We start from the raw sequence: 57,671 nt of genomic DNA on the forward strand, positions 1-57,671 counted from the left end.
AAGTCATCCGGAACCTCGGGAAGCAGTGACCCGATGTGCGCCGACGTGTTGCACAGCAGATGCGGTGCGGGATCCCCGAACACCGCGGGATAGTCCTCCAGGGCCGGGTCCACGATCGTCACCCGCGACCCGGGGCTCAACTGCGTCGCCAGTTGGATGAATGCTGCCGTTCCCGTCAATCGGCCGCCCACAACCATCACATTCTGCATTTTCGAGACCTCCCGATCGTCACCGCACAGCGCCTGCCGAAGTGGCATGCGACCCGACCCCGCTACGGCGGATCGAACGCAGCGCTAACAGTGGCGACCCTCCCGACCCGACCGAAAGTCCTCACTTACACGGACAGTGCAGTGCACTCGTTGCCGGGACGACGTGTCTGCGCCGACCGGCCGGCCGGACCAGCATCGCCTGTTGTCCACAGGCTGAGACGGGGATCGCGCGACGTCGTCGGCATGCCGTCGGGCCGGTGCCGACCGTCCCGATCGGGCATGGCCCATACCCCCCGAACTGGGGCCGACAAAGCTGGGATCCAGGTGTAATCCATGGCTGCAATTCGGCTCTTAACCTGTGAGGCGGCTTATACGACCCTTCGGGGCGGTCGTCTCGCACTTCTCTGGAAGACCGCAAGGTGAGGGGCCGAGAATGAGTTCGAACACAGCAGCCGTACTGGAGCTGACCGGGGGGTCACGCGGGCCGCGTCACCGCGCTCGCCTACGCGATCGTCGCTGGCAGCCCAGCCGACTCGTCGCGTTCGTGCTCGCGATCACGACGGCACTCATCGGCATCACCATCGGCACCAGCCCTGCGTCCGCGGCTGCGGGTTCCCCATGGAGTACGACGACCCCTCAGGTATTTATCTCGACGAACACTGCCGGCGGGACGACCCTTTACCAGGCGGTAACGGACGGAACGGGAACTACCACGTTCTCGGCACAGGGCGTAGCGAGCAACTTCGTGTACAACTCGATCGGGTTCTGGACGGTAGACGGGTACATCTACGGCGTCGCGTCGACTACTGGTACGACGAGCAGTGGGCAAACCGTCAACGCCGGCGACCTGATCCGCATCGGGCAGGGCGCATACACCACGCTAGTGAAGACGGGACTGACCCCAGGGACGACAGGCACTGGGACAGTGTGCGGCAACACGTATTACGTGATCGGCGGGGCCGGCGCCAGCACGACGCTTTACTCGTACAACCTCAGCACAGGCGTGGTGTCGACCACCACAATGTCGTCGGCAGCGCCTTCGAATTCCGCCGACTTCACCTGTATCGGTGGATTCCTGTGGGGTGCAGATAACGCCAACCACATCTACCGGCTGAACCCCACCACGGGTGCGCTGACGGTGTACACCGTCTCGTTCCTGGAGACCGGCAACCTCGGCTTCGGGGCGGCCTGGACCTACGGCAACGGCAACCTCGGCATCGATAACAACTCCACCGGAGACATCTACCAGATTAAGATCACCAACCCCGGAGGCGCCACACCGACCTTCACCCTGGTGGCCATGTCCAACGGCCCCTCGGCTGGCGGCATCGACGGAACCTCAGTGCCGGGCAACCCAACGGATCTGTCGATCTCCAAGACCGGACCAGCAGCCTTCTTGCCCGGAAACACGATCAGTTACACCCTGACGGTAACCAACAACGGAACAGGAACATCGTCCGGATTCGTTGTCTCGGACACCGTTCCTTCGCCGCTGACGAATGTCGCCGCCAGCAGCAGCGGCTGCTCGATCAGCGGGAACGCCGTCACCTGCGTCAGCGGCACTCTGGCGGTGGGGGCGTCGCAGTCGTTCACGATTACCGCCTCGACGCCTGCCGGTATGACGGCGTGCGTGACCAACACGGCCAGCGTCACGGCTAATGAGACGGATCCGACCAGTGGGAACAACACCTCGAGCGCGACAAGCTGCCCGGCGGCGGTGTCGTTGGTGAAGACGGCGAGTGTGCCCAGCTACAGTGCGGCGGGTCAGTCGGTGACGTACACGTTCACGGGGAAGAACACCGGTGCGGTGGCGTTGCACAATGTGCAGATCGCGGAGGGCACCTTCACCGGGTCGGGGACCCTGTCGGGGTTGACGTGCAACCCGGCGTTGGGTGGCACGCTCGCGGCGGGGGCGTCGATGGTGTGCACGGCGACGTACACGACGACGCAGACGGATGTGAACGCGGGCTCGTTGGCGAACACGGCCACGATCACCGGCCTGGACCCGTTGAACGAGACGGTGACCGCGAACAGCGGGGTGACGGTTCCTGCGACGCAGTCCCCGGCGATCGCGTTGCTGAAGACGGCGACGCCGACGACGGTGACTGCGGCAGGTCAGGCGGTGGCGTATTCGTTCCAGGTGACCAACACCGGGAATGTGACGTTGACCTCCGTGGGGCTGACGGAGAGCGCGTTCTCGGGCACCGGTTCTCTGTCAGCGATCTCCTGCCCGACGACCACGTTGGCGCCGGGCGCGTCGACGACCTGCACGGCCACCTACACGGTGACGCAGGCGGATGTGGATGCGGGGAAGGTCGACAACACGGCGACCGCGCACGGCACTCCGCCTGCCGGGGCTGCGGTGGTGTCCACACCGTCGACCGCGACGGTGACCGCGACTGCGGCGCCGGGTGTCGCACTGGCGAAGTCCGTGTCGCCGTCGACGGTGACCGCGGCGGACCAGTCGGTGACGTATTCGTTCAAGGTCACCAACACCGGGAACGTGACTCTCACCGGTGCGGGGATCACCGAGACCGCGTTCACCGGGACGGGAACCCTGTCGGCGATCACCTGCCCGACGACGACGTTGGCGCCGGGCGCGTCGACGACCTGCACGGCCACCTACACGGTGACGCAGGCGGATGTGGATGCGGGGAAGGTCGACAATACGGCGACCGCGCACGGTACCCCGCCCACCGGGGCGGCGGTGGTGTCCACCCCCTCGTCGGCGGAGGTGCTGGCTCCGGCTGCGCCCACGTTGACGCTGGTGAAGACCGCGAGCCCGAACACGCCGGCCAGCTACACCGTGGGCCAGCTGGTGACGTACTCGTTCCTGGTGACCAACACCGGCAACGTGACCCTGTCGAACCTGTCGGTGAACGAGACGGTGTTCACCGGATCCGGCACCATGTCGGCGACCACCTGCCCGGTCACCACGCTGACGCCGGGCGCATCGACCACCTGCACGGCCACGTACACGCTGACGCAGGCGGATATCGACGCGACCAAGGTGAACAACACGGCGACCGCGCAGGGCACCCCGCCCGGCTCGAGCACCCCGGTGCTGAGCAACCCGTCGAGCACGCAGGTGCCGATCACCGGGAACCAGGCGATCAGCCTGCTGAAATCGGTGTCCCCGTCGTCGGTGACCGCGGCCGGTCAGACGGTGACCTACTCGTTCCAGCTCACCAACACCGGCAACGTCACCCTCACCGGTGCGGGGGTGACCGAGACCGCGTTCTCCGGGACCGGAACGATGTCGGCGATCTCCTGCCCGACAACGACGTTGGCGCCGGGGGCGTCGACGACCTGCACCGCGACATATGCGGTGACGCAGGCCGATATCGACGCCGGAACCGTGACCAACACGGCTCTCGCGCACGGCACCCCGCCCACCGGCCCCGACGCGGTCAGCACACCGTCGTCGGCGACCGTCACGGCGACCTCCCTCCCGGCGATCGGGCTGGTGAAGACCGGCGCGATCACGACCGGGACGGGGAACGCGGGGGACACGATCACCTACACCTTCACCGCGACCAACACCGGCAACGTCACCCTCACCGGAGTGGCCATCACCGACCCGCTTCCGGGACTGTCCGCCCTCACTTATGGCACCTGGCCGTCGGGCACCGCGGGAACGCTGGCTCCGGCGGAGTCGGTCACGGCGACCGCGACCTACACGATCACCCAAGCCGACGTGGATGCGGGCGCTGTGACCAACCTGGCCTCCGCGACCGGAACCCCGCCCTCGGGCCCGCCGGTGACCGGGACGGACGGGGTCACCATCCCCCTCACCCAAGCTGCGGGAATCACCCTGGTGAAATCCGCCACCCCGACGACGGTCACCGCGGCTGGTGACACCGTGACGTACTCGTTCGTGGTGACGAACACCGGGAATGTGACTTTGACCTCGGTCGGGGTCACGGAGACGGCGTTCTCCGGGACGGGGACGGTGTCGGCGATCACCTGCCCGGCCACGTCGTTGGCGCCGGGCGCGTCCACGACCTGCACGGCGACGTATGCCGTGACGCAGGCGGATGTGGATGCGGGTTCGGTGACGAACACGGCGACCGCGACCGGCACCCCGCCGGTGGGTGCTGCGGTGGTCAGTGCGCCGTCGACCGCGGTGGTGACCGCGACGTCGGCTCCGGCGATGTCGATTGTGAAGTCGGGGACGATCAGCTCGGGCACGGGGAACGCGGGTGACACGATCACCTACACGTTCACGGCGACCAATAGCGGGAACGTGACGATGACCGGGGTCACGATCAGTGATCCGCTGCCGGGCTTGTCGGCGCTGACCTACGGCACCTGGTCGTCCGGGACCGCAGGGACGCTGGCTCCGGGGCAGTCGGTGACGGCGACCGCGACCTACACGATCACCCAAGCGGATGTGGATGCGGGCGGTGTGACGAACGTTGCCACGACGACGGGGAACCCGCCGTCGGGTCCGCCGGTCACCTCCCCGCCGGGTGGGACCACGATCCCGCTGCCGGCGACCCCGGCGATCACCCTGACCAAGACCGCCACCCCCACGGTGGTGACCGCGGCTGGTCAGAGCGTCGACTACTCGTTCGTGGTGACGAACACCGGGAATGTGACGTTGAGCTCGGTCGGTGTCACGGAGACGGCGTTCACCGGCACCGGGACCCTGTCCGCGATCTCCTGCCCGGCCACCACGTTGGCGCCGGGTGCGTCGACGACCTGCACCGCCACTTACACGGTGACGCAGGCGGATGTGGATGCGGGGATGGTGACGAACACGGCGACTGCGACAGGGACCCCGCCGGTGGGTGCTGCGGTGGTCAGTGCGCCGTCGACGGCGGTGGTGACCGCGACGCAGGCGCCGGCGGTCACGGTGGTGAAGTCGGCGTCGCCGAACGCGCCGGCAAGCTACGTGGTCGGTCAGCTGGTGACGTATTCGTTCGTGGTCACCAACACCGGGAATGTAACGCTGTCGAACGTGTCGGTCACCGAGACAGCGTTCACCGGTTCGGGGACGATGTCGGCGATCACCTGTCCGGCGACGACGTTGGCGCCGGGGGCGTCCACGACGTGCACGGCGACGTATACGTTGACGCAGGCGGATATCGATGCCGGTCAGGTGGATAACACTGCGACTGCGCAGGGCACGCCGCCGGGGTCGGGCACTCCGACGGTGAGTGGCCCGTCGAGTGCTCGGGTGCCGGCGTTGCCGGATCCGGCTGTCAGCCTGCTGAAGTCGGGGAGGGTCACCTCGGGCACGGGGAAGGCGGGTGACACCATCACTTACTCGTTCACGGCGACCAACACCGGGAACGTGACTCTGACCGGGGTGAGCATCACCGATCCGCTGCCGGGGCTGTCGGCCCTCACCTATGGTGCGTGGCCGGCGGGGGCGGGGACGTTGGAGCCGGGGCAGTCGGTGACGGCGACCGCGACCTACACGATCGCCCAGGCCGATGTGGATGCGGGGGCTGTGACCAACCTGGCGACTGCGACCGGGAACCCGCCGTCCGGGCCGCCGGTGCAGGGGCCGGGCGGGAGCACGGTTCCGTTGCCGCACGCGCCGGGGGTGAGTGTGGTGAAGTCGGTGTCCGCGCAGGGTGTGGTGCAGGCCGGGCAGGCCCTGACCTACACGTTCGTTGTGACGAACACTGGTGACACCACTCTCACCGGGGTCACGGTCAGCGACCCGCTCCCGGGGCTGTCGGCGCTCACCTACGGGGTGTGGCCGTCCGGGACCACCGGCACCCTGTTGCCGGGTGAGGAGGTCACTGCGACTGCGACCTACACGGTCACCGCGACCGACGCGGCCGCCGGGAAGGTGGTCAATACCGCCACCGCCACCGGGAACACCCCGGGCGGTGGGACGGTGCACACGCCCAGCAACACGGTCACCGTGACCGTGCAGCCACCGGCGCTGCTCACCACCGTCGGCGGGGTCCTCGCCCACACCGGTGCGGACATCTGGCCCTACCTGGGTGCCGGGGCGCTGTCGCTGCTCGCCGGGGCCGTGCTGCTGGGCACCGCGATCATCCGCCGGAGGAAGAGCGCATGACCCGCGTCGCACGCGCACCCATCATCGGTGCCCTGGTCCTCGCGGCCGTCGGGGCAGGGCTGGCCGGGTGCACCCCGGCCAGCCCCCACCCCGCCCCGACCGGTGCGGCCAGCACGGCCACCCGCACCCCCAGCACCGGGCTGGTCCAGGACCTGACCCACCAGCCGGGGTCGCAGAAGGACTACGTGGGCGCGCTCAAAGACGTCACCGTCACCAGTTGCGACACCGGCAGTTCACCCGCCGCGTTCAAAGGGAAGGTGACCAACCCGACCACGAGTGAGCAGTCGTATCGCATCTACGTGTCCATCCTCGCCGGCGGGAACACCCTCGGCATCAGCGAAGTCGATATCGCCCATGTCCCCGCGAACACCACCAAAACCTGGACCGGAAGCCTGAAGCTGTCGAGCCCCGGAGCCCGCTGCGTCCTCCGCGTCGAACGCACCGACAACAACTGACCCGGTGACCGAGAAACAAGACACCGGCCGGCCCGCGTCCACCTCCAGCCGGTCACGCGCCCACGCCGGCAGGGCCTCGGATGCGGAGCTCATCCAGGCAGCGCGGGGTGGGGACAAGAACGCGTTCGGTGTGCTCTGGCAGCGGCACTGGACCGCCGGACGTGCGTTCTCCGCGGCGATCACCACACAGGATGCCGATGACGTGGTGTCGGAGTCCTTCGCCCGGATCTTCAAGGCCATGCAGTCCGGGAGCGGACCACGCGGCGCGGGATTCCGCTCCTATCTATATGCAGTGATCCGCAACACCTCGGCCGAGTGGGGGAGGCAGAGCAAGGAAGTCGCGGTCGAACCAGGAACACTGGACCTGATCGAGGACGACACCTTCGGCGAGAATGCGGTGATCGCAGCCCTGGATCGCACCCTCACCGCGAAAGCCTTCAGCACCCTGAACCCGCGGTATCAGGAAGTGCTCTGGTACAGCGAAGTCGAGCAACTGCCGCCTGCCGAGCTCGCACCCATCCTCGGGATCAAACCCGGAACGGTCGCCGTGCTCGCCTTCCGTGCGAAGGAACGCCTCCGCCAGGCATGGATCCAGGCTCACGTATCCTCGGCCGAGCCCGGAACCGAGCACCACTGGGTGGTCAGCCACGCCGGCGCCTACGCCCGCAACAAGATCGAGCCGGAACTCGCCTCCCGTGTCGAGGACCACACCGGCGAGTGCACAGCATGCGCTCTCGTCATCGGCGAAGCCACCGACGTCGCCGGCCGGCTGCGGGCCGTCCTGCCCCTGATGCTCCTGGGCGGCGGGGCCGCCTCCGCATACTTCCTCAACGGGCCGGCACCGTCGGCTCAGGCGGCCACGCTCGAGCATGCTCACCAGGTCACAAGCTCCAGCCGCGCAGCACCCGTGAAGCACGCAGCTCTCCTCATCGGGCTCGTGGCCGGCCTGGGAGCAGTGCTCCTCGCCAGCTGGAATTGGCGGGGAGACCCCCGGCCCACCACCTACGAGGTCGCAGCCCCGACCGCCGCGGCCTCAGCCACCCCGGCGCCGACCCCGCCGGTTACGGCCCAGCCTGTGCCGACGCCCAACCCCGCACCCACGCCGTCACACCCCGTACCACCGCCTTCAGCCGCGCAGTCTGACTCCCCGCCGCCCCCGGTGGTCATAGTCGTGCCGATCGTGCCCGGGCCACCGGTGACCGTGACGGTCATCGACCAGGGAAGAACCGGGCTCTTGCTTCCTCTGCTGCAGGGAACCGCCGCGCCCGGCGCCCGCGTCGTCCTCAGCGACCAGGGCGGCGTCATGGCCTTTACCACAGCCGACGCCTCGGGAGCCTGGTCCGCTCCACCGCTGACCGGGCTCGCCGCCGGCGAATACACCCTCACCGCGGCGACCCCGACGGGCAGCACCACCGCCTCCCTCGTCGTAGCCACACCCCCCGCCCTCGGCTATACGGCCGCGGCGGGTGGACTCACCCTCACCCTGAACGGCGTGCCAGGCGCGACCGTCACCCTCCGCGGTGACGGGAAGGCCGGGACCTGGTCCGATCAGACCATCGGCAGCAGCGGGACCACTCAGGTATGGCTTCCCTGGACACCGGGAACGCACACCCTCACCGCCCTGTACGGCACCGGCGACCGCACCGGAGCAGCAGTGAACGCAACGGTCACCATCCCCGCCTCCTGATAACCACGACCATCTCGCGGTGGGCGGACTGTAAGAATTCGGCGCATGTGACATCTGTAATAGTGACGGCGAGACCGGGTCTTCGCCGCAGGAGGGGATCGGGATGCTTCGGGCGCAGGATCCGGTCCCCTCCCTCCCGGGTTGGTGAACCTCGGCGTCGCCGACCTGGTCTGGGGTGGACTCGAGTAGCGCAGCGCAGGGCTGCCGTCAGCGGACGAGGACTTCTACGCCGAGCACATTGCAGAAGGTGATGAGCTGTGCACGCCCATCGAGTGGGTCGCCAAAGTTCCAGCTATAGGTGGGGTCCCGGTCGAACGCATCGTCGGTCCGGTCCCCGAAGAACACGTAAGCCCGGTCGGAGTTGCACTGTCTGCTCATGTAGACAAGTCCGTCGAAGCCGGCCGTGTGGGCTGCCTCGGCCCACAGAACCGTTCGGTCGTAGTGCGCGGCCGGCGTGGTCGTGACCTGGTCGGCGGCAACACCGAGCCTGCGCAAACCGAGTCCCATGAATGACGCGAGACGCACGTCTCGATTGGTCTTCAGCTGAGACATGCGGCGGTCTTGGTAAGCCGACTGGGTGAGCTGGCCTCCGGTGAGGGGAATGTCGTGGAGGAGGCTCTCGGCAATCGCTGCCCGCTCGGTCTCCGCCGCATACAGCACCGGCACGACAGGATCCCCGAAGAAGGCGAATCGGGTCCCCTTGCCCGCACCAGGATTAAACTCCTGTCCGCCCCGGTTCTTGTTGTGCACACGGAACAGTTCCTGACCCGCTTGCAGCTCGAAGGGTTCTGGATCGAACGGCTGGGGCGGATCAGGAACTACCACTCCACGCCCCAGGCGCGCTGGGCCACTTCGAGCACCTGCTCCGGTTCGGCGTCCAAGTGATCGACTGGTCGAGACTCGTCCTCGAAGTACGTGGTCGGGGAGCACAGCCAGAGAACCGCGTCCTCCAGGTCCCAACCGCTGGCCTGGGCCAGTTCCACAAGACGCTTCACGCTCGGGCGGACGCGACCGAGCGAGCGGTCGAACTGAAACCCTGGGTAGAGGAATTTGTTGAGACGACGGACGTACAGCAGCTCACCGCGACCGCGCATATCGTTGGCCAGCGATCGCATCGCCGTCGGCATCGACGCCGAGCCGAGCAGCTGTGCGACCTGGGAACTCGTGAGTAGTCCGAATTCGTCCTCGATCGACTTCACGGCGTTCTCTGTCGCCTGCGCCGCTCGCGCAGTCGCCGGAGGCAGCCTGTCGAATCGAGCCATCGCGTCAGTCAGTTCGTCCAAAGCGCTCCGCTCACGTGCGAGCTCGACCACGCGGCCGACTTCGTCCGGGGTGAGATCGACGCCGGCTTCCTCCAGGAGCGCTTCGCGGACACGCGCGTAGGTGCGTCCTCGCTCGCGCGACGGGCGCCGTTCGAGTGTCGCCATGGTGTACCTCCGATTCCTACGCTTCAGTGTAACGAAGGATTCGTTGGAATCATAGGCCTGCGCGCTGATTGGGATGAGCCAGGCGTGCTGCGCGTTCCTGCCCAGCCGCCTTGGCGGCGTGGTACCGCGCGACGACGGCCTCAGCGATGCACGCAATCGCCCGATGCGGGTGTAATGCTGCGCGATTCGCGGCCTCTTAACAAATAGGGGAACGGGTCAGTGCTTCCCAGGTGAGGTGAGGGAGGTTCATTCAGAAATGAGCACGCTGTCCGAGATGGGCGCTGAAGCGCCGGGAGGGGACGTGGGCGGATGCGACGCGATCCTGACCGCGGAGCTCTCACCGATTCACGACAACGGGCGCCGATGATCGAGACGGACAGCCCCGCGGGCGCCTCCGATGCGCGAACGCACACAGCGTCGCCTTCGTACCCATGGGAGGGCAGCAGTGGCCGGTTCGCCCCGACACTGCCACGCCACGTGAAGGCGGTCCTTGTCCTTGCGCACACTGCAGAGCTCACGGCAACGGGTCCTGAACGCCGCCGGGCCTTTCAAACGATGCGGATCCTGCTCGGCGGCGCGCTCGATGCCGGTTACAGCCTCGCCGCGATCAGTGAGTGTCTGGGTGTCAGCCCTTCATCGTTGCGCGGTCGCGCCGAGACGGGTCGAGAACTCTCCCTCGACGCCATGCAAGCGCTCGGTCTTGACCCCGGCGCCCTGCAGGAGATGGGTCACCCGAGGATATTCGGCTCTCCGCGGAAACACCACGATGGGCAGCGCTACTACTCCGCCGCTGCCATCCTCCGCGGCTTGGGCATCCTCCCGTGAGCGTTCAGCTTCCGCGCGTGGTCTTCACGGTGTGTCGGCCGTCTGTTTGATCACTTCACCCCGGAGCTGACCACGCTTGCCACGAAGTAGCGCTGCAGCAGGAGGAACAGAATGATCATGGGCACCACGACCAGCACTGCTCCCGCCAGGAGGAGGCTGTAGTTCGTGGAGTCCTGTCCCTTCGAGAACAGCGACAGCGCGATCGGGAGGGTGTAGGTGTTCTCGCTCTGCGATGCGACGAGTGGCCAGAGGAAGTTGTTCCACGATCCGAGGAAGGTCAGGATCGAGAGCGTGGCGATCGGCGCACCGCACAGCGGAAGGACGATGCGCCAGAAGATGCCGAACTCGCTAGCCCCGTCGATTCGGGCTGCCTCGATAAGCGCATCCGGGATGCCCATCATGAACTGGCGCATGAGGAACACTCCGAGCGGTCCGACGAGGAAGGGCAGGAACAGTCCCGCGTAGCTGCCGAGGAGGCCGAGTTTGCTGACGAGCACGAACAGCGGGACGAAGGTCACCGTTCCCGGTGTCATGAGCGTGATCATGACCAGGATGAACAGGACTTTCTTGCCGGGGAAGTCGAGTTTTGCCAGGGCGTATCCGACCATCGAACAGAAGATGACGTTGCCGAGGACGGTGCAGACGGCGACGATCAGGCTGTTGGCGAAGAACTGCTGGATGTCGTTCTTCTGGAACCATTCCATGTAGTTGCCGAGGGTGAAGGCCTTGGGAATGAGGGATGTCGGGTTGGCGAGGATGTCGCCCTGGGTCTTGAGCGAGCCGGACAGCATGATGATGAACGGTGCCAGGAAAGCAATGAGCCCGACCGAGAGGGCTGCATAAGTCACGATTCTGAGCCAGCGCGGGGTTCCGAGCGGGTTCCCGGTGCGGCGCCGCTCCGGCCCTCTTCGCCGCTCCGGCCCTCTTCCCGCTCGAGTGACGTGTCCCTCGCCGACCGTCCTGGTCGCCGTCAGAACTCCGGTCGTGCCGTTGTCCGTCTGCGACGTCATGATTGTCCTCCTGAATCGTTGGAGCGCAGAGCGCGGAACTGCACAAGCGATATCAGCGCGATGATGATGAACAGCACATAGCTGGCGGCCGATGCTGTTCCGTACTTTCCGAAACTGAACTGGTTGAAGATGTAATACGCGGCGGAGGTCGTCGAACCGAGGGGCCCGCCGTTGGTCATCACGAACGGCTCTTCGAAGAACTGCAAGTAGCCCACCGACGTGAGCACGGCGCCGAGCAGCAGCGTCGGACGCATCAGCGGAAGGGTGATGTGGATGAACCGCTGCCAGATTCCCGCCCCATCCAGCGCAGACGCCTCCTTCATCTCCGGCGAGATTCCTTGCAGTCCGGCCAGGAAGATGATCATCAAGGTTCCGGTGTTGCGCCACACGGCCATCAGGATCATGGCGGGCATCGCCCACGTCGTCGAGTTCAGCCAGTTGGGTCCCTGGATGCCGAACCAACTCAGCATCGCGTTCATGAAGCCGTCGTTCTGGAGGATGAACCTCCAGATCACCGCGATGGCGACGATGGAGCAGACCACCGGGAGGTAGAACCCGACCCGGAAGAAAGCGCGGAATCGGTTGATTCCGCTGTTGAGCGCCAGAGCCAGCACGAGAGCCAGGCCGATGGTCAAGGGCAGCCCGACGACCACGAAGTACGCGGTGACGCCGAGCGAACTCAAGAACTGGCCGTCGCTGAACACCGAGACGTATTGGCTCAACCCGACGAAGTCGACAGCCAACGGGTTCTGGACGTTCACCGCCGTGAAATCCGTGAACGACATCGCCAGCGACGACAGGATCGGGATCAGCATGAAAACGCTGAAGAACAGCGCGAACGGGAGAGAGAAGCCCCAAGCGACCAACGCCCGGCGGGCACCGCGAGATGCCCGCCGGGAGGTGGCGGCCGGGCGAAGGCCGATCGTCATCGCTCCTACTTCGCCCCGATGGACTCTGCTTGGGACTGCAGGCTCTTCGCAACCGCGGCAGGACTCTCGCCGCCGCGGACGAGCTGCTCGATCGCCTTATCACCGGCAGCGCTGACCTCGGTCCAGGACGTAAGCGAAGGCGGCGAATCCGTGCTCTTCAACTGCTCGCCGAAGACCTTCAGCAGCGGGTCGTCCTTGAGCGTGGGGTCGTCCCATGCAGCCTTGACGGTCGGCAGATCGCCGACAGCCTGCTGCCACTTGACCTGGACGGCGGGCGTGCTCAGCCAGCGGATGAACTTCCACGCGGCGTCGGGGTTCTTGGAGTTCTTGAACACGGCGAGGTCGCTGCCGCCCAAGAAACTGGTCGAGCTCGTGTCCGCGGGCACCAGACCCACACCGATCTTGTCTTTGTACGAGGCGCCGCCGCCGGCTGCAGCGATGGTGCTGATCTCCTGGCCTCCACCGATGAGGACCGGGATGGACCCGTCGACGAACGCCGCCTCCGAAGAAACCGCCCCGTCCGGGTTCGGGTTCGCGATGCCGTCGGTGAAGAACGACTTGTAATACGTCAACGCCTTCACCATCTCAGGCGAATCGAGGGTCCACTTCGTCTGGGCTGCGTTGGTGAGGTGAGCGCCGGCCGAATACGGGAACACCAGCATGTCCTGCAGCGACTTGACGGTGAGGAACACCCCCCACTTGGCTCCGGCCTTGGTTTGCAGTGCCTTGGCGAACGTCTTGAATTCGGCCCAGGTCTTCGGGAACTCCGTGTACCCGGCCTTCTTCGCCAGATCCTTGCGGTAGAAGAACGCGCGCAGATCTGCGGTCCACGGGACCGCGAGGGTCTTCCCCTTCACCTGCACGACCTTCAACGCCCCGTCGAAGAAGCCCGACGTGCTGACGCCCGTGGGAACAGGAGCAAACGAGTCAGCGAAATTCGGCATCCATGTCGTGCCCATCTGGGCCATGTCAGGAGTCGTCCCGGAGGCGATCGCGGTCTGGTACTTGCTGTAGGCGGCATCCCACGGCAGCGGGGTGACATTGATCTTCAGGCCGGGGTTGAGCTTCTCGAACTCGGCGGCGAACTTCGGCAGCGCCTCCGCTTCAGCGGCCTGCGCCCAGATATTGAGCTCGCCCGTAGCCGGCTTGTCGTCGACTGCCGACGAACCCGCTGCTTGGCCGCTCTGCGTTGTGCCGCAACCGGCGAGAAGGAGGGCGGTCAGCGCCACCCCGCCCAGTATCGAGAGGCGGCGAGTGTTTCTCCACGTGAACATCTTGGTTCTCCAATTACTTCGTTGGGCCTGTCATCCGAAGCCGGTCGACGGTGCGGATCCACGAATCGGTGACGGGACAGGTCGTCGTGTGCGGTTCTGCCAGGGGATCTCGTGCCGGCGCAGCCGGCGGCGGGCGTGAATCGGGGATACGTGCCGACGCCCCGGAACCGACGATTCGACGTGATGAGCGAGGGACTCCACCCGACTGTGCGCACAATGCGGAGGACACCAGTGTCTTCATCAGCGGTCTGTTTCCTGTCTCGTCGGTGAGGAGGGTGCGGCAGGTCGGTGATCTCGATTCGAGATGCACCGGTTCCGGAACCGGTTGCGGTATCGGTTCCGGAAACCATAGCAACGCCTCCGGAGAAGGTCAAACGGTTTAACAACCGGTTACGGAACCGGTTACGGCTATGCTGAGGGCGTTTCCGGAAAGGAGGGGCTTTCGATGGGTGTCACGATTTCTGATGTCGCCTCGCGAGCCGGCGTGAGCAAGACCACGGTTTCTCGGGTGCTGAACGGTAAAGGCGAGCTCGCACAGAGCACCGTCCGGCGGGTTCAGGAGGCGATCTCCGAGTTGGGTTTCGTTCCGAGCGCCGGCGGGGTCGGATTGGCGCGCGGTCGCACCCGGATGGTGGGCCTGTTCGTCCCGTCGCTCTCCGAGAACTGGGTCGCGCGCCTCGCGGAGGGGGCGGTCGACGCGCTGGAGAGCAAGGGGTTCGGTTTGCGCCTCTTCACCTTCCGTCGCGGAGCGGAGTCGCTCCGAGGACTGGGAGTGCATGCCGCCGCGAAATCCATCGACGGGCTGATTGTGATCGACCCGCTCGGAACCGAACCCTTCTTCTCGGAGCTTTATCGGGCCGGATTGCCGGTGGTCATGGTGGATGACCGCGGTCACCTTCCCGAGCTGCCGCACGTGACCTGCACGAACAGTGCCGGGGGTGCAGCTGCGGCCGATCACCTGCTGGCGATCGGACGCATCCACCCTCTCGTCGTGAGGGGGCCGTTGGAGTATGGATGCACCCACGACAGGCTTGCTGGGTTCTCCGATGCCTATTCCGCAGCCGGCCATCCAATCGATCAGCGCTTCATCGTGGATGGAGCACTGAGCTATGAGGGAGGCCAGTCGGCTGTTGCCCGAGCCCTTGCCGAGGGACTGCACTTCGATTCGCTGTTCGCACATAACGACTTGTCCGCGGCCGGTGCTATCAGGGCCCTCCGTGACGCGGGCCTCCAGGTTCCGGAGGACGTCGCGGTTGTCGGTTTCGATGACGTCGAGATGGCATCGCGCACCGACCTGGCACTGACAACAGTGCATCAGCCATTCGCCGAGATGGGAGCCGCCGCTGCCGAACTCCTCCTCGACCATCTTCAGGACCCGCACAACGCCGCACCCTCGCGCACCCTCGCAACCAGCTTCGTCGTCCGCGGATCGGCCTAGCGACCGGGAGATCCATTCATTGCGCATTGAGGGTCTAGTGAGCGTTTCAGCCGTCCTTTGGGCGACCCTTGGTCCTGTCGGGCTGTTCCTCGTTGTGACTGGGATCGCCAATTACATGTCCATCCCATGGAACAATCAGCGGAAGGCTGCCCTTAGAGTCACGCAGGCAGATTCGCTTATCCTCACTGGCCTCTTCGGGTTCGAGTCACACCGCGTTATCCGCGCGCTGGCCGCAGTCCAAGGGCTCAAGCCGAAAATGTCGTTCGGGCGGTTCTCACGCGCTCATTGTCGTTCGGGCTCTCATCCGCGAGGCCTGGTATAGCCAGCGCTGGGACGAACGGCCTTCCCGCAACCCTTTCCCGAAAGGTCGCGCCACCGAACGGAAGCACCGTCGAATCTGGCAGATGGCCCATGACAGGTGCGTTAGCCCGACCCTATGAGATAACAAGTCAGGCTGGGTTCTGCGGCTTCCCACGGGCACCGCCGCATGTTGCGCTCAACGTCTCGTCCCGGCCGTGTAGTGGCCGCAATCACATCGTCTCGCGAGCGTGCGTTCCTGCGGCTGGTAGGTTGACGGACCAGCGGGTACGCACATCTTTGCCGTGCCCGATGTGGTGGCCAGGGGATAGATGTCAGCGGGAAGAATCGTTTCGAGCACTGCCGGTGCCGACGCGGCGGTCAATGAGTTGGTCGGTGTCGACACCTCAGGGTACGCCGACCAGCAGGTGACGTTCGGGTTCGCCGCCGGCATCTCGGGAATGGACGCGGGCCGGGATGTCACGAACGAGATGTTCCAGACCGACAGCCAGTTCTGTGCTGCGGTCTTGGGTCAGGCGAACAAGTTCCGGAGCTCGGAGCATGATCCCTGGGGCCTCTTCGGCGTTCTCATGAACATCGGCGGACCAACCTTCGAGAATCTGGTCGCTGCGCAGGGAGTCGCTGCATTCCTGAAGAAGTTCCCCACCAATGGGGAATGGGATATGAAGGTCTACCTCGCCAAAGACTACGGCTATGAAAGCGGCTTCTTCTACCTGCATGACGACCAGGGACGCGTTGTCCGGTCAGACGTGTTCGGCAACGTGATGTACGGGTCGATGCTGGCCCACTGGGACGTCCACCCCGACACGGCCCTTGGCGGCGCCAATTTGGGTACCCAAGCTGGCATTGACGCGGGGAAGGGCGACGATCCACTGGATGATCGGGCCGTGCAATTCGGCTACGACCTGTATAAGAGGTATCCGAACGGGCTGTCTGAGAAGCAGTTCTACGAGGAAGTCGCGAATGCGCGCCTTACGGACTAGGGCATGGCTGCTTCTCGCGGCGACGTTAGGTGTCCTTTCGCTAACAGGGTGCACTGGCCTCTTTACGGACACAGTCACGTGGAAGGGCGGCACGTTCTACACCAGGGAAACGGGCATTAACCAAGAGGCACGCGGACCCATGTCTCTAACGCTGCGGGCTGACGGAACCGGTTACGCGGTCGGTATCCCGCGTGGGAATCCGAAGGCGCCCGGCAGCTTGTGTACTCAGGTGCTTACTGAGATGACTTATAGCGGGAACGTTTCTTGGCGTAAGGTCACCAACTTCCAGTTCGAAATACAATTCCCGGATTCTCACTATCAACTCTCCGCTCGACCCGAGAAATTCGGCAGCGGAGATTGGGCTGAGGTGCGCATCCATGCCTGCGACGGAAAGCGTGGATTTTGGGCCATGGGTCTCAGCTGTGCGCAGCCAGGTCTCGTCAACAAGGAGATTCCACCCTGTCGTGATTAGCGGCGCTCGGGTCTGCTGCACGGATCGAGCAGATCGCTAACGACTTCGGGGTCCATCCGATGACGTTGCAGAAGTGGTTGCCGAATTTGTCGGAGGCACCAGCTACCCCTATGACGGTTTGGGTCGCTCGGTGGGGGAGACAAGGCGCTCGGCGGAGGTTTGACATCTGGGAAGAAGTTTCCAGACCTCTCTCCGGGTCATACAAGCGCACGTGCCCGCCTCATCGCGAGGCCCGGCCCACGCGCACGCATCTCAGCCGATCTCTCTCCCCTGGTCGTTCGCCGCACTGGCGTCGACCGCGCGTTGATAACGGCCCAGGATCTTGCTGAGTGACTCCACCAGCTCGGGCGAGTCCACGACTTCGAAGTCGGCGTCGATCATGCCGAGGTAGAGCGCAAGCATCTCCGGATAGTCCGAGCCGGGCTCGAAGGCACAGCGATCGCCCGCCAAGGGCTCCACGTCGACCGGGATGGGCAAGCGATCGCGGACATAGGCAGCGGACGCGTGCACGATCACGCGTGCACGGTACTTCCAGTGGACCTGGTCAACCGCACTCGTTACCCGCCGCGCGATCTCGTCGTCTGGAGGCAACTCGCGCCGGGTGAACCGCGCTCCATTCGGTGAGCGCAGGCTCATTCTGTCCACCCTGAACGTGCGCCAATCGTCTCGTTCCAGGTCCCAAGCGAAGAGATACCAGCGTCGTTGGTCATGAACCAACCGATACGGCTCGACCGAACGCCGGGTCGAAGCCCCGGAGTGCGCTGTGTAGTCGAACCGCAACCCTTCCAGGTCCCGGCACGCGGATGCGATCACGGTCAGCACATCGGCGTCCACCTGCGGTCCACGTGCCGACATCGGCACGGCGTACGACTGGAAGGTGCCGATTCTGCGGCGCAGACGCGACGGCAGCATCGGCTGCAGTTTGGCCAGAGCGCTCACCGAAGCCTCGCCGATCCCGGCGATGGATCCGCTCGCGGCCAAGCGCAGTCCCAGAGCGACGGCAACGGCTTCGTCGTCGTCGAGCAGAAGAGGCGGCAGGCTTCCGCCTGCGCCGAGCCGATATCCACCGGCCACACCGGGGCGGGCCTCGATCGGGTAATCGAGTTCGCGCAATCGCCTCACGTCATTGCGGACGGTGCGCGGGGTGACACCGAGTCGGTCGGCCAGCTGGGCGCTGGTCCAGTGACGCCGTGACTGGAACAGCGCAAGCAGCCGCAGCAACCGGCTCGAGGTTTCCCGCATTGGTCGATCTTTATCCACTCTAGGAACGTGTGGTTCCGCATTTGATTCTACATTTGTGGGACTGGAAAACCGCTAACAAGGAGGGACAACAATGAGCGAGGAGATCATCCCGTTCCGCATCGAGATCGATCAGGACTCGGTGGAGAACCTGCACTTGCGGCTCGACGCGGCTCGCTGGCCCACGGAGCTGGCCGGCCAAGGCTGGACTCGCGGCATCCCGCTGACCGAGATGAAAGAACTGGCCGAGTACTGGCGTGAGGGATATGACTGGCGCGCGGCCGAGGAACATCTCAACGAATACCCTCAATTCACAACCGAAATCGATGGTCAGCGCATCCACTTTCTGCACGTCCGATCGGATCAGCCCGATGCCAAGCCGCTTCTGATCACCCACGGCTACCCGAGCTCCGTCGTCGAGTTCCAGCGCCTCATCGATCTGCTCGTGAACCCAGACGACGGGCCGGCATTTCACGTCGTCGCGCCATCGCTGCCCGGCTATGCGTTCTCCTCGCCCCTGAGCTCCGCGGGATGGGCTATGGGGCGCACTGCTCATGCCTGGGTCGAACTGATGCGTCGTCTGGGCTACGAGCGGTACGGCACGCATGGCGGTGACGTGGGAGCGGCGATCTCCGGGATGATCGCAGGTTTCGACGAGGAACACGTCATCGGCGTGCACGTGGTCACCGATCCGTTCACCGCGGCCAACGTCGCCAGCTTCATGCCTGGAATGTCGGACAGGCTCGACAAGGACGATCCCGTCGACAAAGTCCTCCTCGACAGGATGAACGAGTTTCGATCCGAAGGCTCCGGCTACCTCGCGATCCAGAACAGCAGGCCGCAGACGATCGCATACGGGCTGGTCGACTCGCCAGTGATGCAGCTCGCGTGGATCGCGGAGAAGTTCGAGGAGTGGACCGATCTGCCGATCGACCGCGATCAGCTCCTCACCAACGTAAGCCTGTACTGGTTCACGGGATCCGGCGCGGGCGCTGCACACACCCTGTATGAGCAGGCACACGCCAGTGACTGGGGCGCCCCGACCAGCGTTCCGCGTGGCTTCGCGATCTTCGGGGCTGACGCGACCGTGCGTCGAGTGGTGCCGGCGCCGCCGGACGCGCATTGGACCGAGTTCGAGCGGGGCAGGCACTTCCCGGCGATGGAGGCGCCCACCCAGCTTGCCGCAGACCTCAAGCTGTTCTTCGGCTCCCTGACCTGACTGAAACCGTGAGCGAAACGCTGGGTGCGCGTGAACTCAATCGCGCCACACTATCTCGCCAGCACCTCCTCGCCCGAGTCGCCGTCCCCGCGCTCGACGCGATCGAGCACCTGGGCGGCATGCAATCCCAGGCCCCGCTGGCTCCATACGTCGGGCTCTGGACCCGGCTGGAGGCGTTCGACCCGTCGGAGCTGTCCCAGCTGACCGAGAGTCGTCAGGTTGTCCGGTTGAACATGATGCGCAACACGATGCACCTCGTGAGTGCGCGCGACTGCCTCGCTTGGCGCGGCCTGTTCTCGCAACTGCACAGGGCCGACTTCCGTGCGCACTTCTCGAAATCGTTCGAGCAGGTCGACCTGGAAGCTCTTCTCGACGTCGCCGTGCCCTTGCTCGGCGCGGGGCCCGTCACGCGCGCGAAGCTTGGCATGATCCTCGCCGAGCACTGGCCAGGGGTCGATCCGCGTGCGCTCGCCTACGCCGCAACGCATCACCTCGCACTGTGTCAGGTGCCACCGCGCGGCGTGTGGGGGAGCGTCAACGGCACCGCAGAGTGGGTATCCGTCGAGACGTGGTTGGGCCGTCCACTGCGCAGTGAACCAGTGGACGAACTGGTGCAGCGCTACCTCGGCGCCTTCGGCCCGGCAACCGTGGCGGACATCCAGCAATGGTCCGGGTTGACGCGACTGCGCGAAGTGGTCGAGCGCTTGCCGTTGAGGAAGTTCCTCGGCGAGGACGGACAGGACATCTATGACCTGGCTGACGCAGCACGGCCTCCTGGTGACACTCCCGCTCCACCGCGATTCTTGCCGGCCTATGACAACGTGTTGCTGTCCCACAAAGACCGTTCCCGGGTGATCTCGGGCAAACGTCGTGTACCGCTTCCCGCCGGCAACGGCACCAGCGAGGGAACCTTCCTCATCGACGGGATGTGGCACGGAACATGGAAGATCGTCGGCCGCGCGATGCACGTCTTGCCGTTCGCCCCCCTGTCCCTCGCGGATCGGGATGCGCTCACGAGCGAGGCCGAGCGCTTGCTGTCATTTCTGGGACGAGACGATGGATGGGAGCTGATCGTCCAGTGAGTCGGCATCGACGAGGGCGTCAAGCCAAGATCGATCTTCCTCTGGCCCGGGTTCGGCTTGCCTAGACGATCCTGTGGAGGGCCGCGTCGGTGTCCGCGATGGCGAGGGCCTTGTTGATCTCGATGCCGGCCAGGGCGCCGGCGGCAGCGGAGGCGCCGACCTGTGCTGCCGCATCGGCGACGTTGCCGGCGACCCACACACCGGGCACATCGGTGGCGCCGGCCACCCCGGAGGCGAGGCCGCGGCTCGCGTTCGGCAGGTCCTGAACCGGCAGGCCCAGGCCCTCCAGTGCCTGGATGCGGGCCAGCATCCTCGGGGCGACGCCGAGGACGCGGCGCGCCACGACCTGACCGTCGGCCAGGCGCACCCCGGCGAGGGTACCGTCCTTGGCGTTGACGACCTCGGTGACCGGGGTGTCGATGACGCGGATGCCGCGGGCCGCGAAGCGGGCGCGGGTGTCATCGTCGAGGTCCGTGCCGTGGGTGAAGTAGGTCAGGTCCTCGGTCAGCTGACGGAACAGAAGCGCGTGGCCGATCGAGGCCGTGCCGGTGGCGAGGATACCGATGGGCTCATCGCGCACTTCCCAGCCGTGGCAGTACGGGCAGTGCACGACGCTGTGCCCCCAGTGCTCGGCGAGCCCGGGCACGTCCGGCAGCACATCCGTGACGCCGGTGGCCACCAGGATCCGGCGGGCGGTGATGCTGCGGCCGTCGGCCAGGGTGACGGCGAACCGCAGGTCCCCGTCCCCCGAGGGGGCTGCGGGCTCGGCCGAGACCACCTCGCCGAACGCAACGTGTCCGCCGTACTGGCGCACCTGTTCCCGACCCCGTCGAAGGATCTCGGTCGGCGGGGTGCCGTCCAGCGCGAGGAGACCGTGCACCGCCTCCGCGGGCGCGTTGCGCGGGGAGCCGCTGTCGATCACGACGACCGAGCGGCGGGAGCGGGCGAGGATCAGCGCACCGTTCAGCCCTGCGGCCCCTCCGCCGATCACCACCGCGTCGATGGTCCCCTCGGCCAGTTCGTCGCTCGCATACGGACGAGTCGTTTCAGCCATGGTGCCCTGCCTTTCGTTATCAGTCATAGTTCGGTCAGCCTTTCGAGTTCTGAGCGGTTGCAGCGGGCCGGATCGCGATGGGTCAGGCTGTGATCAGTTCCGGTGGTACCGGCAGTGTCATCAGACGAAGGAGTTCAGCGACTTTGGTGTCGAGTTGTGCTCCGACCTCGGCGATGTGGGAATCGCCGAAGCTGGCGAATTTGCTCGAGGGCTGGTCGATGCTGAGCTGTACGTGGCCGGAGGCAGTCTCGTAGATCGCTGTGCGCAGCGGGGCGTACAGGATGATGCCGGGGTCGTGCCGGAACATGGTTTCCGCGATGACGTTGTTTCCCATCATGTAGGTGACGGCGCGGTTTTGATGTCCCGATAGCCGCATCACCGGCGTTGGGTCCATTGTCCAGAAGATGGCGAACGAGTGGGGTGTGTGGTCGGCGGTGTAGGCCTGCAATCGTGCGAGATCGCCGGTTGCGACCACTTCGGTGAGTTCGGCGAAGTCGATGGCGGGAACCAGTGATTCGTAGCGCCGGCGGACGTCGTCGAAGGAGTCCTCGGTGTCGATGACAAAGCGGTTGACAAGATGGGCGACGGTTTGAGTCATGGTGCTTCCTTTATTTCTTGACGGGGATGGGCGCGGTGTCGGTCGATCAGGGTCAGGCGGCGTCGAGCAGGATGCGTGCCATCTCGTCGGGGCGCTCCAGGGCAGAAAAGTGGCCGGTGCGGGGCACGGTGATGCGCTGGACGTCCGGGAGCACGTTGGCCACCCGGTCTCGTTCCGCGGGCCGGGACCAGTCGTTTTCGCTGTAGACGAGGGTGACGGGTACCGACACGCGCGGGTAGCGCTCGCGGGCCTGGTCGAACCCCTTGAGGCTGCGGAAAATCCCTCGTGACACCTTGTCGTAGTCCGTGCGGTGCCCGCTCCTCAGCAGTTCGGTGATGAAGTCCTCGGGCAGCCGGGTCTTGTCGACGTAGCCGCCCTGCAGAATTGCCCGAAAGATGGGGCGTGGCTCGAGGTGGGCGAAGACGCGGCCCAACACGGGCATCCGTACGCTGGAGATCATGAGGCGGGAGATCCAGTTTCCGCGTTCGCCTCCTTGGGGGTAGTCATAGCTGTTGAAGGCGACGACTCGGCTGGCTCGATCCTTCAGGTCGATCGATGCCGACAGGGCCAGGGCACCCCCGAGGGATTCCCCCGAGAGCGTGACGTTGTGAAGGTCCAGTCCGCGGACGAATTCGACGACCGCCGCGCGCAGCTGCGGTTCCTCGTACTGCGCGTCAGGGACGATGTCGGACCATCCCATCCCGGGCAAGTCCAGCGCGTAGACCGTGTAGTGGTCCCACAACTTCGGAATCACCCGCTGGAAGTAGTCGAGCTGGCCGCGGACGGTGTGCATCAGTACGAGGGCGGGGCCGGTGCCCACTGTGTAGTAGCGCAGCCGCGAGCCATCGGCCCGGGTGAAGAACTGCACCTCGCCGCGGCCGTTGGTCCAGGCGTTCGTGTAGGACGCGTCGGGAGAGTCGTTGCGTTGCATTGTTGTCCTTAAGTGCGAGGCGATCACGGGACTCGCCCTCGGGCGGCTTTCCGGGGGGACCCCAGGAAGGTTGTGTACTGAACAGTCAGGAACCTAACGGGTTCTGTACTAATTTGTCAAATACGCCAGATCCGCTCTACCTTTGGTGTATGGCCAGACCTCGAAGCTTCGACCGCAACCACGTCCTGCATGCCGCCGAGCGGCAGTTCCGCAGCGCGGGCTACAACGGCACGAGCGTCGACGACATCAGCGCCGCCACGGGCCTTGGCCGCGGCAGCCTCTATGCCGCGTTCGACGGCAAGCACGGCGTACTGCTGGAGGCGATGTCCGGGTACTTCGACCGGCTGGGACAGCTTGCCCCGACGGCACTCGCCGGACCGGACGAGGACGCCATGGAACGACTGCACGCGTACTTGCTCAGCGCGGTTAACGGGGTGCCACTCGCTAACGACGTACCCGCCGCCCCTGACCGGGCGGCTGCGGCCTGCTTCGCCACCAAGATGGTCTTGGAGCTCGGCGCCTCCGACCCCGAAGTGCAACACATGGCCAACCACAGCTTGTCCATACTCGCGACGGTGGTCGCCGAGTGCGTACGAGCGGCGCAGCGCAACGGCGACATCGACCCCGAGGCGGATCCTGAGGACCTTGCGTACCTACTACTGACCATCATCCGCGGGATGGATGTCGTCGGCGCGCATGGCAACAGTCCTGCCCGCCTGACCTCCATCGCGGAGAGCGCCTTCGCATTGCTGCCTCGCCGACACGACAGCTGACAAGGACACCACCTGCCTCGTCGAGCAGGCGCGGCCGGCTTGATTCGGCTGGTCTATCGCCTGCGACGGGCGATGACGACTACCACGATCGCGACTACGAAGAGCGTGGCGAACACGGCGACCACGCTTCCGATACTGGTTCCCATGCTTCCGCCTCTCGGTTGCTAGCGGTGGGAGATTATCAGTCTCGGCGTGCACTGCTTTCCGAGGTGTCCGCAGAACTCGGCATGACTGCCCGTGGGCGTTGCACTCATGCGGATCGACGGCGTCGCACCGTGATGGCGAGAATGATCACACCACTGACCAGCAAGGCGAGGGCAGCTGCAATGCCCGGGATGCTGTCACTTCCTGTAGAGGCCAGGTGGCCGTTCTGGCCGGAACCGGTCGCCGCCGGGTCCGACGGCTGGCCGGCGCCAGACGGGTCGGACGGGCCGCCCCCGGGAGGTGTGGGCCCGCCTGGTGCAGTGGCGGTGACGACCTGGGCGGTGGACGCGTTGGAGGTCGGAGCGGTCACACCCTCCGGCGCGGAGGCCGTGGCCGTCGCGGTGTTCGAGATCGAGCCCTGCGCCACATCGGCGGCGGTGATCGTGTAGCCGGCGGTGCAGGTGACGCTCTGTCCCGGCGCGATGCTGGTGCTCGCCGGGCAGGTGACGGCGGAGAGGGTGCCGGACCCGCTGAAGCTGCCCTCGTCGATGACCGGGTCGGTCACGGTGACGTTGCCGGTGTTGGTGACCTGGAAGTCGTAGGTGAGCGCCTGTCCGGCCGTGTACGAGGCCGCCTTCGCGGTCTTCACGAGGGTGAGTGCGGAGGCACGCGGAACGGTCAGCGTCGCAGTCGAGTCCTTGGAGGTGACGGTGGCGTTCTGCGGCGACAGGCCGGTCGCGGCGGCGGTGTTCGTGAGCTGTCCGGCATCCACATCCTGCTGGGTCACCGTGTAGTCGGCGGTGCAGGTCTCGACCTGGCCGGGCACGAGCGCGCCGGTCGGGCAGACGATCGCCGAGATGGTTCCGGTGCCGGTGAAGGAGCCTTCGTTCACCTGAACCGCGCTGATCGTGACATTGCCTGTGTTCTCGACACGGAAGCTGTAGACGACCTTCTGGCCGGCCTTCGTCACGGTCGCCGGGTTCGCCGTCTTGTCGAGCGTGAGCTCGGGGGCGGCGGGTGCGCTGGTGTCCACCTCCGAGACGGCGGAGACGACCGGGGTTGTGCTTCCGGTCGGCGTTCCGGACGCGGTCGCCGAGTTCGTCAGCCCGCCCGCGTCGACGTCGGACTGCTGCACCGCGTACGTCGCCGTGCAGTCCATCTGCCCGCCGACCGCAAGGGTCGTGTCCGGGCAGGTCACGGCCGACAGCGAGCCCGCGGGGGCAGTGCCGTCGAGCCGCGTGAACGGGCCGTCAGCGATCGCGATGCCGTTCAGCGCGACGTTGCCCTTGTTCTCCACGTCGAAGTGGTAGGTGAGCGTCTGACCAGCGACGAGCTTCCCGGAAGCACCCAGGTCAGCGGACTTGACCAAGCCGATCCCGGGCGCGGGCGCCTGGGTGGGGGTGGTCGCAGTGTCCGTGTTCGACGTGACCTGCTCGGAGTTGCCGACCGCAGTGCCGGTCGCGCTCGCGGTGTTGACCACGGAACCGGCTGAGACGTCGGCCGCGGTGATCGTGTACGACTGGTCGGCCGAGCAGGTCTCGCTCTGCCCGACGGCGAGCACGGTCAGCTGGCACGTCGCCGGACCGGCCTTCGGGTCATCGACCACGATGTTCGTCATCGGCACCTGACCGCTGTTCGTCACCGTGAACGTGTAGGGGATGGTGTCCCCGGCGTCAACAAGCCCGTCGCCGTTCACATCGACCGGCGTGCCCGCGTGCTTCTGAAGAGTGAGCCCGCGCTGCAGACCGGTGTTCGTGATGGTGCAGTCGACCACGTCGCCGATGCCGACCTGCACATCCGCACTGGCACCGGCGGCGCCGCTGGGGAGGCTGGCATCCGCGGCGCCGTTGCGGGTGCAGGCCCATGCGTGGTCGTAATTGCTCAGCGAGCCGGCGGAGGCGGACTCGGCCAGCTGCAGCGTCGTGGCACCGGTGTCGGCCACGAGCGGGATGTACCCGGTCGACGCGCTCGTGCCGCCGTTCGTGTCCGAACTGCCGAGCACGGTGCTGCCGTTGGCAACCGAGATGCCGAACGAATCGCCTGCGTACCCGCTGGTGACGGTCTTGTTCAGCTGCACGCTCGAGATCAGGACGCCGAATGCGACACCCTGCCGACCCGAGGTCGCGTCGCCCATCGACTGCGCGAAGGTCGCCGGGTGCGTGGAGGAGAGGATCGGCGTGCCGGTCTTCGTCCCCGTGCTCTGCCCCGTGCAGGTGACGGAGGTCGTGCCCACGCCGGTGAACCCGCCCGCACACGCATTGCCCAGGCCGTTGCCGCCGGCGTTCGCGGTGAGCGAGTCGATCGGCGCCGACGACGTCCAGGTGATCGACTCGCCGTTGTCCGACGACTCGGCGTCCGCGCCCACGAGCGCGTATGCCGTGACCACGGCGCCGTTCCGGTCGGTCATCGTGATGTTGCTGAGCGTCATCGTCGTCGTGCCGCTGCCGTTCGCCGTGTGATACAGAGCGGGCTTGCCAGCCACACCCGTGTAGTGCGAGTTGTTGCCCAGGTACGCGCCCGACCAGGTCGGCAGGGCGGTGGCCGCGATCGCGCGTCCTGAGACGGTCATCGTGTACGACAGCGTGTAGCCGCCAGGCACCGCGGCCGTGAACGACTGGCCTCCAGCGGTGGTCGCGACCGTCGGATCGTACGCGGACATGTCGAACCAGCACAGGCTCTTCGCGTACGTGCCGGTTCCCACCGTGGCGAAACTGCAGCTCGCGGGTGAAGCAGCACTCGCAGCACCGACCGGTGCCAGCGCGAGAAGGCCGGCGGTCGCCAGCGCGACAGCGGCGACGGCGGAAAGCAACCGGGAGACGGGTCGAGGCAGGCGGAAGCCAATCGAGGCGTTCATAACATCCTTGCAGCAGCATCGACCGCGGGCGGCGACCGATGGAGTCGGGTAATCGGGTAGCTCGGCTGTTGCATGCAGCACGTATCAGCGCCTACCGGCGAGAAAGATACGCATGTATTTGTTGCGGACGGGAGCATAACACACTCGTGCAACGACGGCGGGACGGAGACTCCTGGCGAACGCTTCGGGGTGTTGTCCGCGGTGGGACACATCACGAGGCCGCAGCCGCGGATACCCTGGTCGCGACGTTCCCAGGGAGGGTGAAGGCGGGGTGAAAGACGAGGTGAACGGTCGTTCTACCCGCTAGTCTGCAGCTTTATAACCACATTGACAGGTGGTTTGGAGCTTTCAAGCATTCACGTCGCGCCGACCTGCGACAGCTAGGGGAACGTCTGTGTCGAAAACTGCCCGTGGCTTTTGGCCCGCATCCGCCCGTCACGTCGAATCCGTGCGGCGACCCTCGCGGTGGCTGTCCGGGTTGCTGAGCGCCGCGCTCGTCGCAGCGAGCCTCGCGCTCGTGGGGACGGTAGCTGCAGTACCGGCGCCGGCTTCGGCCGCCCCGGTCAGTGAGTGCAGTATCGCCTCGAACGGCTCCTTCGAGGAGCCGAACATCCAGGGCGACCCGGCCAACCCGCAGCCGGGGGATGCGTACATCAACGGGTACAACCAGTTCCGTACCAGTAATGCCACGATCAGCGGTTGGCAGGTTGTTGCGGGAACGATCGATCTGCTGCGTTACTACAACAACGCGAGCGATGGAGCCCAGAGCATTGACATGTGGGGTACTGCCCCGGCGACAATTCAACAGACCTTCACGGGACTGGTTCCTGGTGCCCAGTACAGCTTCTCGGTTGACTACAGCGGTCTGTCGAAGACCCAGTCGATTGCGACCGTGCAGTTGAGTCAGGGTGGTGCCTTCACGACGCTGGCGACGTTGTCGCCGGTCGCGGATGGCGTTCTGACCAACCCGACGGGTGGCACCCCGACGACGCCCTTCGAGACGGTCACGTGGTCCACCTACTCGAACACGTTCACAGCAACCGGAACCTCGGCGACCGTTCGCCTCCAGAACACCGCGGCGCCCGCCGTCAATAACACGGGATTGTTCGTCGACAACTTCACGTTCGCCAGCGACGGTCCGTGTCAAGACTTCGGAGACGCGCCCGACAGCTACGGCACGAGCCTTGCTGCCAACGGCGCTCGCCACATCGTCACCGGGTATGACGCGACGAACCACACCGCTCCGGTGATGCTCGGGTCAGCTATCGACACTGAGGCGGACGGTCAGCCCACCGCGTCAGCGAACGGCGATGACGTCGCCGGCATCGACGATGAAGACGGAGTTGCCGCTCCCATCACCATCACGCAAGGTCAGCCGTCGAGCGTGACGGTCTCGGCGACCAACAACTCGGCCGTCGACGTCACACTGGCCGGATGGATCGACCTGAACGGGGACGGACAGTTCCAAACCGCGGAGCGCGCCACCGTCACGGTCCCGGCGAACTCCGGAACCTCTGACTACGTGCTGAGCTTTCCCGCCGGCACGCTGACGGCCGACAGCTACGCACGGTTCCGTGTCTACGGGGCGGTCGAGGCCGACCCGCAGCCGATCGGCAATGTGACCGGCGGCGAGGTCGAGGACTACCCGGTCATCGTGCAGATTCCCGGCCTGTCGGTCGTCAAGTCGGCGTCGCCCTCCGATGCGGCCTCGTACACGCTGGGCCGTGTCATCACCTACACGTTCGTCGTCACAAACACCGGCAACGTCCCGCTGACCGGCGTGGTCGTCAACGACTCGGGCTTCACCGGAACGGGCACGCTTGGTCCGATCACCTGCCCGCCGGGCGCTGACACGCTGGCGGCAGGCGCACAGGTGTCCTGCACGGCCACCTACACGCTGACCCAGGCCGACGTGGATGCCGGCAAGCTGACGAACTCCGCCACCAGCACAGGCACCCCACCGGGAAGTCCGGACATCACGACGCCGCCGTCCCAGATCCAGATCCCGGTCAACCCTGCACCCTCGATCGACCTCGCCAAGAGCGCGACGCCTGCCACAGCGAACCGGGCCGACGACACCATCGCCTACTCGTTCCGGGTCACGAACACCGGAAACGTCACCTTGAGCGACCCGACGATCAGCGAGACGGCCTTCTCGGGAACGGGAACGGCACCCGCCGTGACCTGCCCGACCGGATCGATGTTGCCGGGGCAGGTCCTCACCTGCACTGCCGGCTACACCTTGACGCAGGCTGACGTCGACGCCGGTACGGTGGTGAACACCGCCACTGCGTCGGCCACCCCGCCGACTGGTGCGGCTCCGGTCTCGGCCCCGTCGACAGCGGCGGTGTCCATCCCCGCGGCCGCCGGGCTCACCGTAGCCAAGACGGCCGCGGTCACCGGAGCCGGCGTCGCCGGTGACGTGGTCACCTACTCGTTCCTGATCACGAACACCGGGAATGTGACCATTGCCGACGCAGGTGTCACCGAGGGGGCCTTCACCGGCACCGGAACGCTCGGCCCGGTCACCTGTCCCGCCGGAGCCGCCTCGATGGCCCCCGGGGATGCCGTGACCTGCACGGCCGCCTACACGCTGACCCAGGCCGACGTGGATGCCGGCTCGATCAGCAACACCGCCACGGCGACCGGCACGCCGCCAGGCGGGGGCGTCCCGCCCGTGTCGCCTCCGTCGACGAGCACCACACCGCTGACCCGGACCGCGGACCTGACGGTCGCGAAGACGGCAACGCCCACGACCATCACCACGGCCGGCGCGCTCATCGACTACAGCTTCCTGGTGACGAACACCGGAACAGTCACTCTCACGGACCCGGTCGTCAATGAGACGGCGTTCTCCGGTACCGGGCCTGTCCCGACCGTGGTGTGCCCGCCCGGTACCACCCTCGCTCCGGCTGCGACAGTGACGTGCGACGCGTCGTACACGGTCACCCAGGCAGACGTCGACGCCGGCACGATCAGCAACACCGCCACCGCGACTGCGACCCCGCCGACCGGTGTGACTGTCCCCGTCTCCGACCCGTCCAGCGCGAGCGTCGCCGCGACCGCCGCACCGGCGCTGACAATGGTCAAGTCGTCGGATGTGAGCACCATCACCCACGCCGGCCAGAAGGTGACCTACACGTTCCTGGTGACGAATACGGGCAACGTGACCCTGTCGGGCGTCGCCATCGACGAGGGCGCGTTCTCCGGCACCGGGACCCTCCCGGCGGCCGTGTGCCCGCAGCCGAACCTCGCACCCGGCTCGAACGAGACGTGCACTGCCGTGTACACGGTGACTCAGGCTGACGTCGACGCGGGCACCCTCACCAACACCGCCACGGCAACAGCGACCCCGCCAGGGTCCTCCACTGTCGTGGTCTCGCCTCCGTCGCCCCACACGGTGACGGTGGATCAGAACCCGGGTCTTTCGGTCGTCAAGTCGGCCGCCCCGGCCGCCCCGGCGGACTTCCACGCGGGCGAAGTGATCACCTACTCGTTCGTGGTGACCAACACCGGCAATGTGACCATGTCCGGCGTCGCGATCGCGGAGGGGGCGTTCACCGGTTCGGGCACTCTCCCCGCCCCGACCTGCCCCGCAGGTGCCGCATCACTGGCACCGGGCGCGCAGGTCATCTGCACCACCGACTACACGGTGACGCAGGCTGACGTCGACGCGGGCACGATCGCTAATACCGCGACCGCGACCGCGACACCGCCAGGGTCGGAGTCCCCGGTTCCCTCGGACCCGTCGTCGGTGACCGTGCCGGAGCCGGCCAGGCCCGCGGCGACGGTCTTGAAGACCGCTGACACGCAGAAGATCACGCAGGCCGGCCAGGTCATCCACTACTCGTTCACCGTTACGAACACCGGAAACACGAGTCTGAGCGACCCGAAGATCAACGAAGGCGCGTTCACCGGTCACAGCACCGTCACCACACCGGTGTGCCCGGCCGACCCTGCCGGCCTCCTCCCTGGTCAGATCATCGTGTGCACCGCCACTTACACGGTGGTCCCGGCGGACCTCACGGGCGAGGCGCTGGCGAACACGGCCACCGTCACGGTGACGCCACCCGGCGGTGACCCGATCACCTCGGATCAGTCGACTGCGCGCATCAGCGATGTGGCCGCACCAGTCAAGCCTGCCGACCCGCTCGCGTCGACCGGATCCACGATCGCTTGGGGTATCGGAGCTGCGGCACTCGCCCTGTTGATAGCGGGTGGGGCTCTGCTGCTGATTCGCCGCCGCCGCGCGACCGACTGAACCGGCCACGATGTGGTGGTTCAGCCGACACGGCTGAACCACCACATCCACAGAGATCGATGTACGCCGGCCGGCTCTGGACGTGCCGGCTCGTCGTCCCGAGCTGCGGCCTCCCCGTCCGCAGGATGGTGTGGCCGCACGGTCGGACGTGCGGCCGCACCGCCCTTCGCGACCATATAACGGCCCCTCTCGAGCCCGTCTCGAACCGACCACGAGCACCAAGGCCCGACGGTGCGGCTACCACTACGCCGATTGTCGCGATCCCGACGAGCTGACCCTGCCAGCGGGAGTGTGTGCGGCCGTTGGGAACGAATGCGGTTGCGCGCGCGACCGCATACGTTCCGAAAGGGCGCATTCGCCGCGCGCCCGGGCACGGGCGGTCGCCGGACCGCATACGTTCCGAAAGGGCGCATTCGCCGCGCGCCCGGGCACGGCCGTTCGCCCATGGGCGCCGGTCGGTGCTTCAGCCGGTGCCCGCGCCGGCGGGCGCGGAGCGAGTGCGGCCGTTTGGAACGAATGCTGTAGCTCGCCCCGCCGCAGGTGTTACGAAAGGGCGCACACGCCGCTGCCGCCCGCCGACAGCGATCGAGCGCGCGACGGCCTCAGCGGGGGGCTCCGCGGCCTCCCACCGGGCCGGTGGAGTCGCGCATCACGAGTGTGGGCGGCGGCAGGAAGCTCGGGCGGTCGGCGCCCTCGCCGATCTCGTTCAGCAGCGAGACGAGAGCGTTCTTACCCTGCACCCGGAAGTCGAGGCGGACCGTCGTCAGCGCCGGAGTGAAGTACGCGGATTCGGGCGTATCGTCCACTCCGGTCACGCTGACGTCGCCGGGGACGTGGAGGCCGCGCTCCGCGAGCGCGTGGATGGCTCCGAGGGCCATCTGGTCGTTGCCGGCGACGATCGCGGTGGGAAGCGACTCCAGGGGGAGGGCCATGACCGCTTCGTAGCCGGACCGCGCCGACCAGTCGCCCTGTGCCGTTCCGGCGGCCTCCAGCCCGAAACGGCTCAGCGCCGCTTCGAACGCGCGGCGACGGTTCCTGGCCGCTGAATACACTTCGGGTCCTGCGATATGCAGCAGCCGCTTGTGGCCCAGCCCGACGAGGTGCGAGACCAGCTGGCCTACTCCGGGCCGGTCGAAGGACGACTCCACCTGGAAGTCCTCCTCTTCGGCCGCGATCAGGGCGGGGACGCCGAAGTCCATCTGCTCGAACACGGCCTTCACGCTGTCCGTCGACGCGAACGCCAGGATGCCGTCGAGGTCGTACTGCAGGAGCTGGCCGAGGGCCTGGTCGAGCTCGTCCGGGTCCGCCATGTCGAGCGCGATCACATCCAGCAGGTAGCCGGCCTCGCGCGCAGCGGTGGTGGCGCCCTGGATGATCAGGCCGGGCCCGTACTGGTTGACCTCGTGGGTGAGGGCGCCGATGCGGTGGGAGCGGCCGGTGATGAGCGCCCGGGCGGAGAGGTTGGGACGGTAACTGAGGGTCTCCAGCGCCTTCTCGATCTTCGCTTTAGTGGATGCTCGCATATCGAGTCCGCGCATGTAGCGGCTGACCGACTGGTGCGAGACATCCGCCGCCCGGGCGATGTCGTAGATCGTCGTGCTCCGCCGTGCCGTAGCCGAGTCGGCTCGCCCGGCGTCGCGCGGACCGGGCGTCGGTGCCGTTTCCGCGAGTTGCTCCTCCACGTCGTGCCCCCCGTCGGTGTCCATTCGGTCAATTCTCGTGCCTGACCATCATGGCATTTGCATTTGCTTACTTTTATCGGTAACAATGTACGGCATCCAGAAACTGTTATCGGAAACAGTTTGGAATCCACACACGACGGAGTACCCGAAACCGATGCCTGCAACGACGCCCGCCCTCCCCCCGGAGATCCTCTTCGGGGTGGCCTACTACCCCGAGTACCACCAGTCCGATCGGCTGACGCAGGATCTGGACCTCATGGTCGCCGCGGGGATCACGGTGATCCGTGTGGGCGAGTCGGTGTGGTCGACGTGGGAGCCGCGTGACGGTCACTTCGAGCTCGAATGGATGGCGACCGTCCTCGACGAGGCGCACGCCCGCGGCATCCGGGTCATCCTCGGGACCCCGACGTATGCGGTGCCGCCGTGGCTGCAGACGGCCTACCCCGAGATCGCGGGAGAGCGCGCGACAGGCGAACGCATCGCCTGGGGCGCCCGGCAGGAGATCGACTACTCGCACCCGGCTTTCCGGTTCCACGCCGAACGCGTCATCCGGCGGATCGTCGGCCGGTACGCCGTCCACCCGGCCGTGATCGGCTATCAGGTCGACAACGAGCCCGGTCTCGAGCTGCTCCACAACCACGGTGTGTTCACCGGATTCGTGCGATCGCTCCGCGAGAAGTACGGCGACGTCCAGACGCTGAACCGCGAGTGGGGGCTGACCTACTGGTCGCACCGCATCGACGACTGGAGCGAGCTCTGGCGGCCCGATGGGAACACGTTCCCGCAGTACGACCTCGCGTGGCGCCGCTACCAGGCCGAGGTCACCGCCGACTTCATCTCGTGGCAGGCGGGGATCGTCCGGGAGTACGCCCGCGACGACCAGTTCGTCACCACCTGCCTGCAGTACCCGCGCCGCGGAGTCGACGACCGCACGGTGTTCCGCGCGCTCGACGTCACCTCGGGCAATCCCTACTACGGGATGCAGGACCGGCTCGACGCCTCCAGGGAACTGGGCAGGCTCAACGACTGGACCACGACCGGCGTCGCCGGGCTGTTCCGCCAGGCCGACCGGCTGTACTCCTCGAAGCAGGCGCGCTATCTGATCACCGAGACCAATGCGCAGTCCATCGACGGGCCGAGCTGCAACTTTCCGCCGTACCCCGGCCAGTTGCGCCAGGCGGCCTTCGCCTTCATCTCCCGCGGCGCCGCGATGATCGAGTACTGGCACTGGCACACGCTGCCGTTCGGCGCCGAGACCTACTGGGGCGGGGTGCTCCCGCACAGTCTCGTGCCCGGCCGGATCTACGGGGAAGTCAGCGAGCTCGGCGCACAGCTCAAGGCGCTGGGATCCTCGCTCGACGGGTTCGTCCCCGACGCTGAGGTCGCCGTCCTGTGGTCGAACCCGAGCCGGTACGCGCTGCAGTTCATGCCGCCCTTCGGCCTGAGCGCGGACGACGACGCGTACGAGCACCTGGTGGATGCGTTCTACCGCGGAGCGCTCGACGCCGGCCGGCAGGTCCGCATCCTCCACATCGAGCAGGCGCGGGTGGCCGGAGTCCGTGAGCTCGTCCGCCGGTTCCCGGTGCTCATCGCCGCGGGGCTGTACATCAGCACCGACGAGGACGTGGCCCTGCTCCGCGACTACGTGGCTGCGGGCGGCCACCTCGTCCTCGGCCCGCGGACGGCGTACGCCGACGACGAGGCCCGCGCCCGGGTGGAGGTCGCGCCCGCGGGGCTCGCCGAGGCCGCCGGGGTGATGTACGAGGAGTTCTCCAACCTGGAAGCCCCGGTCGGCATCGAGTCAGATCCCGGGTCCGGGATCCCCGCCGGTGCCAGCGGCACGCTGTGGGTCGACGGGCTCCTCCCGACGGGCGCCGAGTCGCTCGCGCGGTACGCGCATCCACGGTTCGCCGGCTTCGCAGCCGTCACGAGCGCCGTCCACGGAGAAGGGCGCATCACCGTCGTCGGAACCGTGCCCGACGCCGCGCTCGCCGCAAGCGTCGTCGCCGGTGCGGTGACCGCGACGCTGCGGACGCCGTTCCGGGAGACCCACCCGGCGGTGACGGTGTCGTCCGGGACGGCGCAGGGAGCCCGCGTCTGGTTCGTCTTCAACTGGGGCTGGGAGCGGCGATCGCTCGTCGTCTCGTCGCCGGTCACCGACGCGGTGAGCGGAGTGGAGATCGCCGGCGGGACCGAACTGGTGTTGAACGCGTGGGACGTCCGTGTCCTTCGCGAGGAGTCGGAGGATGCACGCGCATGACGGCCATTCAGGAACAACGACGCAGTGAGGTCGCAGCCCCTGCCCGGACGACACCGAGGAAGGCGAAACGGGAGTGGGCCGGCTGGCAGTTCACGGCGCCGTTCGCGGCGGTCTTCGTCCTCGTCTTCATCGCCCCGCTCGGATACGCACTGTATCTGAGCCTGTTCCAGAACAAGCTCATCGGCGGGAACGCGTTCGTCGGCCTCGACAACTATGTCCACGCACTGAGCGACCCGCAGTTCTGGGACGGCTTCGGCCGCGTCCTGCTGTTCCTCCTCGTCCAGGTGCCGATCATGCTGATCCTGGCGCTGGTGGCTGCGCTCGCGATCGACGGCGCGCGGCTGTACGCGAGCGGCCTGTTCCGGATGGTCATCTTCCTTCCGTATGCGGTCCCGGCCGTCGTGGCCGTCCTGCTGTGGGGCTTCATGTACGGCAACAACTTCGGCCTGACCGCGAACATCAACCACTTCCTGGGCAGCGAGGTGCTGCAACCGCTCAGCGGGCAGTGGATTCTCGCCTCGATCGGCAACATCGTCACCTGGGAGTACGTGGGCTACAACATGCTCATCTTCTACTCGGCGCTGAAGACCATCCCGGCCGAGCTCTACGAAGCCGCCGAGATCGACGGCGCCGGACGCTTCCAGGTCATCCGGGCGATCAAGCTGCCGGCGGCGCGGGGCGCGATCGTGATCGCGACCATCTTCTCCATCATCGGCAGCTTCCAGCTGTTCAACGAACCGAACGTGCTGAAACCGCTGGCCAACAACGCCATCTCGTCGTACTTCACCCCGAACCTGTACGCCTACAACCTCTCGTTCGCCGGGCAGCAGTTCAACTACGCGGCGACCGTCGCCATCGTGATGGGCGTCATCACCGCGGTGATCGCCTACGTCGTCCAGCTGCGCGGCACCCGGAAGGAAGACCGATGACCACCACGCTTCGCACCATCTCCCCGAAGGCCCGGAAGGCGTACTCGTTCGCGCGCCCCCGGAAGTCGATCGCGCTGACGATCGTCATGCTGGTGTTCCTCGTCTACGCCCTGGTCCCGCTGGCCTGGCTGGTGATCAACGCGGGCAAGACCCAGTCCGACCTGTTCGGCACGTTCGGTCTCAGCTTCGGCAGCAGGTTCGCGCTCTGGGACAACATCGTCGAGACCTTCACGTACAAGGACGGCATCTTCGTCCGCTGGCTGGGCAACACGCTGCTCTACGTCGCGGCGGGGGCCGGGGGAGCGACCCTGCTGGCGACGCTGGCCGGGTACGGGCTGGCGAAGTTCAAGTTCCCCGGCAAGAAGGCCTACTTCGCTGTCGTGCTCGGCGCGGTCGCCGTCCCCGGCACGGCGCTCGCGGTGCCGACCTTCCTGCTCTTCAGCCAGCTGGGCCTGACCAACACGCCATGGTCGATCATCATCCCGTCACTGATCACGCCGTTCGGGCTCTACCTGATCTGGGTCTACACGATCGACTCGGTGCCGACGGAGCTGCTGGAGGCAGCGCGTCTCGACGGCGCGAGCGAGCTGCGCACGTTCTTCACGATCTCCCTCAAGCTCCTCACCCCGGGCGTTGTCACGGTCGCCCTGTTCTCCATCGTCGCGACGTGGAACAACTACTTCCTCCCGTTGATCATGCTCAGCGACCCCACCTGGTACCCGCTCACCGTGGGCCTCAACCAGTGGAGCGCGCAGGCCGGCGGGGTCGGCGCCCAGCCGATCTACAACCTGGTCATCACCGGATCCCTGATCACGATCATCCCGATCGTCCTGGTCTTCCTCTTCTTGCAGCGCTTCTGGCAGTCCGGCCTGAGCGCTGGAAGCGTCAAGCAGTGACCCGAGAACACTGCACGATGCCGCACTGATCCCTTCTCGAACAGCGAGGGACCTGCCCCTCCACAACGAAGTGAAAGGAAACACATGTTCACCAGCAAGAAAGGCACGCGCCGCAGCCGTGCCGTCGCAGCACTCGCGGTCGCTGCGCTGTCGGCGGTCGCCCTGTCCGCCTGCAGCTCGGGTTCCACCGGCACCGGCGGGTCCGCATCCGACCTGGACTCGGCCCTCAAGAAGGGCGGCGACCTGACGTACTGGACCTGGACGCCCTCCGGACAGGCCCAGGCCGACGCGTTCATGAAGGAGTACCCGAAGGCCAAAGTGAAGGTGGTCAACGCCGGAACGGCGACCGCCGAGTACACCAAGCTCCAGAACGCCATCAAGGCGGGCAGCGGTGCGCCCGACGTGGCGCAGATCGAGTACTACGCCCTCCAGCAGTTCGCCCTCTCCGACGGGCTCCGCGACCTCAACTCGTACGGGCTCGGAGACCTGCAGAGCAAGTACACCGCCTCCACCTGGAGCGCCGTCAACATCGACAAGGGGCTCTTCGGCCTCCCGCAGGACTCCGGGCCCATGGTGCTGCTCTACAACAAGGCGGTCTTCGACCAGTACGGTCTGACGGTCCCGAAGACGTGGGATGAGTACATCGCCGATGCGGCCAAGCTCCACCAGGCCGACCCGTCGAAGTTCATCACGAACGACGCGGGCGATCCCGGCTACGCGCAGCCGCTGATCTGGCAGGCCGGCGGGCACCCGTACACGACCAACGGCTCGAATGTCACCATCAACCTGCAGGATGCGGGCACCAAGAAGTGGGCGGACACCTGGAACAAGCTGGTCGAGCCCGGACTCGTCTCGCCGATCCCCACCTGGAGCGATGACTGGTTCAAGGGCCTGAACAACGGCACGCTCGCAACCATCGTCACCGGAGCCTGGATGCCCGGCATCATGGAGAGCTCCGTCAAGGACGGCGCCGGCAAGTGGCGCGTGGCCCCGCTGCCCAGCTACGACGGCTCGCCGATCACCTCGGAGAACGGCGGAAGCGCCCAGTCCGTCACCAAGCAGTCGAAGAACCCCGCGCTCGCGGCCGCCTTCCTCCGCTGGCTGAACAGCTCGGACTCCAGCATCGGCGTGTTCCTGAAGAGCGGCGGCTTCCCGTCGACCACGGCGCAGCTGAACGCAGACAGCTTCCTCAACGAGGCGCCCGCGTACTTCGGCGGACAGCAGATCAACAAGGTCCTCGTGGACGCATCCAAGAACGTCGCGAAGGGATGGCAGTACCTGCCGTTCCAGGTCTACGCCAACAGCGTCTTCGCGGACACGGTCGGCAAGTCCTACGCGGCGAAGGGCGACCTCAACGCCGGGCTGAAGGCCTGGCAGGACAACCTCAGCTCCTACGGCAACAGCCAGGGGTTCACGGTCGACAAGTAGCCCGCCTGTGGGCGCCGGGCCGGACCCGGCGCCCACAGCGGCGCGCCTCCCTTTCCGCTTCATCGACAGAAGGAACATCCATGGCCGAGAGCCGACACGCGTCACGCTGGATCACCTCCCCGACGGGCCGGCCCCGGCTGCTCTTCGGTGCGGACTACAACCCCGACCAGTGGGAACGCGACGTCTGGCTCGAGGATGTCCGGCTGATGCGGAAGGCGAAGGTCACCATCGTCTCCGTCGCGATCTTCTCGTGGTCCCAGCTCCAGCCGTCCGCCGAGGAGTGGACGTTCGAGTGGCTCGACGAGGTGCTCGACCTTCTGCATGAGAACGGCATCTCCGTGGACCTGGCGACGGCGACGGCCTCACCGCCGCCGTGGCTGACCACCCGTCACCCGGAGATCCTTCCCGTCAACGAGCGGGGCGAGGTCCTCGCGCCGGGAGGCCGCCAGCATTGGCGGCCGACCTCCCCGGTCTTCCGGGAGTACGCGCTCGCGCTGGTGACCCGGCTCGCCCAGCGGTACGCCTCCCATCCCGCAGTCGTCGCCTGGCACGTCAACAACGAGATCGGCTGCCACAACGCCTGGGACCATTCGGCGGACGCGACCGCGGCGTTCCGGAACTGGCTCGCCGAACGCTACGGCGACATCCAGAGTCTCAATCAGGCCTGGGGGACCGCCTTCTGGTCGCAGCGCTATTCGAGCTTCGACGAGATCCTCACCCCCCGGCTGGCGGCGGCGCATCCCAATCCGAGCCAGCAGCTCGACTTCAAGCGGTTCTCGTCGGACGCCTTGAGGGCGCATCTCCGGGCGGAGCGCGCTGTCCTGCGGCAGTGGAGCCCGGACATCCCCGTGACCACCAACTTCATGGTCATGGAGGACATCACGGCCATGAACTACGCCGACTGGGCGGCCGACGTCGACTTCGTCTCGAACGACCACTACGTCACGACGAAGCCCACCGCACGCGACGAGCTCTCCTTCTCGGCCAACCTGACCAGCGGCCTGGCCGGAGGGAGCCCGTGGTTCCTGATGGAGCACTCCACGGGCGCCGTGAACTGGCAGCCGGTCAACCTCGCGAAGGCGCGCGGCGCGCTGGCCGCCGACGCCCTCACGCACGTCGCCCACGGCGCGGACGCGGTCTGCTACTTCCAATGGAGGCAGTCCCGCGCGGGTGCCGAGAAGTTCCACTCCGCGATGCTTCCGCACGCGGGAGAGGACACCGAGATCTTCCGGGATGTCGCGCAGCTCGGCGACACCTTGGCCGCGCTGGACAGCGTCGCAGGAACCCACCGGAAGCCCGCCGCCATTGCCATCCTGTTCGACTGGGAGTCGTGGTGGGCGAGCGAGCAGGACTCCCACCACACGAACCGCTTCCGGTACCGGGACGAGGTGCTCGCCTGGCACCGCGCGGTGCTGGACGCCGGGCATCGCGTCGACCTGCTCCCCGCCGCAGGCGCGTTCGCCGACTACCGGGTGGTCGTCACCCCCGCGCTGCACGTGCTGCCCTCCGCCCTCGCGCAGCGTCTGATCGAGTTCGCCACCAACGGCGGCCACCTGCTCGTCACGTTCAACTCCGGCATCGTCGACGAGAACGACCACGTCCGGCTCGGCGGGTACCCCGGGCTGCTGCGGGAGCTGCTCGGGATCCTGGTGCAGGAGATCCACCCGCTGCTCGACGGTCAGCGCACCCTCCTGGACGACGGCGCCCAGGCGACGCTGTGGACCGAGCGGCTCGACGTCACCGACGCCACGGTGGAGGTGCTGGCCCGCTATCGCGACGGTGAGCTGCGAGGACACCCTGCCATCACGCGGCGTGTCACGTCGGCGGGCACCGCGTCGTACGTCTCCGCGGACCTGGACGACCGCAGCAGAGCCGGCCTGATCGAGCGCCTCACCGTCGACGCCGGCATCGAGAGCGAGCTGCCGCGCGAACTCCGCGGGGAGGTCGAGCTGGCCGTGCGCACGGACGGCGTCGCCGAGACGGCGTTCCTGATCAACCGGTCGTCCCATCCGGTGGATGTCAGCGCCTACGGCCTGCCGCACACGGTCGTCGGCTCGGGCGAGGACGAGCGGGGGTCCGTCCTCCCGTTCCCGGGCGTCGCGCTCGTCTCGACGACGGGGACGGCGACGGCGACGGCGCCTCGTGCCCGCGAGACCGTCGAGGACGGTGACCGGCGAGCCGTACCCGCCTAGCTTCACCCCGCAACAGAACACGAGAAGGGAGCGCTACGCGGCGAAGGCGGGCGCATCCACCGCGGATGGTGCCCCGACCGTCTCGTGGACCGCCAGGCGCCGCGAAGTGCTCGTTGTTGCAGTCCCCGACGGCGTGTCGGATGCAACGACGAGCACTTCGCGGAGGGGGAGGGGCCGGATGCGCTCCACGATCGCGTCGAACCGGTTCGATAAACGAACACGTTTTCGACCACGTGGGGAAGTCGAACGTTTCGACGGTTCCCCGATTCCGCACGAAGGAGTCCCGCCGCTCGGAGTGTGCGAGTGCTCCTGGATCCGCCGAATTCCGGCTAGATCAGCCGCGCGAGCGGTGCCCGGCCGGGTTCGGGTCCGCCATGCGTTGCGCGGGCATCGCCGATCGTTGCCCACACGCCCACGAACCCACAGTCGAACCGGTTCGCTCATTTCCTTGACCTGCGTAAATCGCCCTGTTAGCGTGCTTGCCACGGCCATTCGACCGATCCTTCTTCCTGATTCGGTGTTTGCAGCCGTCTTGGAGTCATCGAACCGGTTCGAATACCGTCCATCTCATCGGATCAATGGAGAACAGAAGATGACGTCACGCACGACACCCCGCAGGAGGTGGTCGCCGACCGCCCTGACGGCCACGCTCGCTGCAGTTGCTCTGGGAGCGTCGGGGGCGGCCTTCGCGGCCCCGGCAAGCGCGCTTCCCGGCGCGGCCTCCACCCTGGAAGTCCACGCGGACCAGCCGTTCCGCCCCGTGACCCACGTGGCCACCGGTTCTCTGTACGGCCTCGCGAGCAGCACCGTCCCTTCGGACGATCTCGTGCAGGCGATCAAGCCCAACACGTTCGTTCAGATGGCCCCGGGCGGCCACCAGCTCCCCAACGGCGAGCCGGCCCCCGCCGGCGACGCACTGGTTGTCGCGCCCGAGGCGGCGAAGGCCGGCGCCAAGGTCGTGGTCCGGATGTCGGACTGGTACCCCGACTTCCCCTACAAGTGGGTGAGCTGGAGCGACTGGCTGGGCGCCGTCGACACGCAGGTGAAGGCCGTCCAGGCCTCCGGCGCGAAGAACATCTCTGCCTACGCGCTCTGGAACGAGCCGGACTGGACGTGGGACACCGCGAAGGCCGGCTCCTTCAACGACGGCTGGACGCGCACCTACCGCGAGGTCCGCTCGCTCGACGCCACGACCCCGATCCAGGGACCGAGCTACTCGGACAACATCAGCGGGATGCAGAGCTTCCTCGCCAATGCCGTCGCGACGAACACGGTGCCCGACATCATCGCCTGGCACGAGCTGGAGAGCTCGTCGCACATCCAGGGCGACATCGCGAAGGTCGCCGCGATCGAGAAGAGCCTGGGCATCACCCCGCGGCCGATCGCCATCGAGGAGTACGCGACACCGTCCGAGATCGGCATCCCCGGACCGCTGGTCGGCTACATCGCCAAGTTCGAGCGCTACGGCGTGGACAACGCCGAGCTCGCCTTCTGGAACCACTACGGCACGCTCGGCGACACTCTCACCGACACAGGCGGATCGCCCAACGGCTCGTACTGGCTCTACAAGTGGTACGGCGAGATGAGCGGGAACATGGTGACCACGACCCCGCCGGCCTCCACCGGCCTGGACGGAGCGGCCTCCGTCACCGCCGACAAGACCGAGGTGGATGTCATCGCGGGCGGCGGGAGCGGTGCGAATGCGGTCCGCGTGGACGGGCTGAACTCGCTGAAACTCGGCAACGCCGTCGGCGTCAAGCTCGAGTACACGCCGTCGTACGGGCGGACCACCGCGACGGCCGCACCGATCACCATCTCGAACACGCTCTACCGTGTCGGTTCGGACGGGTCGATCACGGTCCCGGTCGCCATGAACGCTGCATACGGTTATCACCTTGTCATCACCCGGCCGAGCAGCATCACCAACCTCAACGGTCAGTACACGCTCACCAACGGCAACAGCGGCCTGGCACTCGACACCGCGGGCGCGACGGCCGATCAGGCGACGGCCTCCGGCAGCGCGAGCCAGACCTGGAGACTTGTCTCCAGCGGGGCCGGTCTCTACAAGGTCGTGAACGGGGCGAACCACGAGGTGCTCGGGGTGGCGTCCGCATCCGCCGCGAACGGCGCGCAGGTCGTCGTCGGCGCCGACACCGGCGGCGACGACCAGCTCTGGCAGGTCATCCCTGCCGCGAACGGCCGCGTGAAGCTCGCCAACGCGGGCAGCGGACTCGTCCTCGCGGTCTCCTCGATGAGCACGACTCCCGGAGCCTCCGTGGTGCAGTGGACCGACGGCGCGCCGACCTGCGCCGTCGACGGCCCGCGCGCGCCCGGCCGCATCGGCACGGCGCTCGACTTCTGCCACACCGCGTCCTACGTGACGCTCCCTGCGGGCGTCGCCAGCGGGCTGACCGGCGACTACACTGTGTCCGCCTGGGTCGACCCGTCGGCGAACACCGCCTGGTCGCGCGTGTTCGACTTCGGCAACGGCCCCGGCACGAACATGTTCCTGACCGTGAACTCCGGTTCCGGACTGCGCTTCGCCATCACCACGGGAGGCCCGAACGCCGAGCAGAGGATCAACGCGACGAGCGTCCTCCCGGTGGGCCAGTGGTCGCTGGTGACCGTCACCCTGTCCGGGACGACCGGGACCATGTACGTCGACGGGCAGGTGGTCGGTACGAACCCGAATATGACGGTGCACCCGTCCGCGCTCGGAGCGACGCCCAACGACTGGATCGGCAAGTCCCAGTACAACGACCCGGCGCTCGACGCGAAGGTGGACGACTTCAACGTCTACTCGCGAGCGCTGACCGCATCGGATGTCGCATCCCTCGCCTCGGGTGCCGTCGGCAGCGGTGACGTCGTGCACTACGCCTTCGACGAGGCCGGCGGCACGACGGTCGTCGACTCCTCCGGCCACGGCCTCAACGGCACCCTGGTGGTCGGGACGGCGAGCGGCACCTCCACGACCGCGTCGGAGGAGGCGACGGCGGACCACTTCTGGACGCTCACGCCCGTCGCAGACTGACGCGAGACGACCGAGGAGGGGAGGGCGGGCGGCCGTCCTCCCCTCCGCGACCAGCCGAGGTGCTCGTTGTTGCAGGCCGCCACGGCGTGTCGGGTGCAACTACGAGCACTTCGGCGGAATCGGCCGCGCCCGCTCCCGTCGAGTGTGCCCGCTCCCGCCGGGGTGCACTCCAGCTCCCGGCGAGGTGCTCGTTGTTGCAGTCCTCGACGGCGTGTCGGGTGCAACTTCGAGCACTTCGGCAGAAAGAGCGCGGGGGAGGCCGCGTGGAGGGAGGGCGCGCCTGCCCCGTCCAAGCGGCGCACCCGGGCCCGGCGAGGTGCTCGTTGTTGCACCCGGGCCCGGCGAGGTGCTCGTTGTTGCACCCGGACCCGGCGAGGTGCTCGTTGTTGCAGGCCGCCACGGCGTGTCGGGTGCAACTACGAGCACTTCGGCGGCGGGCAGCTCGCCCACGCAGGCCGAGGTCGACGCAGCGGCAGCGGACCTGGTCGCCGGCGCCGAGCCGGCGCCGAGGCGCCGATCGTCCTGAAGGATCCCCACGAGTCCCGTTGGTATCTCTCCTGGATCGGTACAGCACGAGCCCTCACGGCTACTTCGCCCTCGAAACCACCGATCCGGGCAGCGGCGAGTGGAGTCCGGTCCCCGCCGACCGCGTGCGGATCGCGCCCGGGACCAAGCACGCCACGATCCTCCGCCTCCACCGCGACGAATGGCTCCGCCCCTTCGCCGAGGAGGTCGCGTTACCTCACGCCACGGGATCCGGCTCGGCAGCCGCCGACCCTTCCCTCTCCGGCCACAGGTGGTGGAAGTGGTCGAGCGGGCCCGGGCCACGACCGACGTCCAGGCGATCGGCCGATGCGAGTGCGCCGGTCAGCCACGTCTTCGTCACCCGGAGAGCGTCCAGCCAGTCTCCCGACCGTGCGCGATTCGTGGCCAGCCCGGCCGACAGTGAACAGCCCGTGCCATGGGTGTTCGCCGTCGCAACTCGTGGCGCCATCAGCGAAGAGACGGCCCGGCCGATGCCGAGGGTGTCCCGTGGATCGATCACGGCGTCGGGGGAGGTCGCACCGCCGAGATGCCCACCGGTGACGAGCACGGCCACCTCGTAGGCTGCGGAGAGCCGCTGGGCCTGCGCGATCGCCGCGTCCCAGGACGACGCAGGCGGTTCGTCCGCGAGCGCTGCGAGCTCGTCGAGGTTGGGTGTGACCACGCTGCACAGCGGCAGGAGGTCGCGGAGCGCCTCCAGCAGGTCGCCGCGTCCCAGCGCGTTGCCCGTGCTGGCCTTCAGGACAGGGTCGAGAACCACGATCGGCGGGGTGGTCTCGGCGAGCCATGCCCCGAGGACCGCGGCGTTCTCGGCGGTGCCGAGCATCCCGATCTTCACGGCATCGATCGTGACATCGTCGCTGACGGCGTCGAGCTGTGCGGCGAGGAAGGCGGGCGGAGGGGTGTGGATGGCGCGGACCTCGGTGGTGTTCTGCGCGACGAGGGCGGTGACGACGGCCATGCCGTACCCGCCGTTGGCGGCGATGCTCTTGAGGTCGGCGTGGATGCCCGCACCGCCGGTCGGATCCGTGCCGGCGATGCTGAGCACGCGCGGGATGCTGTGCTCGCGGGGGCTCATGGCGCGACCCTAGCAGGTCGGTTCGACGCCCCTCCGGATCGTGCGCTATGGTCGGTGCATCCACACGGGAGCCCTCGCAAGGGCTGAGATCGGGCTGACGCGGCCTACGACCGTTCGAACCTGTCCGGGTAATGCCGGCGAAGGAAGTAGGAGTCTCCTCGATGGATTCTGTCGTGACCGCACGCGCTCTGGCCTTTCTGCACGATACGGAGCACGACCTCCACGTGCCCGTCGATCGGATCGGTCTGGACCCCTCGCCGGACGGCACGGCCAACCCGCCCCTGACGGTGTACCGGACGGAGGGACCGGGCAGCGACCCGGTAATCGGTCTGCCGCCGCTCCGCGAGAAGTGGATCGCCGACCGCGCCGACACGGAGGTGTACCCGGGCCGGGAGCGCACCCTGCTGGACGACGGCCGTTCGGCGATCCGCCGGGGCGAGGCGTCGGCGGAGTGGCGCGGCGCCAAGCCGCCGGTGCGCCGTGCGCTCCCCGGCCGCACGATCACGCAGATGCGCTACGCCCGTGACGGAGTGATTACTCCTGAGATGCGGTTCGTGGCGCTGCGGGAGGGCTGCGACGTCGAACTGGTGCGTTCGCAGGTCGCGGCCGGCCGGGCGATCATCCCGAACAACGTGAACCACCCGGAGTCGGAGCCGATGATCATCGGCAGGGCTTTCCTGGTGAAGATCAACGCCAACATCGGCAACTCCGCAGTGACGAGCTCGATCTCCGAGGAGGTCTCCAAGCTGCAGTGGGCGACCACCTGGGGCGCGGACACAGTGATGGACCTCTCCACCGGCGATGACATCCACACGACCCGCGAGTGGATCATCCGCAACTCGCCTGTCCCGATCGGCACCGTCCCGATCTACCAGGCGCTGGAGAAGGTGAACGGGGATGCGTCCGCGCTCACCTGGGAGGTGTACCGGGACACCGTCATCGAGCAGTGCGAGCAGGGCGTCGACTACATGACCGTCCACGCCGGCGTGCTGCTGCGGTACGTGCCGTTGACAGCGGAGCGAGTGACCGGGATCGTCTCGCGCGGCGGCTCGATCATGGCCGGGTGGTGCCTGGCGCACCACCAGGAGAACTTCCTCTACACGCACTTCGACGAGCTCTGCGAGATCTTCGCGCAGTACGACGTCGCGTTCTCCCTCGGCGACGGGCTGCGGCCGGGGTCCATCGCCGACGCGAACGACGCCGCCCAGTTCGCTGAGCTGGACACCCTCGCCGAGCTGACCAAGCGTGCCTGGACGTACGACGTGCAGGTCATGGTCGAGGGCCCCGGCCACGTCCCGTTCCACCTGGTCCGGGAGAACGTCGAGCGGCAGCAGGAGCTCTGCGACGGCGCCCCGTTCTACACGCTCGGCCCGCTGGTGACGGACATCGCTCCCGGCTACGACCACATCACCTCGGCGATCGGTGCGACGGAGATCGCCCGCTACGGCACGGCGATGCTTTGCTACGTGACGCCGAAGGAGCACCTGGGCCTGCCGGATCGGGACGATGTGAAGACCGGGGTCATCACGTACAAGATCGCCGCCCACGCGGCCGACGTCGCCAAGGGCCACCCGGGCGCGCAGGCGCGAGACGACGCGCTCTCGAAGGCCCGGTTCGAGTTCCGCTGGCGCGACCAGTTCGCCCTGTCGCTGGACCCGGTCACCGCGCAGGAGTTCCACGACGAGACCCTGCCGGCCGAACCGGCGAAGACGGCACACTTCTGCTCGATGTGCGGGCCGAAGTTCTGCTCGATGCGCATCTCGCAGGACATCCGCGACCAGTTCGGCGGTGTCACCGAGCAGCAGCGGGTCGCCGGGATGGCCGCCAAGTCGGCCGAGTTCGCCGAGTCCGGCGGGAAGGTCTACCTCCCCGCGCCCACCACCGGCCGCCCTTAGCCGTGGTGCGCGAGGACCGGGAGCGCCGCGCGCAACCGCCCGGCGCTTCCGGCGGGATCGTCCGACTCGGTGATCGCCCGTACGACGACTACGCGCTCGGCGCCGGCCGCCACGACCTCTCCGATGGTGTTCTCGTCGACGCCGCCGATCGCGAACCACGGCCGCGTGGCGCCGCTGGCCGCCGCGTAGCCGACGAGGCCCGGGCCGACACCGGCGCGGCCGGGCTTCGTCGGAGTGGGCCAGACCGGGCCGACGCAGAAGTAGTCCAGCCCGTCGGCGGAGGCCGCGGCGTCGATCTGCTCGGCGCTGTGGGAGGAGAGCCCGATCGCCGTCGTCGCCCCGACGACCGTCCGGGCGACCGGTGCCGGCAGATCCTTCTGCCCGAGGTGCAGCACAGGGGCCCCGGAGACGCGGGCGATGTCGGCGCGGTCATTGACCGCCCAGAGCTTCCCGTGCCGGGCGGCGACGTCGGCGAGGAGCGAGAGGACCTCGAGCTCTTCACCGCCTTCGAGGGTCTTGTCGCGCAGCTGGATGATGTCGACTCCACCCGAGAAGGCCGCGTCGACGAAGTCGGCGAAGTCGCCCTGACGGGTTCGGGCATCGGTGCAGAGATAGAGTTGCGCGGCGGCGAGGGACATGAGGCCAGGGTAGCCGTGGCCGGCGCTGTGCCCGGGTCCGAGGCCGTGGACGTCGTGGTCGTCGGCGGCGGGATCATCGGACTGGCCATCGCCTGGACCGTCGCCCGAGCCGGCCCGTCGGTGCGCGTGTTCGATCCGGCCCCGGCCCGTGGCGCCACCTTCGCCGCAGCCGGGATGCTTGCGCCGGTGAGCGAGTACCACTACCAGGAGGACGCCCTCCTGGAGCTCATGGTCGCGTCAGCGGAACGGTACCCCGCCTTCGTCGAGGCGCTCGCACCGGGCCGCATCGCCGCGGGGTACCTGCCGACCGAGACCCTCTTGGTCGGAGTCGACCAGGGGGACCGGCGGGCGCTGGCGGACCTCCACGCGGCGCATCGCGCCCGGAGGCTCGTGGCCGACCCGATCTCCCTCGCCGGCCTCCGGACGCTCGAGCCCTGCCTTGGCCCCCGGGTGACGTCCGGGTACCGCGTCTGCGGCGACCATCAGGTCGATCCCCGCCTGCTGGCGAAGCGGTTACTGGCGGGACTGGAGAGCGCACCGGCCGCCGGCATCGTGCCCGAGCGCGTCGTGACCCTGCTGCACAGCGATCCGGCGGACTCCGGTTCGCGGGTGGTCGGCGTCCGCGGGGAACGCGGGACGACCGTGACAGCGGCGGAGGTCGTCCTCGCGAACGGCCTCGGCGCGAGTGGTGTCGGCGCCCTGCCCCGCGGGCTGCTGCTGCCGCTGCGCCCGGTGTTCGGCGACATCCTGCGGCTGCGCGTGCCCGACCGCCTCCGGCCGCTGCTCACCGCGACGGTTCGCGCGTTCGTCCGCGGCGAGAGCGTCTACCTCGTCCCGCGGGCCGACGGCACCCTCGTCATCGGCGCGACCCAGCGCGAGGACGGTCTCGCCGGCGTGTCCGCGGCCGGCGTCCATCGGCTGTTGCGGGACGCCCAGGAGGTCCTCCCGGCCGTCGCCGAGCTGGAGTTTCTGGAGGCGACGGCACGCGCGCGCCCGGCGACGCCCGACAATGCTCCCCTTCTCGGCCGCGTGCGAATCGGCGACGGAGACCTGCCGGGCCTGATCGTGGCGACCGGCTTCTTCCGGCACGGCGTGCTGCTCGCGCCCATCGCTGCGGAGATCTGCCTGGGTCTCATCGAGAGGCTGCCGGACGACGAGCGCTGGAAGGGGTTCCGCCCCGACCGGTTCGCACCACAGGACGCCGCGCTCGCCGCGGCGGAGAGGAACACCATCCGATGATCACGATCACCGTCAATGGACAGAGCCGGAGCGAGGAGGCCGCGTTCTCGGTCGCCGACCTCGTCGCCGACCTCACCGGGATCCGGGTCGACGCGGCCGGCGCCATCCCGGACGGAGGAGCCCTCGGCACGGCAGTCGCCGTCAATTCCGTCGTCGTACCCCGCGCCGGCTGGACCGCGGAGGAACTCGCGGACGGCGACATCGTCGAGATCGTCAGCGCAACCCAGGGAGGTTGACCATGCGCACCGACGCACCGAGCGCGCCCGACGCACCGGACGCACCGAGCGCGCTGGACGCGCTGGACGCGCTGGACGCGCCCGCCGGGACGACCGCCGCCGACCCGCTGACCATCGACGGCGTCGAGCTCACCTCCCGCCTGATCATGGGGACGGGAGGCGCCCCGAGCCTGACCAGGCTCAGCGCCGCCCTGGCCGCCTCCGGGACGGAGCTCACGACTGTCGCCATGCGCCGCCACGATCCGTCGTCGGAGGGATCGCTGTTCCGGCTGATCGCCGACGCGGGCATCCGCCTCCTGCCCAACACGGCCGGCTGCCTGACCGCCCGGGAGGCCGTGCTCACCGCCGAGCTGGCGCGCGACGCGCTCGGAACGAACTGGATCAAGCTCGAGGTGATCGCCGACGAGGACACCCTCCTCCCGGACGGCGCCGAGCTCGCGGTCGCGACCGAGCAGCTCGTGTCGCGCGGGTTCGTCGTCTTCGCCTACACCAACGACGATCCGGCGCTCGCCCGCCGGCTCGAGGACCTCGGCGCCGCGGCCGTCATGCCGCTCGGCGCGCCGATCGGCACGGGACTCGGCATCCTCAACCCGCACAACATCGCCCTGATCGTCGGGCGGGCGGGCGTGCCGGTCGTCCTGGACGCCGGGATCGGCACCGCCTCCGACGCGGCGCTCGCCATGGAGCTGGGCTGCGACGCCGTCCTGCTCGCCACCGCCGTCACCCGCGCCCAGGATCCCGTGGGCATGGCCGCGGCCTTCCGGCACGCCGTGATCGCGGGACGCCTCGCCGCGCGCTCGGGCCGCATCCCCCGGCGGACCGTCTCGCTCGCGTCGTCGCCGATGGACGGGCGGCCCGACCTGTGAGCGCGACGCACGCGAACGCGGCTGCGGGCCCGCTGGTCGACGCGGCCGGCTCCCTCGATCCCGCAGAGGCGGACCGCTACTCGCGTCACCTGCTGCTCCCGGGGTTCGGGGGCGACGCGCAACGGCGGCTGAAGAACGCCCGGGTGCTCGTGGTCGGCGCCGGCGGCCTCGGATCTCCGGTACTCCTCTATCTGGCCGCCGCCGGCGTCGGAACCCTCGGCATCGTCGACGACGACCACGTGGAGACGAGCAACCTCCAGCGGCAGGTCATCCACGGCACCGGCGACGTCGGCCGGCTCAAGGTCGACTCGGCACGCGAGACGATCGAGTCGGTCAATCCTCTCGTGCGCGTGGAGACGCATCCCTACCGTTTGGTGGCCGAGAACGCCGTCGAGCTGATCGAGCGCTACGACCTCGTGGTGGACGGCGCCGACAACTTCGCCACCCGCTACCTCGTCTCCGACGCGGCCGAGCTCGCCGGGAAGCCCTGCGTCTGGGGTTCCATCCTGCAGTTCGGTGCGCAGGTCAGCGTCTTCTGGGCGGAGCACGGCCCGACCTACCGCAACCTCTACCCGGACTCGCCGCCGCCGGAGTCGTCGCCGTCGTGCGGCGAGGCCGGCGTGCTCGGGATGCTCTGCGGCGCGGCCGGATCGGTCATGGCCGCCGAGGCGGTCAAACTCATCACCGGTACGGGCAGGTCGCTGCTCGGCCGGCTGGCGCTCTTCGACATCGGGGAGGCCACCTGGCGCGAGTTGGCGATCCCTGCCCCCGCGGTCCGCCGGCGGCCGGTGCGGAACCTCGCGCAGCCCGCGGAGAGCTGTGCGTCCGCGATCGCCGACGCAGAGGTCGGTGTCGACGTCGAGGCCTCGAGGACGATCACCGTCGAGGAGCTCCGCGCGATTCTCGCGCCGGCAGGCCTTGAGTCATCGCGGCCTCCCGAGCTCATCGACGTCCGCGAGCAGGAGGAGTACGCCGCCGTGCACCTGCCGGGATCCCGGTCGTGGCCGCTCAGCATCCTCCGCAGCCGGGGTGTGCCGGGCGGGCTGCATCGTGAGACGGACATCGTGCTTCTCTGCAAGGCCGGACCACGGGCCGAGCTCGCCGCTGAGATCGTCCGCGGCGCCGGCTTCGGGAGCACCCGAGTGCTCGTCGGCGGCATCGATGAGTGGCTTCGGAGTGCCGGCGGCGCGGCAGCAGCCGGGACGCAGGTCGCCGGCAATCGGTAGGGTGGCTTCTCGACGGGCATGGTGAGGCCTCCCCATCGACAGGGGATGCTCGGGCCGGTTGTCTGGGGGGAGCCTCGGCGCGCGATCGAGGACGAGATCGGAGGGGAGACCGAGTGAGCAGTGGGCCCGCTGCGACGGGGCTGACGGAGCCGGGCAGCGACGTCGGCGCGCATCCGGACTTCGAGTACGCGCTCGCGCTCGGCCTGCGCCCCGCCCCGGTCGGCAGGCGCGCTCTCGCGTTCGGGGTCGAGGCCGCGATCGTCGCGGTCGTGGCGGCGCCGGGAGTCATCGGCATGAGCCAGCTGGTGGCGGCCGGTGCGAGCGGGACGGCCGGTTCGCTCGTCCCGCTGATCCTGCTGCTGTCGAGCCTCTTCGCCGGCTATTCCTTCGTTCTGACCCAGGTCGCGCTCCACGGGCTGAAGGGCGTCACCGTGGGGAAGGCGATCTTCGGCATCCGGTCGGTGCGGGCCGCGACCCTCGGCAAGCCGGGATTCTGGCGCATGCTCTGGCGGGCGCTGATCCTTCAGGTGAGCCTGTGGTTCCCGCCCCTCGCCGTCGTCGTGCTCCTCTCGCCGCTGTGGGATCCCGGGAGGCGAGGACGCGGCTGGCTCGATCGTGCGGGCGGCAACTGGCTGATCGACGTCGCGCAGGGCCTCGATCCGTACGATGCCAAGGCTCTCCGGCTCGCGAAACGGACACTGGAACCGGCTGCCGGACCGGCGCCGACGGGCCTCCCTTCGCTGGCGACGGTGTTCACCGGTTCCGCCATCGAGCCGATTCCTTTCGTTCCGGCGAAGCGGCTCGAGTCCGCGATCGTCGGCGTGGTGCAGCAACCGCTCCCGGCGTCGCCGGCGCAACCCGCGCCGCAGGCGCACCCGCAGGCGCAGGCGCACCCGCAGGCGCAGGCGCACGCGCAGGCGCACCCGCAGGCGCAGGCGCACCCGCTCCCACGGGTGCAGCCCCTCCCGACCGTGCAGCCCCTCCCCGGAGCGCACCCGGCACCGGCGGCGCGCGGCCCCCTGACCGAGGCTCTCCTCCTCTTCGATGACGGCACCCGTATCCACGTGTCCGGGAGCGGGCTGATCGGCCGCAACCCGGAACCGCGCGCGCAGGAGGCGGTCGGGATGCTGGTTCCCATCGCCGACGACAGCTGGTCGGTCTCCAAGACCCACGCCGCCTTCGGCTTCGACGACCGGGGATTCTGGATCGTCGACCGCGCCTCCCGCAACGGGACGTCGCTGCGTGTCGGCGAGGAGTTCGTGCGCGTCCCCACGCACTCGCCGACGCCTGTCGGCGAGGGGCAGACGGTGATGCTCGGCGAGCGCTCGTTCGTCGTACTCGGGAGTGAACGGGAAGCGGACGAATGAGGGTCAAGCTCGGTCTCCGTCGTGCTCACGCCGACGACGTCGACATCGTGGTCACCGCCGATGCGACCGCGACAGTGGGAGACGTCGCGTGGGCGATCGTCGACTCCGATCCCACCCTCCGGGCCTCGCCGGATCCGGCCGATCGGCTCACGCTGATGGTCTCCCCGCCCGAGTCGGACGCCTTCGTCGAACTCGTGCCCGAGACGCCGATCGGTGAGGCGGCGATCGGATCCGGCTTCAACGCGGTCGTCGTCCGGTGCGGCACGGAGGCGCCCTCAGGGGGTTCGCCGCAGCGCGGCGCCGCAGCGGCGACGGTGCGGGTGATGACGGGTCCGGCGCGCGGAGCGGAGTTCCTGCTCCCCGCCGGGAACAGCACGATCGGGCGCGTGGCCGGAAACGACGTGGTGCTCGAGGATCCACTGGTATCCAAGCGTCATGCCCGGGTGGAGGTCGGCCCCGGCGGCGTGGACGTGATCGATCTGAACTCGGCGAACGGCATCCTCGTCGACGGCGGGCTCGTCTCGCGGGTTCGCCTGAGCAGCGGGCAGAGCGTGATCCTGGGCGACTCGGAGATCCGGTTCACCGCAGAAGCTCCGGCCGCAGCCGAGGCGACCCCGCAGGTGCTCGAGCGCGGCGGGGTTCTGCGATTCAACCGGTCACCGAGGGTGGAGGGCCGTTACCCCGGTCAGAAGTACCCCTCGCCCGAGATCCCCGGGGAGTCGGAGCCTCAGGTCTTCCCGTGGGTGATGATGGTCGCCCCCGCGGTGATGGGTGCGGTGATGTTCGCCGTCACGCGCAACCCTCTCTCGCTGGCGTTCATCGCGCTCGCACCGATGATGATGCTCGGCAGCTACGTCGCCCAGTCGAGCGGTGTCAAACGCAAGCTCAAGATCTCCACCGAGAAGTTCGAACTGCAGCTGGAGGACCTCGAGGCCCGCGTCCTGGCGGAGGTCCCACGCGAGCAGGAGGCCCGCCGCCGCGAGAGCCCCTCGGTGGCCGAGATCTATGCCGACGCCCTGCAGCTCGGTCCGATGCTCTGGACGCGGCGGCCGGAGCACTGGAACTTCCTCGACGTGCGACTGGGCCTCGGCACGATGCCGAGCCGCAACACCGTCACGTCGAACGACTTCGGCACGGGGCTGCCGGCGTACACGCGCGCCGTCGAAGAGCTGAAGGCGCGCGCCGAGCTCGTGTCGGACGTGCCGCTGGTCGAGAACCTGCACCTCGCGGGTGCGCTCGGTGTGTGCGGACCGGGCACCAGCGTGGCGGATACCGTGCGCGCCCTGATCGTGCAGTACGCCGGCCTGCACTCGCCCGCAGAGCTGACGATCGCCGCGATCCTCGGTGCGCGCTCGACCGCCGAGTTCGAGTGGCTCAAGTGGCTGCCGCACACGTCGTCGCCGCAGAGCTCGCTCGCCGGTGTGCACCTCGCGGACAGCACCTCCACCGCCACCTCGATCCTGAACGCCCTCGAGGAGCTGATCGAGACCCGGATCGACGTCAAGCGCAGAGCGGACAGCGCACGCGGCGCCCACGACGAAGGGGCGGCCGCGGTGCACCGCGGCGCCGCTGTCGGGTCGGGGAACACCACCGGTTCGATCAATCCGCTCGTCGCCTCCCTCGTCGTCGTGATCGACAACGAGGCGCCCGTCGACCGGGCACGGCTCGCCCAGGTTCTCGAGTACGCGGCGGACGCGAACGTCTATCCGATCTGGATGGCGCACACTGTTGAGGCGCTGCCCGCGGCGTGCCGGACCTTCGTCGATGTCTCCGCGGGCCTGGACGTGGCCTCGGTCGGGTTCGTCCGGCTCGGGATGACCGTGCCCGAGGTCCGCGTCGAGGGCGTGTCGGCCGAATACGCACGCATCCTGGCTCGACGGCTGGCTCCCGTGGTGGACGCGAGCGCGGTGGTCGCCGACTCGAGCGATCTGCCGAGGAGCGTGTCGATGCTCACCCTCGTCGACGCCGACCTCGCCGCGGATCCTCATGCCGCGGTCGAGCGCTGGACCCAGAACAACTCCATCCACGACCGCAGCGGTGCGCCGGCGGTCGCGCGGAAACGCGCGGGAACGCTGCGCGCGATCGTCGGGCAGGGGTCGCCGGACGCCATGCATCTCGACCTCCGGACGCAGGGGCCGCACGCGCTGGTCGGCGGCACGACCGGCTCGGGCAAGTCGGAGTTCCTGCAGGCGTGGGTGCTCGGGATGGCGGCCGAATACAGCCCGGACCGGGTCACCTTCCTGTTCGTGGACTACAAGGGCGGCTCGGCCTTCGCCGAGTGCGTGCGCCTCCCGCACTGCGTCGGACTGGTCACCGACCTCAGCCCGCACCTGGTGCGGCGTGCGCTGACGAGCCTGCGGGCGGAGCTGCGCCATCGCGAGCACCTGCTCAACCGCAAGAAGGCGAAAGACCTGATCGAGCTGGAGAAGCGGGGGGACCCGGAGTGCCCGCCTGCGCTCATCCTGGTGATCGACGAGTTCGCCGCGCTCGTCGGAGAGGTGCCGGAGTTCGTGGACGGGGTGGTCGACATCGCTCAACGCGGTCGCTCCCTCGGCATCCACCTGATCATGGCGACGCAGCGGCCCGCCGGTGTGATCAAAGACAATCTGCGCGCGAACACGAACCTGCGCGTTGCACTGCGGGTGGCCGACGAGAACGACAGCGTGGATGTGGTCGGCGACCCGGTGGCCGCGTCGTTCGATCCCTCCATCCCGGGTCGCGGCATCGCGAAGACGGGGCCCGGGCGGCTCATCCCGTTCCAGTCGGGCTACGCCGGCGGCTGGACGAGCGGCGAGCCGGACCCGGCCGTCGTGAAGATCTCCGAGTTGCGGTTCGGCGCCGAGGTGCAGTGGGAACCGGAGCAGATCGCCGATCCGAACCTGCAGGTGACGGACCTGGGACCCAACGATCAGGTCCGCCTGGTCGAGAACCTGATCGCCGCCGCCGGCACGGCCGAGGTCCCCGCGCCTCGGCGGCCGTGGCTCGACGAGCTGCCGGCGATCGTCGATCTGCTCGCTCTCCCGCAGTCGACGGACACCGAACTGATGATGGCCATGATCGACCGGCCGGAGCAGCAGTTGCAGACACCGGCGTCCTTCTTCCCCGACCGCGACGGCCACATGGCGGTGTTCGGCACCTCCGGCGCGGGGAAGAGCGTTGTGCTGCGCACGCTCGGCGTCGCCGCAGGGCTCACCCCCGCCGGCGGCCCGGTCCACGTCTACGGGCTGGACTTCGGAACCGGCACGCTCCGGATGCTCGAGGCGCTCCCGCACGTCGGCTCGGTGGTCAGCGGAGACGACCACGAGCGGGTGACCCGGCTGCTGCGCACGGTGAAGGACATGCTCGATGCGCGGTCCCGGCGCTACAGCGAGGTGAACGCCGGCGACATCGTCGAGTACCGGCGGCTGGCGGGGCGGCCGGACGAACCCCGGGTGCTGCTGCTCCTCGACGGGTTCCCGGCCTTCAAGGACGAATACGACACGGGTCTCGGGCGGTCCACCTACTACAACATGTTCCTCCAGCTGCTGACCGAGGGCCGGCCCCTCGGCATGCATGTCGTCTTCACCGCCGATCGCGCCACCGCGGTGCCGACCGCTGTCTCCTCGAACATCCAGCGCCGGGTCGTGCTGCGCTTGGCCGACGAGAACTCGTACTTCATGTTCGATGTGCCCAAAGACATCCTGGATGCGGGCTCCCCTCCCGGACGGGCGATCGTCGACGGCTACGAAGCGCAGATCGCGGTCGCCGGAGGTTCCCCGAACGTGGCGGAGCAGTCCAAGGCGGTCGAGCGCGTCGCCGCGCAGCTCGCGGCCTTCGGACGTGCGCCGGCGCCGAAGGTCGGACAGCTCCCGCGCGAGCTCCGGTTCGCCGAGCTGCCGGCCGCGGTCGCCGACCGGCCGGTGCTGGGTGTCCAGGATGCGACTCTCCAGCCCACGGGTTTCGAGCCGTACGGTTCGTTCCTCGTCGCGGGGCCGCCGTCGAGTGGCAAGTCGAACGCGCTCGTCGCCCTGGCGCAGTCCACTCAGCGGTGGCGACCGGACGCCCGGCTCTTCTTCATGGGCACGAAACGGTCGCCGATCAAGGACGCGCTTCCGTGGCTGGAGAGCGCGACGAACCCGGATTCCGCGGCCGAACTGGCCGGCGAGCTCGCGAAGCTCGTCGTGGACGAGGAGGTCACCAACCACTTGGTGATCGTCATCGACAATGTCGCCGACTTCCAGGGCGGCGTCGCGGACGCGCCCATGACCGAGCTGGTGAAGCTCGTCAACCGCAGCGACCATCTGCTGCTCACCGACGGAGACGTCTCGACCCTCTCTGCGGGCTGGGGGCTGATCGGCGAGGTGAAGGCCGCTCGCCGCGGCATCGTCCTCATGCCGGACACCTTCGACGGCGATGCCGTCTTCAAGGTGCCGTTCCCGAGGATCGCGCGCAACGAATCGCCTGTCGGGCGTGGGTTCTACGTGAACGGCGCCCAGGTTCAGAAGGTGCAGGTGCCGCTGGCGGAGTGACCGCCTCAGCCGCGCCCGCGTCGCACGGTGGGGAGTCCTCCCCATATGGCCCCGGCACCAGCGCCGGTAGGTTACAACTCGTCAGGGAAAGGGTGGATTCCGCTCATGGGTTACCGCACGATCATCATCGACCTCGAAGAGCTCAAGGACATCACGTCCGGTCTCGACTTCGTGTACGAGGAGATGTCGAACATCACCGACATCGCCAAGAACATCGAAGGCCTCATCGGAGACCCGGAGCCCGACCTCAAAGGCGCCGTGAACAGTTTTCAGAGTTCCTGGGACGACAACCGCAAAGACATCCTCGACGCGGCCAAGAAGATGGCCGACGGCACCCAGAAGGTCATCGACGACTGGACCCAATGGGACACGGACACCGCCAACAAGCTCTCGAGCCAGGGCGCGCCGGCGGCGTCGAGCACGTCCGGGGGAGCC

The 57,671-nt window shown here is 67.9% G+C and carries 38 protein-coding genes and 1 riboswitch (2 of these 39 only partly in view); of the genes, 24 read left to right on the top strand and 14 right to left on the bottom strand.

Annotation, left to right across the window (positions count from 1 at the left end; translation table 11 throughout):
* Positions 1–197: the beginning of an FAD/NAD(P)-binding protein gene (locus tag BM287_RS01640; protein ID WP_244527830.1), read on the bottom strand. It extends 1,120 nt beyond the left edge of the window; only the first 197 of its 1,317 coding nucleotides appear in the window; its start codon is at positions 195–197; its stop codon lies beyond the left edge, outside the window.
* 445 nt (positions 198–642) lie between these two features.
* Here BM287_RS01640 and BM287_RS01645 point away from each other — a divergent pair, with 445 nt between their 5' ends.
* From BM287_RS01645 to BM287_RS18170, 3 genes are read left to right on the top strand one after another with little or no spacing between them, the layout of a single operon-like run.
* Entirely contained in the window at positions 643–6,249 is a 5,607-nt protein-coding gene (locus BM287_RS01645; RefSeq protein WP_090034935.1) for a beta strand repeat-containing protein, read from the top strand.
* Complete coding sequence (locus BM287_RS01650) at positions 6,246–6,704, top strand: hypothetical protein (protein WP_090034932.1); 459 nt, start codon at positions 6,246–6,248, stop codon at positions 6,702–6,704. Before BM287_RS01645 ends, BM287_RS01650 begins: the two co-directional genes overlap by 4 nt.
* Positions 6,705–6,708: 4 nt before the next feature.
* Positions 6,709–8,391 (top strand): sigma-70 family RNA polymerase sigma factor, encoded by a 1,683-nt coding sequence (locus BM287_RS18170; protein WP_090034928.1) that lies wholly within the window; start codon positions 6,709–6,711, stop codon positions 8,389–8,391.
* 207 nt (positions 8,392–8,598) lie between these two features.
* On the opposite strand, the gene BM287_RS01660 is transcribed toward BM287_RS18170, so the two are convergent.
* On the bottom strand, positions 8,599–9,216 hold the full coding sequence (locus tag BM287_RS01660; protein WP_090034925.1) for an RES family NAD+ phosphorylase: 618 nt from the start codon (positions 9,214–9,216) through the stop codon (positions 8,599–8,601).
* The gene (locus tag BM287_RS01665) at positions 9,210–9,818 is read right to left on the bottom strand and encodes a hypothetical protein (RefSeq protein WP_090034922.1); all 609 of its coding nucleotides are present in this window, start codon (positions 9,816–9,818) and stop codon (positions 9,210–9,212) included. Before BM287_RS01665 ends, BM287_RS01660 begins: the two co-directional genes overlap by 7 nt.
* Positions 9,819–10,295: 477 nt before the next feature.
* On the opposite strand from BM287_RS01665, the gene BM287_RS01670 reads away from it, so the two are divergent.
* Positions 10,296–10,643 carry a hypothetical protein gene (locus tag BM287_RS01670; RefSeq protein ID WP_139230588.1) on the top strand — a complete coding sequence of 116 codons (348 nt, stop codon included), beginning with the start codon at positions 10,296–10,298 and terminating at the stop codon, positions 10,641–10,643.
* A gap of 50 nt (positions 10,644–10,693) precedes the next feature.
* On the opposite strand, the gene BM287_RS01675 is transcribed toward BM287_RS01670, so the two are convergent.
* From BM287_RS01675 to BM287_RS01685, 3 genes are read right to left on the bottom strand one after another with little or no spacing between them, the layout of a single operon-like run.
* Positions 10,694–11,653, bottom strand: a complete 960-nt coding sequence (locus BM287_RS01675) for a carbohydrate ABC transporter permease (RefSeq protein WP_090034917.1) — start codon at positions 11,651–11,653, stop codon at positions 10,694–10,696.
* Positions 11,650–12,582 carry a carbohydrate ABC transporter permease gene (locus BM287_RS01680; RefSeq protein WP_090034913.1) on the bottom strand — a complete coding sequence of 311 codons (933 nt, stop codon included), beginning with the start codon at positions 12,580–12,582 and terminating at the stop codon, positions 11,650–11,652. Before BM287_RS01680 ends, BM287_RS01675 begins: the two co-directional genes overlap by 4 nt.
* Before the next feature lie 5 nt (positions 12,583–12,587).
* Entirely contained in the window at positions 12,588–13,811 is a 1,224-nt protein-coding gene (locus BM287_RS01685) for an extracellular solute-binding protein (RefSeq protein ID WP_244527816.1), read from the bottom strand.
* Between the two features lie 490 nt (positions 13,812–14,301).
* Here BM287_RS01685 and BM287_RS01690 point away from each other — a divergent pair, with 490 nt between their 5' ends.
* On the top strand, positions 14,302–15,294 hold the full coding sequence (locus BM287_RS01690; protein ID WP_090034907.1) for a LacI family DNA-binding transcriptional regulator: 993 nt from the start codon (positions 14,302–14,304) through the stop codon (positions 15,292–15,294).
* A 629-nt stretch (positions 15,295–15,923) separates the two neighbouring features.
* Positions 15,924–16,595 carry a polymorphic toxin type 44 domain-containing protein gene (locus BM287_RS01695; RefSeq protein ID WP_090034904.1) on the top strand — a complete coding sequence of 224 codons (672 nt, stop codon included), beginning with the start codon at positions 15,924–15,926 and terminating at the stop codon, positions 16,593–16,595.
* 724 nt (positions 16,596–17,319) lie between these two features.
* Here BM287_RS01695 and BM287_RS01700 read toward each other — a convergent pair.
* Positions 17,320–18,309, bottom strand: a complete 990-nt coding sequence (locus BM287_RS01700) for a helix-turn-helix transcriptional regulator (protein WP_090034901.1) — start codon at positions 18,307–18,309, stop codon at positions 17,320–17,322.
* A 91-nt stretch (positions 18,310–18,400) separates the two neighbouring features.
* Here BM287_RS01700 and BM287_RS01705 point away from each other — a divergent pair, with 91 nt between their 5' ends.
* Positions 18,401–19,525, top strand: a complete 1,125-nt coding sequence (locus BM287_RS01705) for an epoxide hydrolase family protein (RefSeq protein ID WP_090034899.1) — start codon at positions 18,401–18,403, stop codon at positions 19,523–19,525.
* A gap of 8 nt (positions 19,526–19,533) precedes the next feature.
* Positions 19,534–20,607 carry a winged helix DNA-binding domain-containing protein gene (locus tag BM287_RS01710; RefSeq protein WP_090034896.1) on the top strand — a complete coding sequence of 358 codons (1,074 nt, stop codon included), beginning with the start codon at positions 19,534–19,536 and terminating at the stop codon, positions 20,605–20,607.
* A gap of 61 nt (positions 20,608–20,668) precedes the next feature.
* On the opposite strand, the gene BM287_RS01715 is transcribed toward BM287_RS01710, so the two are convergent.
* The 3 genes from BM287_RS01715 to BM287_RS01725 all read right to left on the bottom strand — a co-directional run bounded on the left by BM287_RS01715 (position 20,669) and on the right by BM287_RS01725 (position 23,217).
* A complete protein-coding gene (locus BM287_RS01715) occupies positions 20,669–21,661 on the bottom strand; it encodes an NAD(P)/FAD-dependent oxidoreductase (RefSeq protein ID WP_090034893.1) in 993 nt (330 codons plus the stop codon).
* An 82-nt stretch (positions 21,662–21,743) separates the two neighbouring features.
* Positions 21,744–22,259, bottom strand: coding sequence for a DUF302 domain-containing protein (locus BM287_RS01720; protein WP_090034891.1), 516 nt, complete (start codon positions 22,257–22,259; stop codon positions 21,744–21,746).
* 52 nt (positions 22,260–22,311) lie between these two features.
* Entirely contained in the window at positions 22,312–23,217 is a 906-nt protein-coding gene (locus BM287_RS01725) for an alpha/beta fold hydrolase (protein WP_211772938.1), read from the bottom strand.
* A 122-nt stretch (positions 23,218–23,339) separates the two neighbouring features.
* Between BM287_RS01725 and BM287_RS01730 the strand changes: the two genes are divergently transcribed.
* Positions 23,340–23,963: a TetR/AcrR family transcriptional regulator gene (locus BM287_RS01730; RefSeq protein WP_090034886.1), complete on the top strand. Its 624-nt coding sequence runs from the start codon at positions 23,340–23,342 to the stop codon at positions 23,961–23,963.
* A 250-nt stretch (positions 23,964–24,213) separates the two neighbouring features.
* Here BM287_RS01730 and BM287_RS01735 read toward each other — a convergent pair whose 3' ends face one another.
* Complete coding sequence (locus BM287_RS01735) at positions 24,214–26,961, bottom strand: beta strand repeat-containing protein (RefSeq protein ID WP_090034881.1); 2,748 nt, start codon at positions 26,959–26,961, stop codon at positions 24,214–24,216.
* Positions 26,962–27,409: 448 nt separating this feature from the next.
* On the opposite strand from BM287_RS01735, the gene BM287_RS01740 reads away from it, so the two are divergent.
* The gene (locus tag BM287_RS01740) at positions 27,410–31,222 is read left to right on the top strand and encodes a DUF7507 domain-containing protein (RefSeq protein ID WP_139230589.1); all 3,813 of its coding nucleotides are present in this window, start codon (positions 27,410–27,412) and stop codon (positions 31,220–31,222) included.
* Between the two features lie 602 nt (positions 31,223–31,824).
* Here the strand turns inward: BM287_RS01740 and BM287_RS01745 are convergent.
* A complete protein-coding gene (locus BM287_RS01745; RefSeq protein ID WP_090034873.1) occupies positions 31,825–32,928 on the bottom strand; it encodes a LacI family DNA-binding transcriptional regulator in 1,104 nt (367 codons plus the stop codon).
* 130 nt (positions 32,929–33,058) lie between these two features.
* Between BM287_RS01745 and BM287_RS01750 the strand changes: the two genes are divergently transcribed.
* The 6 genes from BM287_RS01750 (at position 33,059) to BM287_RS01775 (ending at position 43,640) form a co-directional block, all read left to right on the top strand.
* Entirely contained in the window at positions 33,059–35,164 is a 2,106-nt protein-coding gene (locus tag BM287_RS01750; RefSeq protein ID WP_090034870.1) for a beta-galactosidase, read from the top strand.
* On the top strand, positions 35,161–36,093 hold the full coding sequence (locus BM287_RS01755) for a carbohydrate ABC transporter permease (RefSeq protein WP_090034868.1): 933 nt from the start codon (positions 35,161–35,163) through the stop codon (positions 36,091–36,093). The genes BM287_RS01750 and BM287_RS01755 overlap by 4 nt, the downstream gene beginning before the upstream one ends.
* On the top strand, positions 36,090–36,989 hold the full coding sequence (locus BM287_RS01760; protein ID WP_090034865.1) for a carbohydrate ABC transporter permease: 900 nt from the start codon (positions 36,090–36,092) through the stop codon (positions 36,987–36,989). Before BM287_RS01755 ends, BM287_RS01760 begins: the two co-directional genes overlap by 4 nt.
* Positions 36,990–37,073: 84 nt before the next feature.
* On the top strand, positions 37,074–38,417 hold the full coding sequence (locus BM287_RS01765) for an ABC transporter substrate-binding protein (RefSeq protein ID WP_090034863.1): 1,344 nt from the start codon (positions 37,074–37,076) through the stop codon (positions 38,415–38,417).
* A gap of 80 nt (positions 38,418–38,497) precedes the next feature.
* Entirely contained in the window at positions 38,498–40,609 is a 2,112-nt protein-coding gene (locus BM287_RS01770; protein WP_090034858.1) for a beta-galactosidase, read from the top strand.
* A 592-nt stretch (positions 40,610–41,201) separates the two neighbouring features.
* Positions 41,202–43,640, top strand: coding sequence for a LamG-like jellyroll fold domain-containing protein (locus BM287_RS01775; protein ID WP_090034855.1), 2,439 nt, complete (start codon positions 41,202–41,204; stop codon positions 43,638–43,640).
* 742 nt (positions 43,641–44,382) lie between these two features.
* Here BM287_RS01775 and thiD read toward each other — a convergent pair.
* Complete coding sequence (gene thiD, locus BM287_RS01780) at positions 44,383–45,261, bottom strand: bifunctional hydroxymethylpyrimidine kinase/phosphomethylpyrimidine kinase (RefSeq protein WP_090034852.1); 879 nt, start codon at positions 45,259–45,261, stop codon at positions 44,383–44,385.
* Positions 45,262–45,315: 54 nt separating this feature from the next.
* Positions 45,316–45,424, top strand: a riboswitch (TPP riboswitch).
* On the opposite strand from thiD, the gene thiC reads away from it, so the two are divergent.
* On the top strand, positions 45,423–47,156 hold the full coding sequence (gene thiC, locus BM287_RS01785; protein WP_090034848.1) for a phosphomethylpyrimidine synthase ThiC: 1,734 nt from the start codon (positions 45,423–45,425) through the stop codon (positions 47,154–47,156). It overlaps the preceding riboswitch by 2 nt.
* Here the strand turns inward: thiC and thiE are convergent.
* The gene (gene thiE, locus BM287_RS01790) at positions 47,153–47,794 is read right to left on the bottom strand and encodes a thiamine phosphate synthase (RefSeq protein WP_090034844.1); all 642 of its coding nucleotides are present in this window, start codon (positions 47,792–47,794) and stop codon (positions 47,153–47,155) included. The genes thiC and thiE overlap by 4 nt on opposite strands.
* Between thiE and thiO the strand changes: the two genes are divergently transcribed.
* The 7 genes from thiO to BM287_RS17735 form a co-directional block, all read left to right on the top strand.
* Positions 47,774–49,033, top strand: a complete 1,260-nt coding sequence (gene thiO, locus BM287_RS01795) for a glycine oxidase ThiO (protein ID WP_139230590.1) — start codon at positions 47,774–47,776, stop codon at positions 49,031–49,033. The two genes, thiE and thiO, sit on opposite strands and share 21 nt — an antisense overlap.
* Positions 49,030–49,269 carry a sulfur carrier protein ThiS gene (gene thiS, locus BM287_RS01800; RefSeq protein ID WP_090034837.1) on the top strand — a complete coding sequence of 80 codons (240 nt, stop codon included), beginning with the start codon at positions 49,030–49,032 and terminating at the stop codon, positions 49,267–49,269. The genes thiO and thiS overlap by 4 nt, the downstream gene beginning before the upstream one ends.
* A gap of 2 nt (positions 49,270–49,271) precedes the next feature.
* Positions 49,272–50,135, top strand: coding sequence for a thiazole synthase (locus BM287_RS01805; RefSeq protein WP_090034834.1), 864 nt, complete (start codon positions 49,272–49,274; stop codon positions 50,133–50,135).
* Positions 50,132–51,361 (top strand): ThiF family adenylyltransferase, encoded by a 1,230-nt coding sequence (locus tag BM287_RS01810; RefSeq protein WP_090034831.1) that lies wholly within the window; start codon positions 50,132–50,134, stop codon positions 51,359–51,361. Before BM287_RS01805 ends, BM287_RS01810 begins: the two co-directional genes overlap by 4 nt.
* Before the next feature lie 113 nt (positions 51,362–51,474).
* On the top strand, positions 51,475–52,728 hold the full coding sequence (locus BM287_RS01815; RefSeq protein WP_170857385.1) for an RDD family protein: 1,254 nt from the start codon (positions 51,475–51,477) through the stop codon (positions 52,726–52,728).
* Positions 52,725–57,236, top strand: coding sequence for an FtsK/SpoIIIE domain-containing protein (locus BM287_RS01820; RefSeq protein ID WP_139230591.1), 4,512 nt, complete (start codon positions 52,725–52,727; stop codon positions 57,234–57,236). The genes BM287_RS01815 and BM287_RS01820 overlap by 4 nt, the downstream gene beginning before the upstream one ends.
* A 105-nt stretch (positions 57,237–57,341) precedes the next feature.
* Positions 57,342–57,671 carry the 5' portion of a hypothetical protein gene (locus BM287_RS17735; protein WP_170857386.1) on the top strand. Its footprint extends 6 nt past the window's final position, so 330 of the gene's 336 nt are visible here — the first part of the coding sequence; it begins with the start codon at positions 57,342–57,344; the stop codon falls past the right edge of the window.

It is taken from the genome of Leifsonia sp. CL147 (assembly GCF_900114565.1).
Lineage (GTDB): Bacteria > Actinomycetota > Actinomycetes > Actinomycetales > Microbacteriaceae > Leifsonia.

Bases quoted from the DNA above. Each gene is read 5' to 3' on its own strand.
- BM287_RS01715 (WP_090034893.1), bottom strand. From the start codon at position 21,661: ATGGCTGAAACGACTCGTCCGTATGCGAGCGACGAACTGGCCGAGGGG.
- BM287_RS01820 (WP_139230591.1), top strand. From the start codon at position 52,725: ATGAGGGTCAAGCTCGGTCTCCGTCGTGCTCACGCCGACGACGTCGAC.
- BM287_RS01755 (WP_090034868.1), top strand. From the start codon at position 35,161: ATGACGGCCATTCAGGAACAACGACGCAGTGAGGTCGCAGCCCCTGCC.
- BM287_RS01745 (WP_090034873.1), bottom strand. From the start codon at position 32,928: ATGGACACCGACGGGGGGCACGACGTGGAGGAGCAACTCGCGGAAACG.
- BM287_RS01805 (WP_090034834.1), top strand. From the start codon at position 49,272: ATGCGCACCGACGCACCGAGCGCGCCCGACGCACCGGACGCACCGAGC.
- BM287_RS01675 (WP_090034917.1), bottom strand. From the start codon at position 11,653: ATGACGTCGCAGACGGACAACGGCACGACCGGAGTTCTGACGGCGACC.
- BM287_RS01760 (WP_090034865.1), top strand. From the start codon at position 36,090: ATGACCACCACGCTTCGCACCATCTCCCCGAAGGCCCGGAAGGCGTAC.
- BM287_RS01690 (WP_090034907.1), top strand. From the start codon at position 14,302: ATGGGTGTCACGATTTCTGATGTCGCCTCGCGAGCCGGCGTGAGCAAG.
- BM287_RS01695 (WP_090034904.1), top strand. From the start codon at position 15,924: ATGTCAGCGGGAAGAATCGTTTCGAGCACTGCCGGTGCCGACGCGGCG.
- BM287_RS01705 (WP_090034899.1), top strand. From the start codon at position 18,401: ATGAGCGAGGAGATCATCCCGTTCCGCATCGAGATCGATCAGGACTCG.
- BM287_RS01650 (WP_090034932.1), top strand. From the start codon at position 6,246: ATGACCCGCGTCGCACGCGCACCCATCATCGGTGCCCTGGTCCTCGCG.
- thiD (WP_090034852.1), bottom strand. From the start codon at position 45,261: ATGAGCCCCCGCGAGCACAGCATCCCGCGCGTGCTCAGCATCGCCGGC.
- BM287_RS01750 (WP_090034870.1), top strand. From the start codon at position 33,059: ATGCCTGCAACGACGCCCGCCCTCCCCCCGGAGATCCTCTTCGGGGTG.
- BM287_RS01680 (WP_090034913.1), bottom strand. From the start codon at position 12,582: ATGACGATCGGCCTTCGCCCGGCCGCCACCTCCCGGCGGGCATCTCGC.
- thiC (WP_090034848.1), top strand. From the start codon at position 45,423: ATGGATTCTGTCGTGACCGCACGCGCTCTGGCCTTTCTGCACGATACG.
- thiS (WP_090034837.1), top strand. From the start codon at position 49,030: ATGATCACGATCACCGTCAATGGACAGAGCCGGAGCGAGGAGGCCGCG.
- BM287_RS01770 (WP_090034858.1), top strand. From the start codon at position 38,498: ATGGCCGAGAGCCGACACGCGTCACGCTGGATCACCTCCCCGACGGGC.
- BM287_RS01700 (WP_090034901.1), bottom strand. From the start codon at position 18,309: ATGCGGGAAACCTCGAGCCGGTTGCTGCGGCTGCTTGCGCTGTTCCAG.
- BM287_RS01720 (WP_090034891.1), bottom strand. From the start codon at position 22,259: ATGACTCAAACCGTCGCCCATCTTGTCAACCGCTTTGTCATCGACACC.
- BM287_RS01730 (WP_090034886.1), top strand. From the start codon at position 23,340: ATGGCCAGACCTCGAAGCTTCGACCGCAACCACGTCCTGCATGCCGCC.
- BM287_RS01645 (WP_090034935.1), top strand. From the start codon at position 643: ATGAGTTCGAACACAGCAGCCGTACTGGAGCTGACCGGGGGGTCACGC.
- BM287_RS01665 (WP_090034922.1), bottom strand. From the start codon at position 9,818: ATGGCGACACTCGAACGGCGCCCGTCGCGCGAGCGAGGACGCACCTAC.
- BM287_RS01765 (WP_090034863.1), top strand. From the start codon at position 37,074: ATGTTCACCAGCAAGAAAGGCACGCGCCGCAGCCGTGCCGTCGCAGCA.
- BM287_RS01735 (WP_090034881.1), bottom strand. From the start codon at position 26,961: ATGAACGCCTCGATTGGCTTCCGCCTGCCTCGACCCGTCTCCCGGTTG.
- thiE (WP_090034844.1), bottom strand. From the start codon at position 47,794: ATGTCCCTCGCCGCCGCGCAACTCTATCTCTGCACCGATGCCCGAACC.
- BM287_RS01775 (WP_090034855.1), top strand. From the start codon at position 41,202: ATGACGTCACGCACGACACCCCGCAGGAGGTGGTCGCCGACCGCCCTG.